Annotated in this window: 59 protein-coding genes (2 of these 59 running past the window's edge); 26 read left to right on the forward strand and 33 right to left on the reverse strand. The window is 64.4% G+C overall.

The genetic code is table 11. The features are described from left to right. The 10 genes from ACGYLQ_RS07800 to ACGYLQ_RS07845 form a co-directional block, all read right to left on the reverse strand. Positions 1-948: the 5' portion of an FAD-binding dehydrogenase gene (locus ACGYLQ_RS07800; RefSeq protein WP_394441777.1), read on the reverse strand. Its footprint begins 702 nt before the window's first position; 948 of the gene's 1,650 nt are visible here — the first part of the coding sequence; the start codon lies at positions 946-948; its stop codon lies off the left edge, out of view. 51 nt (positions 949-999) lie between these two features. Next, positions 1,000-1,215: a hypothetical protein gene (locus tag ACGYLQ_RS07805; protein ID WP_067261889.1), complete on the reverse strand. Its 216-nt coding sequence runs from the start codon at positions 1,213-1,215 to the stop codon at positions 1,000-1,002. A gap of 54 nt (positions 1,216-1,269) precedes the next feature. Next, positions 1,270-2,049 (reverse strand): succinate dehydrogenase iron-sulfur subunit, encoded by a 780-nt coding sequence (locus ACGYLQ_RS07810; RefSeq protein ID WP_067261891.1) that lies wholly within the window; start codon positions 2,047-2,049, stop codon positions 1,270-1,272. Between the two features lie 10 nt (positions 2,050-2,059). Continuing rightward, positions 2,060-2,395, reverse strand: coding sequence for a hypothetical protein (locus ACGYLQ_RS07815; RefSeq protein WP_209217447.1), 336 nt, complete (start codon positions 2,393-2,395; stop codon positions 2,060-2,062). After that, positions 2,395-4,200: a succinate dehydrogenase flavoprotein subunit gene (sdhA, locus tag ACGYLQ_RS07820; protein ID WP_322329225.1), complete on the reverse strand. Its 1,806-nt coding sequence runs from the start codon at positions 4,198-4,200 to the stop codon at positions 2,395-2,397. Before sdhA ends, ACGYLQ_RS07815 begins: the two co-directional genes overlap by 1 nt. Before the next feature lie 28 nt (positions 4,201-4,228). Then, positions 4,229-4,600 (reverse strand): succinate dehydrogenase, hydrophobic membrane anchor protein, encoded by a 372-nt coding sequence (sdhD, locus tag ACGYLQ_RS07825; protein WP_067261896.1) that lies wholly within the window; start codon positions 4,598-4,600, stop codon positions 4,229-4,231. 11 nt (positions 4,601-4,611) lie between these two features. After that, on the reverse strand, positions 4,612-4,995 hold the full coding sequence (gene sdhC / locus ACGYLQ_RS07830) for a succinate dehydrogenase, cytochrome b556 subunit (RefSeq protein WP_067261898.1): 384 nt from the start codon (positions 4,993-4,995) through the stop codon (positions 4,612-4,614). Between the two features lie 251 nt (positions 4,996-5,246). Next, positions 5,247-6,209, reverse strand: a complete 963-nt coding sequence (gene mdh / locus ACGYLQ_RS07835; RefSeq protein WP_067261933.1) for a malate dehydrogenase — start codon at positions 6,207-6,209, stop codon at positions 5,247-5,249. Between the two features lie 154 nt (positions 6,210-6,363). Next, entirely contained in the window at positions 6,364-7,479 is a 1,116-nt protein-coding gene (locus ACGYLQ_RS07840) for a PRC-barrel domain-containing protein (RefSeq protein WP_394441780.1), read from the reverse strand. A 177-nt stretch (positions 7,480-7,656) separates the two neighbouring features. Continuing rightward, complete coding sequence (locus tag ACGYLQ_RS07845) at positions 7,657-7,983, reverse strand: hypothetical protein (RefSeq protein WP_067261901.1); 327 nt, start codon at positions 7,981-7,983, stop codon at positions 7,657-7,659. Between the two features lie 303 nt (positions 7,984-8,286). Between ACGYLQ_RS07845 and ACGYLQ_RS07850 the strand changes: the two genes are divergently transcribed. The 15 genes from ACGYLQ_RS07850 to lpdA all read left to right on the forward strand — a co-directional run bounded on the left by ACGYLQ_RS07850 (position 8,287) and on the right by lpdA (position 22,237). After that, positions 8,287-9,153: an HpcH/HpaI aldolase/citrate lyase family protein gene (locus tag ACGYLQ_RS07850; RefSeq protein ID WP_394441783.1), complete on the forward strand. Its 867-nt coding sequence runs from the start codon at positions 8,287-8,289 to the stop codon at positions 9,151-9,153. Then, entirely contained in the window at positions 9,150-9,707 is a 558-nt protein-coding gene (locus ACGYLQ_RS07855) for an NnrU family protein (protein WP_067261905.1), read from the forward strand. Before ACGYLQ_RS07850 ends, ACGYLQ_RS07855 begins: the two co-directional genes overlap by 4 nt. A 14-nt stretch (positions 9,708-9,721) precedes the next feature. Then, positions 9,722-9,925, forward strand: coding sequence for a DUF1737 domain-containing protein (locus tag ACGYLQ_RS07860; protein ID WP_067261906.1), 204 nt, complete (start codon positions 9,722-9,724; stop codon positions 9,923-9,925). Then, positions 9,925-10,956, forward strand: coding sequence for a MaoC family dehydratase (locus ACGYLQ_RS07865; RefSeq protein ID WP_394441786.1), 1,032 nt, complete (start codon positions 9,925-9,927; stop codon positions 10,954-10,956). The genes ACGYLQ_RS07860 and ACGYLQ_RS07865 overlap by 1 nt, the downstream gene beginning before the upstream one ends. A 223-nt stretch (positions 10,957-11,179) precedes the next feature. Continuing rightward, positions 11,180-12,373, forward strand: a complete 1,194-nt coding sequence (gene sucC, locus ACGYLQ_RS07870) for an ADP-forming succinate--CoA ligase subunit beta (protein ID WP_271691982.1) — start codon at positions 11,180-11,182, stop codon at positions 12,371-12,373. A 133-nt stretch (positions 12,374-12,506) separates the two neighbouring features. Further along, positions 12,507-12,800: a hypothetical protein gene (locus tag ACGYLQ_RS07875; protein ID WP_322329219.1), complete on the forward strand. Its 294-nt coding sequence runs from the start codon at positions 12,507-12,509 to the stop codon at positions 12,798-12,800. A 73-nt stretch (positions 12,801-12,873) separates the two neighbouring features. Next, positions 12,874-13,560 carry a hypothetical protein gene (locus tag ACGYLQ_RS07880; RefSeq protein ID WP_394441789.1) on the forward strand — a complete coding sequence of 229 codons (687 nt, stop codon included), beginning with the start codon at positions 12,874-12,876 and terminating at the stop codon, positions 13,558-13,560. Positions 13,561-13,612: 52 nt separating this feature from the next. Beyond that, on the forward strand, positions 13,613-14,500 hold the full coding sequence (gene sucD / locus ACGYLQ_RS07885; protein ID WP_067261915.1) for a succinate--CoA ligase subunit alpha: 888 nt from the start codon (positions 13,613-13,615) through the stop codon (positions 14,498-14,500). A gap of 305 nt (positions 14,501-14,805) precedes the next feature. After that, positions 14,806-17,766, forward strand: coding sequence for a 2-oxoglutarate dehydrogenase E1 component (locus ACGYLQ_RS07890; RefSeq protein WP_067261918.1), 2,961 nt, complete (start codon positions 14,806-14,808; stop codon positions 17,764-17,766). Between the two features lie 3 nt (positions 17,767-17,769). Continuing rightward, complete coding sequence (gene odhB / locus ACGYLQ_RS07895) at positions 17,770-19,353, forward strand: 2-oxoglutarate dehydrogenase complex dihydrolipoyllysine-residue succinyltransferase (protein WP_394441792.1); 1,584 nt, start codon at positions 17,770-17,772, stop codon at positions 19,351-19,353. Positions 19,354-19,485: 132 nt separating this feature from the next. Beyond that, positions 19,486-19,707, forward strand: coding sequence for a hypothetical protein (locus tag ACGYLQ_RS07900; RefSeq protein WP_271689337.1), 222 nt, complete (start codon positions 19,486-19,488; stop codon positions 19,705-19,707). Further along, positions 19,704-20,087, forward strand: coding sequence for an MAPEG family protein (locus ACGYLQ_RS07905; protein ID WP_322329214.1), 384 nt, complete (start codon positions 19,704-19,706; stop codon positions 20,085-20,087). Before ACGYLQ_RS07900 ends, ACGYLQ_RS07905 begins: the two co-directional genes overlap by 4 nt. 11 nt (positions 20,088-20,098) lie before the next feature. Then, positions 20,099-20,362, forward strand: coding sequence for a hypothetical protein (locus ACGYLQ_RS07910; protein ID WP_394441795.1), 264 nt, complete (start codon positions 20,099-20,101; stop codon positions 20,360-20,362). Further along, complete coding sequence (locus ACGYLQ_RS07915; RefSeq protein ID WP_067261925.1) at positions 20,359-20,754, forward strand: MAPEG family protein; 396 nt, start codon at positions 20,359-20,361, stop codon at positions 20,752-20,754. Before ACGYLQ_RS07910 ends, ACGYLQ_RS07915 begins: the two co-directional genes overlap by 4 nt. Positions 20,755-20,848: 94 nt before the next feature. Then, positions 20,849-22,237 (forward strand): dihydrolipoyl dehydrogenase, encoded by a 1,389-nt coding sequence (gene lpdA, locus ACGYLQ_RS07920; RefSeq protein WP_394441798.1) that lies wholly within the window; start codon positions 20,849-20,851, stop codon positions 22,235-22,237. 389 nt (positions 22,238-22,626) lie between these two features. On the opposite strand, the gene ACGYLQ_RS07925 is transcribed toward lpdA, so the two are convergent. From ACGYLQ_RS07925 to ACGYLQ_RS07935, 3 genes are read right to left on the reverse strand one after another with little or no spacing between them, the layout of a single operon-like run. Further along, positions 22,627-23,364, reverse strand: coding sequence for a lysophospholipid acyltransferase family protein (locus ACGYLQ_RS07925; protein ID WP_394441801.1), 738 nt, complete (start codon positions 23,362-23,364; stop codon positions 22,627-22,629). Next, the gene (locus ACGYLQ_RS07930) at positions 23,361-24,269 is read right to left on the reverse strand and encodes a cell division protein FtsX (protein WP_394441804.1); all 909 of its coding nucleotides are present in this window, start codon (positions 24,267-24,269) and stop codon (positions 23,361-23,363) included. The genes ACGYLQ_RS07925 and ACGYLQ_RS07930 overlap by 4 nt, the downstream gene beginning before the upstream one ends. Then, a complete protein-coding gene (locus ACGYLQ_RS07935) occupies positions 24,266-24,943 on the reverse strand; it encodes a cell division ATP-binding protein FtsE (protein ID WP_394441807.1) in 678 nt (225 codons plus the stop codon). The genes ACGYLQ_RS07930 and ACGYLQ_RS07935 overlap by 4 nt, the downstream gene beginning before the upstream one ends. Before the next feature lie 162 nt (positions 24,944-25,105). On the opposite strand from ACGYLQ_RS07935, the gene ACGYLQ_RS07940 reads away from it, so the two are divergent. Further along, complete coding sequence (locus ACGYLQ_RS07940) at positions 25,106-26,086, forward strand: zinc-ribbon domain-containing protein (protein WP_394441810.1); 981 nt, start codon at positions 25,106-25,108, stop codon at positions 26,084-26,086. Positions 26,087-26,092: 6 nt separating this feature from the next. Here ACGYLQ_RS07940 and ACGYLQ_RS07945 read toward each other — a convergent pair whose 3' ends face one another. Genes ACGYLQ_RS07945 through argH form a run of 6 tightly spaced genes read right to left on the reverse strand, consistent with a single transcriptional unit; the run spans position 26,093 to position 32,016 of the window. Beyond that, a complete protein-coding gene (locus ACGYLQ_RS07945) occupies positions 26,093-28,645 on the reverse strand; it encodes a DUF4175 domain-containing protein (RefSeq protein ID WP_394441813.1) in 2,553 nt (850 codons plus the stop codon). Between the two features lie 35 nt (positions 28,646-28,680). Then, positions 28,681-29,946, reverse strand: a complete 1,266-nt coding sequence (gene lysA, locus ACGYLQ_RS07950) for a diaminopimelate decarboxylase (protein ID WP_394441816.1) — start codon at positions 29,944-29,946, stop codon at positions 28,681-28,683. A 27-nt stretch (positions 29,947-29,973) separates the two neighbouring features. Beyond that, positions 29,974-30,291 (reverse strand): DUF2834 domain-containing protein, encoded by a 318-nt coding sequence (locus ACGYLQ_RS07955; protein ID WP_394441819.1) that lies wholly within the window; start codon positions 30,289-30,291, stop codon positions 29,974-29,976. Further along, positions 30,291-30,452, reverse strand: coding sequence for a hypothetical protein (locus ACGYLQ_RS07960; protein WP_271689321.1), 162 nt, complete (start codon positions 30,450-30,452; stop codon positions 30,291-30,293). The genes ACGYLQ_RS07955 and ACGYLQ_RS07960 overlap by 1 nt, the downstream gene beginning before the upstream one ends. Next, a complete protein-coding gene (locus ACGYLQ_RS07965; RefSeq protein ID WP_271689320.1) occupies positions 30,449-30,628 on the reverse strand; it encodes a hypothetical protein in 180 nt (59 codons plus the stop codon). Before ACGYLQ_RS07965 ends, ACGYLQ_RS07960 begins: the two co-directional genes overlap by 4 nt. Then, positions 30,625-32,016 (reverse strand): argininosuccinate lyase, encoded by a 1,392-nt coding sequence (gene argH, locus ACGYLQ_RS07970; protein ID WP_394441822.1) that lies wholly within the window; start codon positions 32,014-32,016, stop codon positions 30,625-30,627. Before argH ends, ACGYLQ_RS07965 begins: the two co-directional genes overlap by 4 nt. 23 nt (positions 32,017-32,039) lie before the next feature. Here argH and ACGYLQ_RS07975 point away from each other — a divergent pair, with 23 nt between their 5' ends. Continuing rightward, on the forward strand, positions 32,040-32,609 hold the full coding sequence (locus ACGYLQ_RS07975) for a TlpA family protein disulfide reductase (RefSeq protein WP_394441825.1): 570 nt from the start codon (positions 32,040-32,042) through the stop codon (positions 32,607-32,609). A 30-nt stretch (positions 32,610-32,639) separates the two neighbouring features. Here ACGYLQ_RS07975 and ACGYLQ_RS07980 read toward each other — a convergent pair whose 3' ends face one another. Then, complete coding sequence (locus ACGYLQ_RS07980; protein WP_394441828.1) at positions 32,640-33,707, reverse strand: Hint domain-containing protein; 1,068 nt, start codon at positions 33,705-33,707, stop codon at positions 32,640-32,642. Positions 33,708-33,905: 198 nt separating this feature from the next. On the opposite strand from ACGYLQ_RS07980, the gene ACGYLQ_RS07985 reads away from it, so the two are divergent. Further along, entirely contained in the window at positions 33,906-34,433 is a 528-nt protein-coding gene (locus ACGYLQ_RS07985) for a winged helix DNA-binding protein (protein WP_067262160.1), read from the forward strand. A gap of 39 nt (positions 34,434-34,472) precedes the next feature. On the opposite strand, the gene gap is transcribed toward ACGYLQ_RS07985, so the two are convergent. The 6 genes from gap to ACGYLQ_RS08015 form a co-directional block, all read right to left on the reverse strand. Beyond that, positions 34,473-35,474 carry a type I glyceraldehyde-3-phosphate dehydrogenase gene (gap, locus tag ACGYLQ_RS07990; protein ID WP_394441831.1) on the reverse strand — a complete coding sequence of 334 codons (1,002 nt, stop codon included), beginning with the start codon at positions 35,472-35,474 and terminating at the stop codon, positions 34,473-34,475. Between the two features lie 147 nt (positions 35,475-35,621). Then, entirely contained in the window at positions 35,622-36,902 is a 1,281-nt protein-coding gene (locus tag ACGYLQ_RS07995) for an amidohydrolase family protein (protein ID WP_394441834.1), read from the reverse strand. Positions 36,903-36,971: 69 nt separating this feature from the next. Further along, positions 36,972-37,916, reverse strand: coding sequence for an ABC transporter permease (locus ACGYLQ_RS08000; RefSeq protein ID WP_394441837.1), 945 nt, complete (start codon positions 37,914-37,916; stop codon positions 36,972-36,974). Continuing rightward, positions 37,916-38,965: an ABC transporter permease gene (locus tag ACGYLQ_RS08005; RefSeq protein ID WP_394441840.1), complete on the reverse strand. Its 1,050-nt coding sequence runs from the start codon at positions 38,963-38,965 to the stop codon at positions 37,916-37,918. The genes ACGYLQ_RS08000 and ACGYLQ_RS08005 overlap by 1 nt, the downstream gene beginning before the upstream one ends. After that, positions 38,955-40,502 carry an ABC transporter ATP-binding protein gene (locus ACGYLQ_RS08010; protein ID WP_394441842.1) on the reverse strand — a complete coding sequence of 516 codons (1,548 nt, stop codon included), beginning with the start codon at positions 40,500-40,502 and terminating at the stop codon, positions 38,955-38,957. Before ACGYLQ_RS08010 ends, ACGYLQ_RS08005 begins: the two co-directional genes overlap by 11 nt. Then, on the reverse strand, positions 40,503-41,510 hold the full coding sequence (locus ACGYLQ_RS08015; protein ID WP_394441845.1) for a BMP family protein: 1,008 nt from the start codon (positions 41,508-41,510) through the stop codon (positions 40,503-40,505). Between the two features lie 173 nt (positions 41,511-41,683). Between ACGYLQ_RS08015 and ACGYLQ_RS08020 the strand changes: the two genes are divergently transcribed. Next, positions 41,684-43,018 (forward strand): aspartate aminotransferase family protein, encoded by a 1,335-nt coding sequence (locus ACGYLQ_RS08020; protein WP_394441848.1) that lies wholly within the window; start codon positions 41,684-41,686, stop codon positions 43,016-43,018. Positions 43,019-43,034: 16 nt separating this feature from the next. Here ACGYLQ_RS08020 and ACGYLQ_RS08025 read toward each other — a convergent pair whose 3' ends face one another. The 5 genes from ACGYLQ_RS08025 to ACGYLQ_RS08045 are packed head-to-tail and all read right to left on the reverse strand — an operon-like array spanning position 43,035 to position 45,894. Continuing rightward, the gene (locus ACGYLQ_RS08025) at positions 43,035-44,003 is read right to left on the reverse strand and encodes a TonB family protein (RefSeq protein WP_394441851.1); all 969 of its coding nucleotides are present in this window, start codon (positions 44,001-44,003) and stop codon (positions 43,035-43,037) included. Further along, positions 44,000-44,389: a biopolymer transporter ExbD gene (locus ACGYLQ_RS08030; protein ID WP_209217482.1), complete on the reverse strand. Its 390-nt coding sequence runs from the start codon at positions 44,387-44,389 to the stop codon at positions 44,000-44,002. Before ACGYLQ_RS08030 ends, ACGYLQ_RS08025 begins: the two co-directional genes overlap by 4 nt. A gap of 2 nt (positions 44,390-44,391) precedes the next feature. Next, on the reverse strand, positions 44,392-44,769 hold the full coding sequence (locus ACGYLQ_RS08035; protein ID WP_394441853.1) for a biopolymer transporter ExbD: 378 nt from the start codon (positions 44,767-44,769) through the stop codon (positions 44,392-44,394). After that, positions 44,762-45,448 carry a MotA/TolQ/ExbB proton channel family protein gene (locus tag ACGYLQ_RS08040; RefSeq protein WP_067264877.1) on the reverse strand — a complete coding sequence of 229 codons (687 nt, stop codon included), beginning with the start codon at positions 45,446-45,448 and terminating at the stop codon, positions 44,762-44,764. Before ACGYLQ_RS08040 ends, ACGYLQ_RS08035 begins: the two co-directional genes overlap by 8 nt. Further along, positions 45,448-45,894, reverse strand: a complete 447-nt coding sequence (locus ACGYLQ_RS08045; RefSeq protein WP_322329194.1) for a hypothetical protein — start codon at positions 45,892-45,894, stop codon at positions 45,448-45,450. Before ACGYLQ_RS08045 ends, ACGYLQ_RS08040 begins: the two co-directional genes overlap by 1 nt. 279 nt (positions 45,895-46,173) lie before the next feature. Here ACGYLQ_RS08045 and ACGYLQ_RS08050 point away from each other — a divergent pair, with 279 nt between their 5' ends. Next, on the forward strand, positions 46,174-46,632 hold the full coding sequence (locus tag ACGYLQ_RS08050) for a beta-lactamase hydrolase domain-containing protein (RefSeq protein ID WP_394441856.1): 459 nt from the start codon (positions 46,174-46,176) through the stop codon (positions 46,630-46,632). A gap of 27 nt (positions 46,633-46,659) precedes the next feature. On the opposite strand, the gene ACGYLQ_RS08055 is transcribed toward ACGYLQ_RS08050, so the two are convergent. Beyond that, on the reverse strand, positions 46,660-46,965 hold the full coding sequence (locus ACGYLQ_RS08055) for an ArsR/SmtB family transcription factor (protein WP_394441858.1): 306 nt from the start codon (positions 46,963-46,965) through the stop codon (positions 46,660-46,662). A 92-nt stretch (positions 46,966-47,057) separates the two neighbouring features. Between ACGYLQ_RS08055 and ACGYLQ_RS08060 the strand changes: the two genes are divergently transcribed. The 6 genes from ACGYLQ_RS08060 to ACGYLQ_RS08085 all read left to right on the forward strand — a co-directional run bounded on the left by ACGYLQ_RS08060 (position 47,058) and on the right by ACGYLQ_RS08085 (position 52,409). Further along, positions 47,058-47,492 carry a YeeE/YedE family protein gene (locus ACGYLQ_RS08060; protein WP_394441861.1) on the forward strand — a complete coding sequence of 145 codons (435 nt, stop codon included), beginning with the start codon at positions 47,058-47,060 and terminating at the stop codon, positions 47,490-47,492. 1 nt (position 47,493) lies between these two features. Beyond that, a complete protein-coding gene (locus ACGYLQ_RS08065) occupies positions 47,494-47,937 on the forward strand; it encodes a DUF6691 family protein (RefSeq protein WP_394441863.1) in 444 nt (147 codons plus the stop codon). After that, on the forward strand, positions 47,934-48,851 hold the full coding sequence (locus tag ACGYLQ_RS08070) for an MBL fold metallo-hydrolase (protein WP_394441865.1): 918 nt from the start codon (positions 47,934-47,936) through the stop codon (positions 48,849-48,851). The genes ACGYLQ_RS08065 and ACGYLQ_RS08070 overlap by 4 nt, the downstream gene beginning before the upstream one ends. 50 nt (positions 48,852-48,901) lie before the next feature. Continuing rightward, positions 48,902-50,626 carry a SulP family inorganic anion transporter gene (locus ACGYLQ_RS08075; protein WP_394441867.1) on the forward strand — a complete coding sequence of 575 codons (1,725 nt, stop codon included), beginning with the start codon at positions 48,902-48,904 and terminating at the stop codon, positions 50,624-50,626. Between the two features lie 53 nt (positions 50,627-50,679). Continuing rightward, on the forward strand, positions 50,680-51,144 hold the full coding sequence (locus ACGYLQ_RS08080; RefSeq protein WP_394441869.1) for a CreA family protein: 465 nt from the start codon (positions 50,680-50,682) through the stop codon (positions 51,142-51,144). Positions 51,145-51,260: 116 nt separating this feature from the next. Next, positions 51,261-52,409, forward strand: coding sequence for a lytic murein transglycosylase (locus ACGYLQ_RS08085; RefSeq protein WP_394441872.1), 1,149 nt, complete (start codon positions 51,261-51,263; stop codon positions 52,407-52,409). Positions 52,410-52,598: 189 nt separating this feature from the next. On the opposite strand, the gene ACGYLQ_RS08090 is transcribed toward ACGYLQ_RS08085, so the two are convergent. Next, positions 52,599-53,178, reverse strand: partial view of a FliI/YscN family ATPase gene (locus ACGYLQ_RS08090; protein ID WP_394441875.1) — the final stretch only. The gene runs 761 nt beyond the window's last position; the window shows 580 of its 1,341 coding nt (coding positions 762-1,341); its start codon lies off the right edge, out of view — the gene reads right to left on this strand; it ends in the stop codon at positions 52,599-52,601.

Below are 53,178 nucleotides of genomic sequence, written 5' to 3' on the forward strand. Positions count from 1 at the left end.
CCGGTCGCCGCGCGCGTCGAACCACATGGACGAGGGGCCGGGCAGGATGCGGATGCCGTGGTTGGGCCAGATCGGGTTCCAGTTCTGAACGCCTTCGCAGTAGTGCCACATGCGGTCTTCGTTAATGAGCCCCGCCCCGGCGTCGGCGGCGATGGCGTGCATCTTGCCGTCGACGTAGTCGGGCACGCCGCTGACCATCTGGCGCGGCGCGGGGCCGAGGCGGTCTTTGGGCCAGTGTTGCCGCACCAGATCGTGGTTGGCGCCGATACCGCCGGTGGTGAGGATGACGGCCTCGGCGGTATGCTCAAAGTCGCCGGTGACATTTCGCGATGTGCTCTGACCGCGCGGGGCGTCGCTGTTTTCCAGAACCTCGCCCGCCACGCCGGTGACCGCGCCATCCGTCGTGACCAGCCCTGTGACGCGGTGGCGGAAGGCAAGGCGCAGCCTGCCCGCTGACGCGTAGTCCTGCATCAGCCGCGCGAAGGGGGCGACGACGCCGGTGCCGGTGCCCCAAGTGATATGAAAGCGCGGAACAGAGTTGCCGTGGCCATGGGCCCCTGCGCCGCCGCGCTCGGCCCAGCCGACGACCGGAAACCAGCGCAGACCGATCTGGTGCAGCCAGCCCCGCATGTCGCCTGCTGCCCAGTCGATGAACCCTTCGGCGAGTTTGCGGGGGTTGGCGTCTTCTGCCCGGTCGAACTGCGCCGAGCTCATCCAGTCGCGATAGGCGAGCTCCGCGCTGTCGCGGATGCCCATGCGGCGCTGTTCGGGCGTGTCGACCATGAAGAGACCGCCGAGCGACCAGAACGCCTGCCCGCCGAGGCTTTGCGGGCCTTCTTGGTCCATGAGCAGCACCCGGCGGCCGCGTAGCACGGCCTCATGGGCGGCGACCATGCCGGCCAGACCCGCCCCCACGACGATCACATCTGCTTTGAAACGCTCACCCATTGCTGCCTCCCCTTTCCCGCAAGCTTGCGGTGGGCTGGGGGCAAAAGCAAGTCACAGACGCGGGGTGTCGAGCCCTTTGAGGCAGCGGTCGGGTGGGCCTTCGCTGCGGTAGGCTTCGGCCCCACAGGCGACACAGTGGTATTTGCGCAGCGCGCCCTTGTCCCCCGCCCGGTCTTCGCGCCAGCGGCAGTCACGCGTGGGCGCGTTGCGACGGGCAAAGATCAGCACGATCACAAAAACGATAACGATGACAAAGGGCAGGATCATGGGAAAAACCAAAGGCCCGGCGCTTGGCCGGGCCTTCCTGTCGGATTGGATGGATTAGACGGTGCGCTCGACCATCAGTTTCTTGATATTGGCAATCGCCGCCGCCGGGTTCAGCCCCTTGGGGCAGGTCTTGGCGCAGTTCATAATCGTGTGGCAGCGGTAGAGCTTGAAGGGGTCTTCGAGGTCATCCAGACGCTCGCCCGTCGCCTCGTCCCGGCTGTCGATGATCCAGCGGTAGGCGTGCAGCAGGGCCGCTGGCCCGAGGTAGCGGTCGCCGTTCCACCAGTAGCTGGGGCAGGAAGTCGAGCAGCAGGCGCACATGATGCACTCGTACAGACCGTCCAGCTTGGCGCGGTCGTCGATCGACTGTTTCCACTCCTTGCGCGGCTCGGGCGTATCAGTCTCCAGCCACGGTTGGATGCTGGCGTGCTGAGCGTAGAAATGCGTGAGATCGGGGATCAGGTCCTTGACCACCGGCATATGCGGCAGCGGGTAGATTTTGACCACGCCGTTGATCTCTTCCATGCCGTAGGTGCAGGCCAGCGTGTTGATCCCGTCGATGTTCATCGCACAAGAGCCGCAGATGCCCTCGCGGCAGGAGCGACGGAAGGTCAGCGTCGGGTCGATCTCGTTCTTGATCTTGATCAGCGCGTCGAGAATCATCGGCCCACAATCGTCCATATCGACGAAATAGGTGTCGAGCGCCGGGTTCTTCCCGTCGTCGGGGTTCCAGCGATAGATGTGGAACTCGCGCAGGTTGGTCGCCCCTTCGGGCTTGGGCCATGTCTTCCCGCTGGTCATGCGGGAGTTTTTCGGAAGCGTCAGTTGAACCATTATGCGTCTCCTAAAGCGTCAGACCGGCTGCGGGCGCAGCGGCCAGCAGGCAGGTACGGGTCTCGGGGCGCGACAGGATGGTGCGCACGGTGCCCGTTGTTGTGTCATCCACGCCAACCACGGTGGCGCGGGCCAATTCGCGCAGCTCCAGCGCGTCGGCATTGTCGATGATGCAATCGGTGAAGGGGGTGATCAGCTCTTTCGGCACCTGCGGGAAACGGGTGGCCAGAACCTCGGTCACCACGCCTTTGGAGGTCTGCCGGGCGGTGTCATCCACCGCCTGCTGAACCTCCACACAGGCCGAAAGGCCGAGCAACGTGGCCGCGATGAGTGCTGTGCGGACCATCAATACACCCGTGCCTTGGGGGCGATCTTCTTCATGTCGATGCCGCCTTCATCCTCTTTGGTCAGCGGATCAAGGTGCACGGCGCGATAGGTCAGCTTGGCATCGTTACCGTCGAACCACGCGAGCGAATGTTTGCGCCATTCGTCGTCGTTCCGGTCCGGGTAATCCTCATGCGCATGCGCGCCCCGGCTCTCTTTCCGCGCGGCGGCGGCGGTGATCGTGGCGGTGGCGTTGGGCATCAGGTTGGTCAGCTCCAGCGTCTCCATCAGGTCGGAGTTCCACACGAGGCTGCGGTCGGTGACATGCAGATCGTTCAGCTTGTCGGCCACGTCGATCATCTTCTTGCGGCCTTCCTCCAGCGTCTTGTCGGTGCGGAAGACGGCGGCATCGGCCTGCATGGTCTTTTGCATCTCAAGGCGAAGTTCGGCTGTCGGCGTGCCGCCCTTGGCATTGCGCAGACCGTCGAAGCGATCAAAAGCCTTCTCGACCGATTTGAGGTTGGGCGCGGGCACCGGGCTGTCGGCGTCGACGATCTTGGCGGCGCGGATCGCAGCGGCGCGGCCAAAGACCACGAGGTCGATGAGCGAGTTGGAGCCAAGGCGGTTCGCCCCGTGTACAGAAGCACAGCCCGCCTCGCCCACGGCCATCAGGCCGGGTGCGATGGCGTCGGGGTTGTCCGCAGTCGGGTTCAGCACCTCGCCCCAGTAGTTCGTGGGGATGCCGCCCATGTTGTAGTGCACCGTCGGCAGCACCGGGATCGGCTCTTTCGTCAGATCCACACCGGCAAAGATGCGTGCGGATTCCGAGATGCCCGGCAGGCGCAGGTCCAGCGTCTCCGGCGGCAGGTGGTTGAGGTGCAGGTGGATGTGATCCTTATTCTCGCCCACACCGCGGCCTTCGCGGATCTCCATGGTCATGCAGCGCGAGACCACGTCGCGCGACGCCAGATCCTTATAGGTCGGCGCATAGCGTTCCATGAAACGCTCGCCTTCGGAGTTGGTCAGATAACCGCCCTCGCCCCGCGCGCCTTCGGTGATCAGGCAGCCCGCGCCGTAGATGCCGGTGGGGTGGAACTGGACGAATTCCATGTCTTGCAGCGGCAGACCCGCACGGGCCGCCATACCGCCGCCGTCGCCGGTGCAGGTATGTGCGGAGGTGGCCGAGAAGTACGCGCGGCCATAGCCGCCTGTCGCCAGCACCACCATCTTGGCGCTGAACAGATGCATGGTGCCGTCGTCGAGTTTCCAGCAGAGCACACCTTGGCAGACACCGTCGTCCGACATGATCAGGTCGATGGCGAAATATTCGATGAAGAATTCCGCGCTTTGCTTCAGCGACTGGCCGTAAAGCGTGTGCAGGATCGCGTGGCCGGTCCGGTCAGCGGCGGCGCAGGTGCGCTGCACGGGCGGGCCTTCGCCGAATTCCGTGGTGTGGCCGCCGAAGGGACGCTGATAGATCTTGCCCTCTTCGGTGCGCGAGAAGGGCACGCCGTAATGCTCAAGCTCGTAGACCGCCTTGGGCGCTTCGCGGGCGAGGTATTCCATCGCATCGGTATCGCCCAGCCAGTCCGAGCCCTTGACCGTGTCATACATATGCCACTGCCAGTTGTCGGGGCCCATGTTGCTCAAGGACGCGGCGATGCCACCCTGCGCCGCCACGGTGTGGCTGCGGGTCGGAAATACCTTAGAGATACAGGCCGTGCGCAGCCCCTGCTCCGCCATGCCCAAAGTCGCGCGCAGACCAGCACCGCCTGCCCCCACCACGACAACGTCATATTCGTGGGTTTCGTATTCATATGCTGCCATTTAATCGGTCTCCCGTTTGGGCGTATTGTTACAGGGCGAGCTTGGCGATGGCGAAAACGCCGACCGCTGCTGCGCCGTAGCTGATGATGGTCATCACGATGAGGGCGACTTTGTTGGCCAGCCCATGGACATAGTCCTCGATCAGCACCTGCACGCCGTCATTGAAATGTTTAAAGCCCACGATCAGCGTCAGCGCCGCCACGATGGCCGGGAAGGGACGCGCGTAATAGGCAAGGATCTCTTCATAGCTGCCGCCGAGCGCACTGCCGAAGGTAAAGACGAACAGCGGGATCAGGACCAGCAGCGCCAGCGAGGAGACTTTCATCGCCCAGAAATGCGCGGTGCCGGTTTTCGCCGAGCCAAGGCCGCGGGCGCGTTTGCGATCTGTCATGTATGCCATGGTGTCGCTCCTCAAACGATGATGATGGTCAGGATGGTCAGCACGACCGATCCGATCAGCACGGTCCAGCCCAGCTTTTCCGCGGTGGGGATATCAAGCATGCGGCCCGTGTCCCAGATCAGGTGCCGCACACCGGCCAGCGTGTGATACCACAGGCCCAAGAGCGACAGGGTAAAGACCAGATCACCGAACCAGCTGGTCATGATCCCGTTCACCGTGTCGAAATACTCAAGCGACGTGGCCGCGGCGAGGAACCACCACACGATCAGCAGCGCGGTGATCAGCATCGCGTTGCCGGTGATCCGGGTGAGAATCGACGTCATAGAGGTCAATTGAGGGCGGTAGATCGTCAAATGCGGGGATAGCGGGCGGTTACCCCGGTTCACATCGGCCATGGCGCGGTCCTTTGTCCTGTGCTTTGTCCTGTGCTTTGCATCTTGATAGCGGTTTTTACAGGACTGTCACGGGGAACTGCGGGGAATCTGCGGGGTTTGGCCGGTGTTTCGGTGGAAAAATGACAGAGTGATGTGGTCCTGCCCGTTTTTGTGATCACAGCAGATTATCGTGTGATCACAAAACCGCCCCACCCCGAACGAAAAAGCGCGCCCCGATTGGGACGCGCTTTCGAACTCATATGCCTTGAGGCTTAGGCGAGGCTTTCGTCGATGCCTTTGCAGGCTTCGACCAGACCTTTGACCGCGTTGACGGAGTTGTCGAACATCGCCTGCTCGTCTTTGTTCATCGAAATCTCGACAACACGCTCGACACCGCCCGCGCCGATCACCGTGGGCACGCCCACGTAGAAGCCGTTCAAGCCGTAGGCCCCATCGACATGCGCCGCCGCAGGCAGCACGCGCTTTTGGTCCTTGAGGTAGGCTTCGGCCATCTCGATCGCGGAGGTAGCAGGCGCGTAGAAGGCCGAACCGGTCTTCAGCAGGCCCACGATCTCGGCGCCGCCGTCACGGGTGCGCTGCACGATCGCGTCGAGCTTGTCCTGCGTGGTCCAGCCCATCTTGACCAGATCGGGCAGCGGGATGCCTGCGACGGTGGAGTAACGCACCAGCGGCACCATCGTATCTCCGTGTCCGCCCAGAACGAAGGCGGTGACGTCTTTCATCGAGACGTTGAACTCGGTCGCGAGGAAGTGGCGGAAACGCGCGGAGTCCAGCACGCCAGCCATGCCGCAAACCTTGTTGTGCGGCAGGCCCGAGAATTCGCGCAGCGCCCAGACCATCGCGTCGAGCGGGTTGGTGATGCAGATCACGAAGGCGTCGGGGGCGTGTTTGGCGATGCCCTCGCCCACGGATTTCATAACCTTGAGGTTGATGCCCAAGAGGTCATCGCGGCTCATGCCCGGCTTGCGCGCCACACCGGCGGTGACGATGCAGACATCCGCGCCCGCGATGTCGGCGTAGTCTTGGGTGCCCGACATGGTGGCGTCGAACTTGCCCGAGGGGCCCGACGACGCGATATCGAGAGCTTTGCCCTCAGGGGTGCCCTCGGCAATGTCGAACAGGACGACATCGCCCAATTCTTTCAACGCTGCGAGATGGGCGAGAGTGCCGCCGATTTGCCCCGCGCCGATAAGCGCGATTTTGGGTCTGGCCATGGTCATGTCTCCGACAGAGGTTTCATTTGCGCCGGAGATACCGAAATGCACGGTCCCGTGCAAGTTGCAGCATTGGCGGGCGGCTAACCCCTGCCCTCACCACGAAAAAGGCCGCCCCGAGGGGCGGCCAATTGCTGAACTTTAAGGCGAAGAATTATTCACCTTGGTACTCAGGCTGCGATTCCAAACGCTCTTCGGTGCTGTCGATGTAGATGCGCACGTCGTCGCCTTCCACGTTTTGCAGAACCTGAAGTTCGTCAAATGTCACGGCCACCGGCTTTTCGCCCAGACCAAGGAAACCGCCCACGTTGATGACTACACGGTCAATCTGGCCGTTGTCGCCGATCAGCAGGGTGTCGATCTCACCCACGGTTTCGTCGTTGGCACCATAGACATAGGAGCCTTCAAGGTCTTCGGCGCTCATCTGCTCGATCATCTCGGCTTCGGCATTGGCATAGCCTTCACGCTCAACTTCGGGGCGCGGCAGCAGTTCACGCTCAACGGTTTCGTCACCTGTGATCACGGTGGTGTTGGCTTCGGCTTCGTTGACAGCTTCTTCTGTCTCGGCTTCGGCATTCTCCATCATGGTTTCGGCTTCTTGCGCCATTTCCTCGGATTCGGCCTCTACGTCATTGGCCATCTCTTCGGTCTCGGCTTCAAGGTTTTCGGCCGCGTTCTCGGTGTCTTGCGCCAGTTCCTCGGTCTCGGCCTCTACGTCATTGGCCATTTCCTCGGTCTCGGCTTCGACATCGTTCGCCATCTCTTCGGCTTCGGTCTCGCCATTGATGACGGTGACGTTCGCGTCAGTCTCGTTCATGGCATCGCCTTCCATCTGCTCGCCATCCATCATGGGACGTTCGAACTCAGGCGCCTGCTCCAGCATCTCTTTGGAGGTGTTCACCACGAGGAAGCGCTCGCCGCCTTCGTCGTTCAGGATGCGAATCTTGTCCATGGAGATGGAAACGTCACGTTCGCCCATGCCAAGGAAGCCGCCGATGCCGAGGATAACGGCAGTTACTTCGCCGTCCTGCGACACGATGATGTCGTTAATCTCGCCAATATCATCCCACTCCTGCTCGGCGCCATCGGCGACGGGGGTGGCCGCGTCAACTTCGGCTTCGGAGTTGTAGATGCGCATGCCGATCAGGTCGGATGCAAGGAAATCTGTCTGCTCTACGGCAACGTTGCCAAAGCCTTCGGAATGCGCGTCAGCAAAGGCTGTGCCGGTCATGGTCAATACGATGGCCGTGGTGCTCAGAAAACGTTTCATTGTAGGTCTCCTTCCAAAAATGAGCGTTGCTTGCTCTTCTGGAACCACAACCCGGATGGCCCTCTCCAGTTCCACGGCGGCACAAATAAATGGCGGGACTTCGCCCAAGCAGCGGCAAGCCCCAAACATGGAAAAGGCGGCCCCAGGCCGCCCGCGCTTTCCCGATATATTCCACTCTCAGGCGTCTTCGCCCTTGGCGGGCAACTCCTCCGCCAGCGCCTCGAAACCTTGGCCCGAGGCGACAAGACAGGTGATGCCGTTGACCCCGGTGACCGTGATCGTCCAGCTGCCCGTCTGGTCAGAGGCGAAAACCTCAACCACCGCATTATCGCCGCCCAGCCCCATGGACTGGCGCGTCTCGCCATAGCCATCGGCCAGCCGCAGCACCACATGATCGCGCGGCGCGCAATTGCGCGGCGTCTGCGCCTCGGTCGTGGTGGCCAGCACAATCGCCGAAGCCGCGGTGAGCGCCGCGAGGTGAAGAAATTTAACGAAACCTGTCATAGCATCTGCCTTCGCATCGAAAGGCGTGATCCTTGGGGAATGGCAATGCGCCGTCTTTCGCACCGGCCCCAAAGCAGCCTTGGTTGAAATGACTGCATCCGCTGCGCCGAGTGTTGCCTCAGATGCGATGCAACAGACAGTGCGCACCAAGGCTGAAAGACTGGTTAATCCGCCGCGCGGAAATCACCGCAACAGCTTCGCTGCGTCGCGGCATGTTTTGCCTTGAAGTTTTCGCACAAAAATGCCCCTCTGTGCGCAACAATGTTAGGCGGCCGGCGCGCCGCCCTGCCTGAGGAGCCTCTCATGACCGCCACAACCCGCCCCCTGCGTTCCGTTCTCTACATTCCCGGCTCCAAGCCCCGCGCCTTGGACAAGGCCCGCGGATTGGCCTGCGACGCGGTGATCTTCGACCTCGAAGATGCCGTCTCCCCCGATGAGAAGATCGCTGCACGTGAAACATTGGCTGAGGCACTGGCCGAAGGCGGCTACGGCGCGCGGATGCGGGTGGTGCGGATCAACGGGCTCGATACCGAATGGGGCGCCGATGACGCCCGCGCCGCCGCGGCGATGAACCCCGATGCGATTCTCCTGCCCAAAGTCGGCTCCCCCGCCGATCTCGAAGCGCTGGCCGAGATCGTGGGCGACATCCCCCTCTGGGCGATGATGGAGACCCCGGGCGCCATGCTCAACGCCGCCGCCATCGCCGGGCACCGCCAGTTGCAGGCGATGGTCATGGGCACCAACGATCTGGCGAAAGACCTGCAAACCCGCTTCCGCCCCGACCGCCTGCCGCTGATCACCGGCCTTGGCCTCTGCCTGCTGGCCGCCAAAGCGCATGGCGTGGCGATCATCGACGGGGTGTATAACGCGTTCAAAGACGAAGACGGCCTGCGCGCCGAATGCGCACAGGGCCGCGACATGGGGTTCGACGGCAAGACGCTGATCCACCCCGCACAGCTCGATATCGCCAATGCCGCCTTCACCCCGTCAGAGGAAGAAGCCGCCCTCGCCCGCCGCCAGATCGACGCCTATGAAGAGGCACAGGCCGCAGGTCAGGGCGTGGCGGTCGTCGACGGCAAGATCGTGGAGAATCTCCATGTTGCCACCGCCCGCGAAACACTGGCAAAACTGGCGGCAATTGCAGCCATGAGCCCGGAGCCTTCGCCATGACAATCCTCATCCTCGGCCTGATCCTTTGGATCGGGGCCCATCTTTTTAAACGCCTGATGCCTGCCCAACGGGCGCAGATGGGCACCGCAGGCCGGGGCGCGGTGGCCGCCGCATTGGTCGTGGCGCTGGCCCTCATCATCTGGGGCTATCGCGCGGCGGAATTCATTCCGGTCTGGACCCCGCCCAGCTTCTTTATCCACATCAACAACCTGTTGATGGTGCTGGCCTTCTGGGTCTTCGGCTCCAGCGCCGCCAAGGGCGCCAAAGCCTGGCCCGCCTATAAGACCCGCCACCCGCAACTGCTGGCGGTGAAGATCTGGGCCACGGCACACCTTCTGGTCAACGGCGATCTCGCCTCCATCCTGCTCTTTGGCACCATGCTCGGCTGGGCGGTGAGCGAGGTGATCTTGATCAACCGCGCCGAGCCGGGCTGGACACCCCCGCCCCACGCAGGCCGCGCCACCTATATCCGCCTCATCGTGATTTCCACGATCCTCTTCGTTCTCGTCGCCGGCATTCACACATGGCTCGGCGTCATCCCCTTCCCTCATTGATCCCGGAGCCTTCCATGAAAGTTTACCGCTTCCTCTCCGAAGAAGACACATCCGCCTTTTGCCACAAGGTCACCGATGCGCTGAACAAAGGCTGGGAGCTTTACGGCTCCCCCACCCAAACATGGGACCACAAGGCCGGGGTCATGCGCTGCGGCCAAGCCGTGGTGAAAGACGCCCCCGGCACCTATTCGCCCGACACCAAATTGGGCGAGCAGTGATGAGCAAGACCAACCGGGGCCGCTTTTTCGAAGACTACAAGCTGGGCGAGGTGCTGCATCACGCGGTGCCCCGCACAGTCGGCGCGGGCGAACGCGCGCTCTATCACGCGCTCTACCCCGCCCGGCACGCGCTCTATTCCGCCGACAGTTTCGCGCAGTCCTGCGGGCTGAAGGCCAGCCCGCTCGACGATATGATCGCCTTTCACATCGTCTTTGGCAAAACCGTGCCGGATGTCTCGCTCAATGCCGTGGCCAATCTGGGCTATGCCCAAGGCCGCTGGCTCCGCCCCGTCTGGCCCGGCGACACGCTGCGCGCGGAAAGCGAGGTCATCGGCCTCAAGCAAAACTCCAACGGCAAGACCGGCGTCGTCTGGGTCCGCACCACCGGGTTGAACCAGAATGACGAAAAGGTGCTCGACTATGTCCGCTGGGTCATGGTGCGCAAAGGCGATCTCGACGCCCCCGCGCCCGAGACCACCCTGCCGGATCTGCCCGATGCGCTGACCGTGGATCAATTGCATATCCCGCAGGGCCTCGACTTTACCCATTACGACTTCGCCCGCGCCGGGGAGCCGCACCGCTGGGACGATTATGAGGTCGGCGAAAAGATCGACCATGTCGACGGCGTCACGATCGAGGAAGCCGAACATATGATGGCCACGCGCCTGTGGCAGAACACGGCCAAGGTGCATTTCGACACCTCCGCCCGCCCCGATGGTTCGCGGCTGATCTATGGCGGCCATGTAATCTCCATGGCCCGCGCGCTGTCCTTTAACGGGCTGGCCAATGCGCAGATGGTCGTGGGGCTGAACGGCGGCGCCCATGCCAACCCCTGCCTTGCGGGCGATACCGTGCGTGCCTGGACCGAAGTGCTCGACAAGGCCGAGACGTCGGCCCCCGGTGTCGGTGCGCTGCGTTTGCGTCTTGTGGCGACCAAGGGCGGCGCCCCCTTCGAGCTGCGCGATGAGGCCGGAAAATACCGCCCCGAGGTTTTGCTTGACCTCGATTACTGGGCGCTCATGCCGCGCTAAACAGCCGGTCCGCCCCTTCGGTGGGGCGGCCTATCCCCCCTTATTCAAGCAAAAATCAGCCGATTCGGAGCCGCTGAGCGGAAATGTGATCACACGTATTTATCGTGTGATCACAAAACTCATTTTTAGCTGGCCAAACCCGGCTTTCTCCGAAAAAACCCTTACAGGAACGAAAGTCATCCCCATACTACGGGGCAACTGGAACAGAAACGGGACCGTTTTCATGAACATCCACGAATATCAGGCAAAAGCCCTCCTGCGCAGCTATGGCGCCCCTGTCTCCGACGGCCGCGTTGTGCTGAAGGCAGAAGACGCCAAGAACGCAGCCGGCGAAATGGACGGGCCCCTCTGGGTTGTCAAAGCGCAGATTCACGCAGGCGGTCGCGGCAAGGGCAGCTTTAAAGAAGCCGCCGCTGGCGAAAAGGGCGGCGTGCGCCTTGCCAAATCCGTGGAAGAAGCGGCCGAGGAAGCCAAGAAGATGCTGGGCAAGACACTGGTCACGCACCAGACCGGCCCCGCAGGCAAGCAGGTCAACCGTATCTACATCGAAGACGGTTCCGACATTGAGCGTGAGCTGTACCTCGCCCTGCTGGTCGACCGCCAGACCAGCCGCATCTCCTTTGTCTGCTCCACCGAAGGCGGCATGGACATTGAAGAAGTCGCCGAAGCGACACCTGAGAAAATCCTCAGCTTCTCCGTCGACCCGGCCACCGGCTACCAGCCCTACCACGGCCGCCGCGTTGCCTTCTCGTTGGGCCTTGAGGGCGCCGCCGTCAAGCAATGCGTCAAGCTGATGGGTCAGCTCTACAAAGCCTTCATCGAGAAGGACATGGAGATGCTGGAGATCAACCCGCTGATCGTCATGCCCGGCAACGAGCTCAAGGTGCTCGACGCCAAGGTCGGTTTCGACGGCAACGCCATGTACCGCCAGCCCGACATCGCCAACCTGCGCGACGAGACCGAGGAAGACGCCAAGGAACTCGAAGCCTCCAAGTATGACCTGAACTACATCGCGCTCGACGGTGAGATCGGCTGCATGGTGAACGGCGCGGGCCTTGCGATGGCGACCATGGACATCATCAAGCTCTACGGTGCGGAGCCGGCCAACTTCCTCGACGTAGGCGGCGGTGCGACCAAGGAGAAAGTGACCGAGGCGTTCAAGATCATCACCTCCGATGAGAACGTCAAAGGCATCCTCGTGAACATCTTCGGCGGCATCATGCGCTGTGACGTCATCGCCGAGGGCGTGGTCGCCGCGGTCAAGGAAGTGGGCCTGAAGGTACCGCTGGTTGTCCGTCTCGAAGGCACCAACGTCGAAGAAGGCAAGGCGATCATCAACAACTCCGGTCTCGACGTCATCGCCGCCGACGACCTGAAGGATGGCGCGCAGAAGATCGTGAAAGCGGTCAAAGGCTAAGCCTTTTTGGCCAATCCCGCAGGGCTTCGCGCCCGCGGGCATGGCCGATATCACCGTTCCCGCCGCCCCGTGGCGGCGGGGGCAGATGCGACGACACCGCGCCGCGCCCACCCGATCACGCAATGAGGTCAGTATGGATCAATCTCCCAAATCCTCCCCCGTTTTGACGGGTATTGCGCTATTGGGGGCGGGCATTCTGATCCGGCAATGGCAACCCGGCGCCCTGCGCCTGCCCGAACCGGTCAACCACCGGCGCCACGACCGTGGATTGCGCCGCGCCGCGCGGAAATCCCGTGACGGGCTGGCGATGATCCTGCCGTCAAACCTCACCGGCTCCATTGGCCGCAGCCTGATGATCATGGGCGCGGGCCTGCTGACCCTACGGGTGCTGGACCTGCTGGTCGATCAAGATGAGCAGCTTTACTGATGCCCGCGCTGTCGCTCGCCCCCCTTACCCAACACGCGGCCAAGCGCGACAGCGCCCCGCGAAAGGCGGGCCTATGACACAGGCGCTTGCCTCTTCCCGCGCGGGCTGGTGGGTGATCCTTGCCCTGATCCTGGCCTTTGCCGCGCAGATGGTCGTTGTGAACGGCCTGCCCTCCGCCACCCAAACCACGCTACTGGCCGAAGGCGGCTTTTACGAAAGCCTCTCCGTCGTGGGTTACATCCTTTGCATTCTCGCATTGATCTGGACCCTGCGCGGCGCGGTGCTGCGGGTCTGGTATCTGCCGCTGGTGCTGGCGGTCGTGGCAGCGCGTGAATTGGACCTCGACAAAATCCTGTTCACCCGCGGCCTGTTCAAAGCCCGGCAATATACTGGTGAGGGCGTCCCGCTGGGCGAAAGGCTGATCGCCGGGCTGATCCTTGCGCTGATCGTCACCGCGATCCTGCTGATGCTCTGGCGTCACGCCCGGCCCTATCTCACGGCCCTGTTTCGGGGCCGCGCTTGGGCGGGGGCCGTCCTGCTGGGGATCGGTTTCACCGTCGCTTACAAACTGCTCGACGGCATCGCGCGCAAACTCGCCCCCTTGGGGATCGAGGTCAGCGCCGATGCCGAACGCACCGCCTTCGTCGTCGAGGAGATCGGGGAGCTTGGCATCCCGGTCATGTTCCTCGTCGCCATCCTGCTGTGGCCCGGCCCTGCGCCTGCCACGGCCCATCCCACCAACCGGGCGCACCGCGTCTGACGCCCCCGGGGCCTGCCCCCGGGATTAAACATCACCGACCAAGGAAGAAATCATGGCCGTACTAGTCAACGAAAACACCAAAGTCATCTGTCAGGGTCTGACCGGCTCGCAGGGGACGTTCCACACCGAACAGGCCATCGCCTATGGCACCAAGATGGTCGGCGGCGTGACCCCGGGCAAAGGCGGTCAAACGCATCTCGACCTGCCGGTCTTCAACTCCGTGCACGAAGCCAAACACGCGACCGAGGCGAATGCCTCCGTCATCTATGTCCCGCCCCCCTTCGCCGCCGACTCGATCCTTGAGGCGATCGACGCCGAGATGGAGCTGATCGTCTGCATCACCGAAGGCATCCCGGTGCTCGACATGGCCCGCGTCGCCCGCGCACTCGAAGGCTCCAAATCGCGCCTCATCGGCCCGAACTGCCCCGGTGTCATCACACCCGATGCCTGCAAGATCGGCATCATGCCGGGCCACATCCACCGCCGTGGCTCCGTCGGCGTCGTGTCGCGCTCGGGCACCCTGACCTATGAGGCCGTTAAGCAGACCACCGACATGGGCCTCGGCCAATCCTCCGCCGTGGGCATCGGCGGCGACCCGATCAAAGGGACCGAGCATATCGACGTGCTGGAGATGTTCCTTGCCGATGACGAGACGCAATCGATCATCATGATCGGCGAAATCGGCGGCTCCGCCGAAGAGGAAGCGGCACAGTTCCTCGCCGATGAGAAGAAGAAGGGCCGTTGGAAGCCCACCGCTGGTTTCATCGCAGGCCGCACCGCCCCTCCCGGACGCCGCATGGGCCACGCAGGCGCGATCGTCGCCGGTGGCAAGGGCGACGCGGAGAGCAAGATCGAGGCGATGAAAGAAGCCGGGATCGTGGTCGCCGACAGCCCCGCCACATTGGGCGAAGCGGTCAAAGAAGCGATCGACAAGGGCTGATGCCTGCCGGGCGGGCCACGGCCCGCCCATTGACCCACTCCGCAAAGCACTATGTTTTGCGGGGTCTTGATAAAAACCACCCGGCGCCGCCGACAGCGAAGGAGGGCAAGATGCACATTCAGACCGCGGTCAATCTCTGTCCGCTTTCGCCCGGCGCCGGCCCGCGGGCAAGCGCCCGATCCGGCGGCCCCGCAGGGCCCTGCACCTCCGCCTTCGATACCTATGGCCCCCCGCCCCGGGCCTGACTATAGACCGACCCTGATTCTGACCCTGTCCCGTCTGCCCCGCCGAACAAAGGTGACCCAATGACCGACCAACCCGCCAACGAACAATTCCATGCCTCTTCCTTCATGGAAGGCGACAACGCGGAATATCTTGAGGCGATGTACGCCCGCTATGCCAATGATCCCAACGCGGTTGACGAGGCATGGCAAACGTTCTTTGCGGCGATGGGCGATGACGCCGAAACCGCGCAGGCCGAGGCCGCTGGCCCCTCTTGGGCGCGCCCCGATTGGCCCCCCGCCCCGCAGAGCGAGGTGATGGGCGCGCTGACAGGCGTCTGGCCCGAACCGACCGAGGCGAAAGCCGCAGGCGAGAAGATCAAGAAGAAGGCCGAGGAAAAGGGCGTTCCCGTTTCCGACGATCAAATCCGGGCCGCCGTGCTCGACAGCATCCGCGCGCTCATGCTGATCCGCGCCTACCGCATCCGTGGCCACCTCGCCGCCACGCTCGACCCTCTGGGCATGCGCGACATGGGCGAACAGCCCGAGCTTGACCCCAAGTCCTACGGTTTCACCGATGCCGACATGGACCGCCCGATCTTCATCGACAATGTGCTCGGCCTCGAAGTGGCCACCATGAAGCAGATCGTCGGCATCGTCCGCTCGACCTACTGCGGCACCTTCGCGCTGCAATATATGCATATCTCCGACCCCGAACAGGCCGGCTGGCTGAAAGAGCGGATCGAAGGCTACGGCAAGGAAATCGCCTTTACCAAGGAAGGCCGTAAGGCGATCCTGAGCAAGCTGGTCGAAGCCGAGGGTTTCGAGAAGTTCCTGCACGTCAAATACATGGGCACCAAGCGTTTCGGCCTTGATGGCGGCGAAAGCCTTGTTCCGGCGATGGAGCAGATCATCAAGCGCGGCGGCCAGTTGGGCGTCAAGGACATCGTCATCGGCATGCCGCACCGGGGCCGCCTTTCGGTCCTCGCCAATGTCATGCAAAAGCCCTACCGCGCGATCTTTAACGAATTCCAAGGCGGCAGCTTCAAGCCTGACGATGTGGATGGCTCGGGCGATGTGAAATACCACCTCGGCGCCTCCTCGGACCGTGAGTTTGACGGCAACTCCGTGCACCTGTCGCTCACCGCGAACCCCTCCCACCTCGAGGCGGTGAACCCCGTGGTGCTGGGCAAGGTCCGCGCCAAGCAGGATCAGCTCAACGACGAGGACCGCACCGCCGTCATGCCCGTGCTCCTGCACGGCGACGCGGCTTTTGCGGGCCAAGGCGTCGTGGCGGAATGTTTCGCGCTTTCGGGCCTCAAGGGCCACAAGACCGGCGGCACCATGCATATCGTGGTGAACAACCAGATCGGCTTCACCACCGCGCCGCATTTCTCGCGCTCCTCGCCCTATCCGACCGACAACGCGCTGGTCGTCGAGGCGCCGATCTTCCACGTCAACGGCGATGATCCGGAGGCCGTGGTCCACGCCGCCCGCGTCGCGACCGAGTTCCGCCAGAAGTTCCACAAGGACGTGGTCATCGACATCTTCTGCTACCGCCGCTTTGGTCACAACGAAGGCGACGAGCCGATGTTCACCAACCCGGTGATGTACAAAAGCGTCAAGAAACAGAAAACCACGCTGAGCCTCTATACCTCGCGTCTGGTGGCCGACGGTCTGATCCCCGAGGGTGAGATCGAAGACATGAAGACCGCCTTCCAGAACCATCTCAATGATGAGTTCGAGGCCGGAAAAGACTACCGCCCGAACAAGGCCGACTGGCTCGACGGCAAATGGTCTGGCATGGACAAAAAGAACAAGTCCTACCAGCGCGGCAAAACCGCCATTGCCCCCGAAACGCTTCAAGACGTCGGCAAGGCGATCACCACCGCGCCCGAGGGCTTCCCGCTGCACAAGACCATCGGCCGCCTGCTCGATGCGAAGAAGAAGATGTTCGAAAGCGGTGAGGGCTTCGACTGGGCCACGGCAGAGGCGCTCGCCTTCGGCTCCCTGCTGACCGAGGGCTACAAGGTCCGCCTGTCGGGTCAGGACAGCACGCGCGGCACCTTTAGCCAACGGCACTCGGCCTTCATCAACCAAGAGAACGAAGACCGCTACTATCCGCTAAACCACATCCGCGAGGGCCAAGCCGACTATGAGGTCATCGACTCCATGCTCAGCGAATATGCGGTGCTGGGGTTCGAGTACGGCTATTCGCTGGCCGAACCCAACGCGCTGACGCTCTGGGAAGCGCAGTTCGGCGACTTCGCCAATGGCGCGCAGATCATGTTCGACCAGTTCATCTCGAGCGGTGAGAGCAAATGGCTGCGGATGTCGGGCCTCGTCTGCCTGATGCCGCATGGCTACGAAGGTCAGGGGCCCGAGCACTCCTCGGCCCGTCTGGAGCGTTTCCTCACCATGTGTGGCGGCGACAACTGGATCGTGGCAAACTGCACCACGCCCGCCAACTACTTCCACATCCTGCGCCGCCAGTTGCACCGCAGCTACCGCAAGCCGCTGATGTTGATGACGCCCAAGTCGCTGCTGCGCCACAAGCTGGCCATCAGCAAGGCCGATGAATTCACCACCGGGTCGAGCTTCCACCGGGTGCTCTGGGATGACGCCGAAAAGGGCAACTCCGACACTAAACTGGTCGCGGATGACAAGATCAAGCGCGTGGTGATGTGTTCGGGCAAGGTCTATTACGACCTGCTGGAAGAGCGTGACGCCCGCGGCATCGACGACATCTACCTCCTGCGCTTCGAGCAGTTCTACCCCTTCCCTGCGCAATCCGCCGTGAAGGAGCTGGAACGCTTCAAAGGGGCCGAGATGATCTGGTGTCAGGAAGAGCCCAAGAACCAGGGTGCATGGTCCTTCATCGAGCCCAATATCGAATGGGTTCTGGGCCGCATCGACGCGAAACATGGCCGCGCCTCCTATGTGGGCCGCGCCACTTCGGCCTCGCCCGCCACGGGTCTGGCCAGCCAGCACAAAGCACAACAAGCCGCCCTCGTTGACGAGGCGCTGACCATCAAAGGAAAGTAAACCATGACAAGCGAAGTACGCGTCCCAACGCTGGGCGAATCCGTCACAGAAGCCACCGTTGCCACATGGTTCAAGAAACCCGGTGATACCGTCGCGGTGGATGAAATGCTCTGCGAGCTGGAAACTGACAAGGTGACGGTCGAGGTGCCCTCCCCTGTCGCAGGCACCCTGAGCGAGATCGTGGCCCAAGAAGGCGACACCGTGGGCGTCGACGCCCTTCTGGCCAATGTCAGCGAAGGCGACAGCGGTTCTGCCGCCGCGCCCAAGGCCAAGGAGGCCGCCGAAGACTCTGGTGCCGCCTCCCAGTCCGACCGTGGCGGCGATGCGCCCAAAGCCATCGACGCAGGCGCTACCGAAGTCGCCGCCCGCGAAGGTCAAAGCATCGACGTGCAGGTGCCCACCTTGGGCGAGTCGGTGACCGAAGCGACCGTAAGCACTTGGTTCAAAAAGGTCGGCGACAAGGTCGAAGCCGATGAAATGCTCTGCGAGTTGGAGACCGACAAAGTTAGCGTCGAAGTCCCCGCCCCCGCCGCAGGCGTGCTGGCCGAGATCTTTGCCGAAGAAGGCAGCACCGTCGAAGCGTCCGCCACGCTGGCCGCGCTGACCACCGGCGCAGGCGCTGCCGCCCCCAAGGGTGAAGACGCCAAATCCGGCGCCGGTGCCGCGCCTGAGACCAAGCCCGCCGATGGCAAGGATGTGGAAGATGCGCCTTCCGCCAAGAAAGCGATGGCCGAAGCGGGCATCAGCCGCGATCAGGTCACAGCTTCGGGCCGTGACGGTCGCGTGATGAAGGAAGACGTGGCCAAAGCCGTGGCCGCAGGCGCCGCCGCGCCGAAAGCCGAGGCGAAGCCGGCCGCGCCGCGCGCTGCCTCCGCCCCCGATGACGCCGCCCGCGAGGAGCGCGTCAAGATGACCCGCCTCAAGCAGACCATGGCGCGCCGCCTGAAGGAAGCGCAGAACACCGCCGCGATCCTGACGACCTTCAACGAGGTCGACATGACCGAGGTCATGGCCCTGCGCAACGCCTACAAGGCCGACTTCGAGAAGAAGCACGGCGTGCGGATGGGCTTCATGTCCTTCTTCACCAAGGCCTGCTGCCACGCGCTGAAAGAGATCCCCGAGGTCAACGCCGAGATCGACGGCACCGACGTGATCTACAAGAACTACGTCCACATGGGCGTCGCCGCGGGCACGCCCACGGGCCTCGTGGTGCCGGTGATCAAGGACGCCGACGCGATGTCCTTTGCCGAGATCGAGAAGGCCGTGAACGCCATGGGCAAGAAGGCCCGTGACGGCAAGCTCACCATGGCCGACATGACCGGCGGCACCTTCACCATCTCCAACGGTGGTGTCTACGGCTCGCTGATGACCGCGCCGATCCTGAACCCGCCGCAGTCCGGCATCCTCGGCATGGCCAAGATTCAGGAACGCCCGATGGCGATCAACGGTGAGGTCGTGATCCGTCCGATGATGTATATCTCGCTCAGCTACGACCACCGCCTGATCGACGGCAAAGGTGCTGTGACCTTCCTCGTCCGCGTCAAAGAGATGCTGGAAGATCCGCGCCGTCTGTTGATGGATCTGTGATACTATGGGCGGGGGGGGCGACCCCCGCCCTATCGCTATACGACCCGTCGCTCTTAGAAGAATGATAGGCGAAGTTTCAGATCGAATTATGTAGTCTGAAGTTGTTGCATCATTCTATTTAGGGAGAAGGCCATGAGAACCGCAGATTTAGCCAATACATTTGCCGATCGATATCACAATGCCGCAGAACGACAGGTGGTCGTGTCGATTCACCTCTTCGGGATTGAGTTTGCCGAGCAACTCAAAGGCCAGAACATTCAAGAGATCTGTGAGCTCGCAAGAGTACCGAAATCATATGGCACCGAGATTCGAAAAGGTATGCGATTGGCCCCTCATGTGGAGCTAAAGAAATGACCGAAACCACCCTCCTCGCCGCCTATGGCCTTCTGGTCATGCTGACGATCCTCTTGCAGGTGCTGGGCGCGACCCGGCAACTCTCGATGGGCTACCTGATGTCCTCGCGCGATGAGACGCGCACCACCACCGGGATGACCGCCCGTCTGGGCCGCGCGCTCGATAACTCTGTCGTGGCCATGGCGATCTTCGCCCCCGCCGTGCTGCTGGTCGAGATCATGGGCCGCAACAACAGCGCCACCTTGCTCGCCGCACAGGTCTTTTTGCTGGCGCGGATCATCTATTTGATCGTCTACGCCCTCGGCGTGCCGACGATCCGCACGCTGGCGTGGCTCGCAGGCTATGCCGCGACCGCTGTTCTTTATTTCCACGCGCTCTGAAAGGCATTCCCATGCAGATGATCTGCCACTTCGACGTCACCGATTTCGCCGCTTGGAAAGACGCATTCGACGCCGATGCCGAGGCGCGGCGCAATGCCGGGCTCTCGGTGCTGCAAATCTGGCAACACGCCGACAGCAGCAGCAAAGCCTCCGTTCTCTTGGATGTGAACGACCGCAAAAAGGCCGGTGACTGGCTCGCCCGCTCCGATGCGCTGAGCAGCGATGACAAGGGCACCGTGACCAGCTCCACCGCCTATTTCGTGAAATCCGCATGAGCGCCGAGCTGACCGTCCTGACCCTCGCGGCCCTGCTACAGGGGCTGCAATTCGTGCTCTACGCCGTGCCCGCCAACCGGGAGCTTGGCCCCGGCTACACCATGTCGGCGCGTGACCGTGAGCCGTCGCGCGCCATGAGCGACCGCACCGCCCGTCTGGGCCGGGCGCTCGACAACCATTTCGAAGGGCTGATCCTTTTCGGCATCGCCGTGGGCGTGGTGCAGATGTCGGCCCAGAACACTGCCTTCACCGCCGCCTGCGCTTGGGTCTATCTCATCGCCCGGCTGCTTTATGTTCCGGCCTATGCGCTTGGCCTGCGCCCGCATCGGTCGTTCATCTGGATCGTCGGTTTCGCCGCGACCATGCTGATGCTGCTGGCGGCCCTCATTTAACCCTATCCCCAAACACCCGCAGGCAGCGGCGCTTGCACCTGTAACCCGCGCCTCATACCTTGCCTGCACCACCCGACTGCTAAGGAGACCCCCCATGTCGAGCTATGATGTCATCGTGATCGGCTCCGGCCCCGGCGGCTATGTCGCCGCCATCCGTTGCGCGCAACTGGGCCTGAAAACCGCCTGTGTCGAAGGCCGTGAGACCCTCGGCGGCACCTGCCTCAACGTGGGCTGCATCCCCTCCAAGGCGCTGCTGCACGCCACGCATATGCTGCATGAGGCCGAGCATAATTTCGAAGAGATGGGTCTGAAGGCGAAAGCGCCGACCGTCGATTGGAAGCAGATGCTGACCTACAAAGACAAGACGATCGAGACCAACACCAAGGGCATCGAATTCCTGTTCAAGAAGAACAAGATCGACTGGCTCAAGGGCTGGGGGTCGATCCCCGAAGCGGGCAAGGTCAAGGTCGGCGATGAGGTCCATGAGGCCAAGAACATCATCATCGCCTCCGGTTCTGAGCCCGCAGGGCTGCCGGGCGTCGAGGTCGATGAGAAAACCGTCGTGACCTCCACCGGCGCGCTGGAACTGGGCAAAATCCCCAAGAAGATGGTGGTGATTGGCGCAGGCGTGATCGGTCTGGAACTGGGCAGCGTCTACGCCCGTCTGGGGGCCGAAATCACCGTGGTTGAATTCCTTGACGTGATCACCCCCGGCATGGACCCCGAGGTGCAAAAGACCTTCCAGCGCATGCTGAAAAAGCAGGGGCTGAACTTCGTCATGGGCGCTGCCGTGCAGAAGACCGAAGTCGCCAAGGGCAAGGCCACGGTCAGCTACAAGCTGCGCAAGGACGACAGCGAACATGAGATCGAAGCCGATGCCGTGCTGGTCGCCACAGGCCGCAAGCCGGTGGTGAAAGGCATGGGGCTCGACGATCTGGGCATCAAGATGACCGAGCGCGGCCAGATCGCCGTCAACGAGCATTGGGAGACCTCCGTCAAAGGCGTCTATGCCATCGGTGACGTGATCGAAGGCCCGATGCTGGCCCACAAAGCCGAGGACGAAGGCATGGCCGCCGCCGAAGTCATCGCGGGCAAGCATGGCCATGTGAACTACGGCGTGATCCCCGGTGTGATCTACACCCACCCGGAAGTCGCCAGCGTGGGCGAGACCGAGGCAACGCTGAAGGAAGCGGGCCGGGCCTATAAGGTCGGCAAGTTCTCCTTCATGGGCAACGCGCGGGCCAAGGCGGTCTTTGCCGGCGACGGTTTCGTCAAGCTGATCGCGGATAAGGAGACCGACCGCATCCTCGGCTGCCACATCATCGGCCCCGGCGCGGGCGACCTGATCCACGAGGTCTGCGTAGCGATGGAATTCGGTGCCTCGGCGCAGGACTTGGCGATGACCTGCCACGCGCACCCGACCTATTCCGAAGCCGTGCGCGAAGCCGCACTGGCCTGCGGCGACGGGCCGATCCACATGTAAGACGACGGGGCGGGCCAAGGGTCCGCCCCTTTTCGTTGCGCAGGCGGCGCACGCTGCGGCTATCGCGCATTAACACCCCTGCCCTACAACCTCCCCCGTCGCGACATTCACGGAAGACGAGGCCCTTCGCGGGTCATGTCGATACGTAGAGACATGCAGGGTGACGCCTGTCTTTTCCACCTCCCCCGGCGGCGCCGCCACTTTCAACGGCTTCCTAAATATCTGAGTTTGCGTCCCGCGAAGCCATCGTTTCAGCGGGCACTACGGCATGCCGATAAATCGCAAAGGGCAGCGCCGACCGGCGGGGGCGGGTCGGCGCTGCCCGGCCTGCGGCCGGGCGTGTCATTCCGAGAGCCCCTTGAAGACCAACAAAGGCGAGCGCCCTGCGCCTACCCCGCCTCCGCAGGCCGCCACCCCGCCTCGCGCAGCAGCGCGTCGGAATGGCTCTCCACCTCCTGTTCCAACCGCGCCATGAAGGTGCGCTTGTCCAGCCCCGGCTCGATCGGCTCCAGAAACTCCACCACGGCCAAGCCCGGGCGGCGGTAGAGGCCCCGGCGTGGCCAGAAGTAGCCCGCATTGGTCGCCGCAGGCACGCAGACCTGCCCCAGTTGATCGTAAAGCACTGCCGTGCCGACTTTGTAAGGCGCGCTCAGCCCTGGGGCGACGCGGGTGCCTTGGGAATAGATCACGATCTGCCCCGGCTCTACCCGGCCCGCGTTTACGTCTTCCATCATCTTGGTAATCGCCTGCCCACGCTTGCCCCGGTTCACGGCGATCATTTGCATCCGCTTGGTGTACTGCCCGATCACCGGCGTCCAAAGCACCTCGCGCTTCATGATGAACTTGGCCCGCGGCAGGGCGTGGAAGATCATGATGATATCGAGGAAAGACTGATGTTTGGCCGCGATCAGAACCTCACCCTCGGGGACTTGGCCGCGCACTTCGCAGCGCAGCCCGATCAGCCAACGCGCCGTCCACATGGCCCAAGCGGCATAGGCTTTGCAGCCCGCATATGCCCCACGTTTGGAGAACATCGCCCAAGGCGCGAAGGCCAGCCCGATCACCGGCATCGCCACGGTCACCTGCACGATATAAAGAATCGAGCGGACCCATTGCAGCAGCTTCATGTCAACTCCCTCAATGTACGCCGGGCGGCGGCCCCGGTGGCGGCAAAGGCGACCGCGCCGACGAGGAACGGCACCATCAGCGGCACGGCCCAATGCCAGCCTTGGAAGCCCAAGCCGGTCAAAAATCCGCCCGCCTCGCCCGCGTCAGGCAGCAACACCACCGCGATCATGCCCAAAGCCGTGCCCGCCGCCGCACCCAGCAGCGCGCGCAGGGTGAAACGGCGAATGAAGGCCCGCGCGATATAATCATCGGTCGCCCCCACCAGCCGCAGCACCGCGATTACCTGCGCATTGGCCGCAAGCGCCGCTTGCGCGGCAAGCGTCACCATCGCGGCCACCGCAGCCCCGATCAACAGCGTCGAAATCCAGCCCAAAAGGCGCAGACGGCTCGCCGCCGCGACCAGCGGCGCGCGCCAGCGGCTGTGATCGTCCAGCACCGCGCCCGGCACCTCGGCGGAGAGGCGCAGGCGCAGGCCCACCGGGTCCAACCCCTCGCCTTCCTCGACCACTTCGATCAGGCGCGGCACCGGCAGGTTCTCCATCGCCAGTTCCGGGCCGAACCACGGGGCGAGCAGCTCTTCCTGCTCCGCATCCGTCAGCGCACGGGCCGAGGCCACGCCCTTGGTCGTCTGCAACACCTTCAAAGCCGCCTCCGTCTGGACCGCGCGTTGATCCAGCGGCGCCACAATCCGCACCGTTGCCGACTGCGCCAATTCCTGCCCCCAGACCTGCGCCAAACGGCCCGAGGCCAGCGACAGCGCCAAGGCAAAGACCGCCAGAAAGGCCATGGCCCCCGCTGCAAAAAGCGTCAACTGTGCGGTGAACCCCGAAGGCGGCACCACGCGGTCGGCCTGCCGGTCGCCTTTGAAAATCGCGCGCAGGGCGCCCAGATCGAAGCGCTTCACAGATCCGCCCCCGCCAGTTGGATGCGCCGGTTCGCGATGCGCAGCACACGGGCCTGCACATGCGCCTTGGTGGCGCGGATGAGGCCCAGATCATGGGTGGCGATCAACACGGTCTTGCCCATGCGGTTCAACTCGATCAGCAGGCGCAGCAACCGCTGGGACATCTCCCAGTCGATGTTCCCCGTCGGCTCATCCGCGAGGATCACATCGGGCGACATGATCACCGCGCGCGCCAATGCGGCCCGCTGCCGCTCCCCGCCCGAAAGCTCAGGCGGCAGGGCGTCGACGCGGTTGGTGAGGCCAACCCAAGACATCAATTCTTCCAGATCCGTGCCCCCCGCCTCGGCCCCGCGGCCCGACACATTAAGCGGCAGGGCCACATTCTCGGTCAGCGGGAGATGGTCGAGGAATTTCACGTCCTGATGCACCACCCCGACACGGCGGCGCATCAGCGCGATGTCATCGCGACCCAGCCCGCGCACGTCCTGCCCGAACATCCGCAGATGCCCCGCCGTGGGCAAAAGCGCCCCGTAGCAGAGCTTCATCAAGGTGGTCTTGCCCGCGCCCGAAGGGCCGGTCAGGAAATGGAACGATCCGGGGGCGAGTTTCAGCGTGATGTCGGACAGCAATTCGCCCCCGCCATAGCTGTAGGCCACATTTTCGAGCTCTATCACGCATCCACCTTAAAAAACTTCGACCTGTTGTGCCTCAGCACCGGAAAGGATTCAATCACTCAGAACCCCAGCACCCTGCCCAGATATCACTTTTCCTACGTTATTCTAGGACATATGCTGCCCGTTACGATCTCAGAGCACCGAACGAACCCAGGAATGACCATGCGGCTGATCTGCCCCAATTGCGACGCGCAATACGAAGTCCCCGACGATGTGATGCCGGCGGCGGGGCGTGATGTGCAATGTTCCAACTGCGGGCAGACGTGGTTCCAGCATCACCCCGACAATGCGCCGGAGGCCGAAGAGGATGATTTCGCCGACGACGTGATGCGGATGAAGCAGCGCGGCCCGGATGAGGACACGGAAGCCGCCGCAGCGGCCAGCCTGCCGGATTTGCAGCCCTTCGGCGATGAAGAGGAAGACGCGCCCTTTGAAGACGATCAAGACGACGACTTCGAAGACGCATTCGACCCCGAGGAGGAGGCGCCCCAACCCGCCCCCGCCGCGCCGGTGCGCCGCCCCCTCGACCCCGCCATCGCAGAGATCCTCCGTCAAGAGGCCGCGGCAGAGCAAGAAGCCCGCCGCCGTCGCCAGTCCGAACCGCTGGAAAGCCAGCCGGACCTTGGCCTAGACGACGCGCCCCGGCCCCAGCCGCAGCAGGCCCCCGAGATCGCCGCAGAAGACCATGTGACCGAGGATGAAGACGCCCGCCGCGCCCATGAGGCGCGCCTGCGCATGGCCAAGATGCGCGGAGAGCCGGTGCCGGAAAGCGAGGTCGACGCCTATGGCAGCGCCTCGCGCCGCGATCTTCTGCCCGATATCGAAGAGATTAACTCGACCCTGCGCCATGACGGGCAAGAGGGCGCGCAGGCCGGGCCCACCCCCACCGCCGCGCTCGACCGCCCCGAAAAGCCGCAGAAATCCGGCGGGTTCATGCGCGGTTTCACTATAATGATCGTCTTGGCGGCCCTGCTCGCGGCGGTCTATGTCTACGCGCCCGAGATCGCGCAGTCTCTGCCGCAGGCCGATCCCTATCTGTCATCCTATGTGGCATGGATGGACGATGCGCGGCTCTGGCTCGACGGGCAGTTGCAAGACCTGCTGGTCTGGCTCGACACCGTGGCGACCCAGTCGCAGGGTTAATCCCGATCAGAACCGATCCAACAGCCTGTTGAGGTAATCCCGCTCCACCTCGGGCCGCTCCGCCTCGCCTGAGCGGCGGCGAATTTCGTCCAGCAACCGCCGCGCGCGGCCTTGATCGTCCGGCCCCTGCGCCAGCGGCGCGTCCGAGCTGTTGGCCCCGCTGCCGCCCTGCTCTCGCCCAAGCGGATCGCGCCCCTCGCCACGCTGATCGCCGCCCTCTGTCGTGCCTTGGCCCGGCTGGCCTGCGCGTTGCTCCTGTTCCATCGCTTCTCCGAGGGCGCGCATGCCCTCGCGCAGCGCCTCCATCGCCTGCGCCTGATTGTCGATCGCCTCGGCCAGTTCATCGCGGCGCAGCGCCTCTCCGGCGCGGTCCATCGCCTCGCCCGCGCGGTCCAGCGCGTCGCGGGCCGCGTCCCCCTCAGCCGTGCCCTGCCCGGGCAAACGCCCTTGCTGGCGGCGCAGCTCGTCGCGCAGTGCTTGCTGGCGTCCGGCCAGCCCTTCCTCGCCCCCTTCTTCACCAGAGGGGCCGCCCTGCCCGCGCTGGCCTTCATGGCTCTCGCCGCGCCCCTGCCCGCCGTTGCGGCCTTCGTTGCCGTCACTCTCGCCTGCGCCGGTGCCGGGGTTGAACTGCTCTTGCAGGTCGCGGAAGGCCTGATCGCTCAGCCCCTGTTGCTCGCGCAGCGTATCCGACAGCCCCTCCATCGTCTGCTCACCGGGCGAATTGCCGCCCTGACCCGGCTGGCCTTCGGTGACGCGCATGTTCTCCATCATTTCCTGCAACTGGCGCAGCGCCTCGGCGGCCTCGGCCATGCGGCCCTGCTCCATCAACTCCTGAATGCGGTCCATCATGCGTTGCAGATCGTCTTGGGTCATCTGCATCGCCTCGCCCTGCGGCTGCTGGTCTTCGCCCGCGCCTTCCTGCGCCTGCTGGCGCTGGAGTTGCTCAAGGTAGTCTTCGGTGGCGCGGCGCAACTCGTCCATCAGCTCGGCGATTTCGGCCTGAGAGGCGCCGTTCTTCATCGCCTCGTTCAGCCGGTCCTGCGCGCGGCGCATCCGCTCAAGCGCATCGGCCAACACGCCATCTTCCAACTCAATCGCCAGCACCCAGAGGTCTTCGGCCAAATCGGTCTGCACCTCTTCATCCAGCCCGTAGCGCGCCCGCAGTTCCAGCCGCCGGATCACCTGCTTGACCCGCAGCGCCGTCACCTCCGAGCGCAGGTCATCGCCGGGGGCATAACTCACCGCGCGCAGCACCTGCGCAATGCGCGGCGCATTGGCGCGCGACCACAAAAGATCGCGCCGCATCTCGATCACCGCTGCCGCCGCCGGATCGAAAAAACGCCGCCCCGGCAGGGTCAGCTGGCTCACCTCAGTCACGGCTTGCTGTTCGGAGGCGTCCAAGACCGAAAGTTGCAGCGACACCGGGAGATTGGCCCATGGGTGTTTCGAGAAATTCTCGATCAACGTTTCTTCGAAATCGCGCCGGTCGCCGCTGATCGGCATGGGCAGCGGCACGACGATCTCAGGCCGCGGCTCGGGGTCGACGGTCAGACCATAGCGCCGGTCGACAGAAGCCAGATCAAGGCTGATCCGCGCCTCCCCGGCTTCGACGCCATAGTCGTCGCGCGCAAGGAACGGCAGGCTCATCTCTCCCAAGGCGGTCACCTCAGGCGGGCCAAGCCGTTCGACCTGCGGCACGGCATCGGGCAAAAGCGTGATCTGCCACGCCCGCGCGCCCGGCCCGTCGATGCTGATCTCCCCGCTTTGGCGCAGGGTGAAATCTTGCGCGGGCTCTGCGGATGCAGCCACCTCGCGGCCTGAGACGCTCTCAGCCACCGTCAGCGCGCCCAATTCGCCATAGAGCCGCAGGGTGATTAGCGTGCCCTCAGGCAGCGACAGCGCCCCGGCTTCAAGATCGTTGAGGTAGAGCGTCGGCTTGCCGGTATGGCGCGGCGGCTCGGCCCAGCCTTCCCAAACGGGGCCGGAGGCGAGCGTGCCGCCCGCCCCGCCGGGGGCCAGATGCGTCACCTCGCCCAACCGCCAGACGGAGCCGAAGACAAGCGCCACCATGAACCCAAGCAAAGCCACATAGCGCAGCGCATAGGGATCGGCCTGCGCGACCCGAAGGTCGCCCTTCACCGGTTTCGCCGCAGCCGCCCGCGCGGTCATGCGCCGCTGATGCGCTTGCCAGACCGCCGCCGAGGCGGCATCGCCCGCGCCGATCGCCTGATCGTCCAAGAGCGCCCGAATGGGCCGCCCCGGCAGGCTGGCATCCAAGCGCGCCAGCGCCGCTGCACGGGACGGCAGGCGGAAACTGCGCAGGGCAAAGAACAGAGTAAAGAGGGCCGCAAGACCGATGACGGCCAGCACGGCCCAAAGCGCGCCGCCCGCCAAAGCATCCTGCGCCCCCATCATCAGCGCGGCCAACACCGCCAGCACCAGCGCCAGCATGGGCCAGAACGCCTGCACCAGCGCCTCGGCCAGCATCCCCGCCCAGGTCAGCCGCAGGGGCCAACGCAAAGCGCGCAGCCCGTCTGTCCTGTCAGTGGATGTCTCCATGCGTCACGCTCCGGTGGCCCGGCGGCGGGATGCCGTCAAAGCCATTCAGGGATGGTATCGCGGTTTATCATTTCGTCAAAGCTTGGCCGTGGGCGGATAACCGCGAATTGATCGCCGTTCACCAGCACCTCGGGGATCAGGGGCCGCGAATTATACTCGCTGCTCATCACCGCGCCATAAGCCCCGGCAGAGCGGAAGGCCACCAGATCGCCTGAGCCCAGCACCGGCATCATCCGCTGTTTGGCGAAAGTATCACCGGATTCGCAGACCGGGCCCACGATATCGACGGGGCGCGGCTCGGCCCCCGGGGCGGGTTCGTTCAGCGGCACGATGTCATGCCATGCGTCATACATCGCGGGGCGGATCAGATCGTTCATCGCGGCATCAAGGATCAAGAAATCGCGGCCCTCGCCGGATTTGAGGTAGATCACCTCGCTCACCAGCACACCTGCGTTGCCCGCGATCAGGCGGCCCGGCTCGATCTCGACCTCGCAGCCCAGATGCCCCAGCGTGCGCTGCACCATCGCACCGTAATCCGTGGGCAGCGGCGGGGCGGAATTCGACCGCTCGTAAGGGATGCCCAAGCCGCCGCCAAGGTCGAGCCGCCGGATGTCATGGCCATCGGCGCGCAACACCTCGGTCAGTTCCGCGACCTTGCTATAGGCTTGCTCAAAGGGGGCGAGATCGGTCAACTGGCTGCCGATATGCACGTCGATGCCCACGATCTTGAGCCCCGGCAGCTTGGCCGCCATGGCATAGACCTCGCGGGCGCGGGCGATGGGGATGCCGAACTTATTCTCGCTCTTGCCGGTGGCGATCTTGGCGTGGGTTTTCGCGTCCACATCCGGGTTTACGCGGATGGTGATCGGGGCCACTTTGCCCAATTCACGCGCCACGACATCCAGCAGGATCATCTCTGGCTCGCTCTCGACGTTGAACTGGCGGATGCCCCCCGTCAGCGCCAGTTCGATCTCTTCCCGGGTCTTGCCAACGCCGGAAAAGACGATCTTATCGCCCGGCACGCCTGCTGCTTTCGCACGGCGGTATTCCCCGCCCGAGACCACATCCATCCCCGCGCCCGCCTGCGCCAGCGTGCGCAAGACGGCTTGGTTGGAATTGGCCTTCATCGCGTAGCAGACCAGATGGTCCATCCCCGACAGCGCGTCGTCAAAAAGGTGGAAATGGCGCAGCAGCGTGGCGGTGGAATAGACATAGACGGGCGTGCCCACGGCGGCGGCAATCTCGGCCAGGCTTACGTCTTCGGCGTGCAACACACCGTCTTTATAGAGAAAATGATCCATCTGCGCTTGGCCCCATGTCGTCGCCGCTTATCTGATGGGCGCTGTCCGCAGGAAAAGATAGAGCGGCAGGCCACAGCTCACCCCAATACAGAACGTGGCGGGAATGGCAATCAGGCTAAGGAAATTGCGCCGCACGGCGACCTCGGCAATGATCCAGATGGTCAAAGTGACGGCAGCGATGGTCAGATCCCAGACCAGCCCGCTGGCGGCGGCATTGGCGTGCCATGCGTCCACCATGGCGCTCAGGCTCCAGCCTTCGGCGTTGAACCATGTGATGAAGTAATACATCGGATGCACCGCCCCCCAGACCGCCAGGGCGAGGTAGAGCATCCGCAAAAGCGACATCAGAAACTCTTGACCACGCCGACGGTGGCATAGCCCGACAGACTGATCCCCGGCTCGGTCGGCGGTGTCGGCGCGGCCTGCCGTGGGGCGGACTGCGGCGGGGTGCAAGCGGCCAAGGCAAGCGCCCCGGCCACCAGCGTGATCTGCAACAGCGGCCTCACGACCCGGCCCCGAGCGAGACGGAGAACGGCCCCCGGCGCAGCCCCACCGCTGTGCCTACCGAGACGCCCGAAGAGGACATGGTGATGCTGCTGCTCGCCGTGGGCCGCACCGGCTCGCCATCCGCGCCACAGGCGGCAAGGCTCAACAGGGAAAGGGCCGCAAGGAGGCGTTTCACTTCAGGATTTCCTTCCAACGCGCGATCTGGGCACGCACCTGCGCAGGCGCGGTGCCGCCGTAGGACATGCGCGAGTTTACCGAATTTTCGACGCCAAGCACATCAAAAACATCCGCAGTGATCTCGGCATGGACCGATTGCATCTGCTCCAGCGTCAGGTCCGGCAGATCGCAGCCCTGCCCCTCGGCCATGGCCACCAGCGTGCCGGTGACGTGATGCGCGTCGCGGAACGGCAGGTTCGGCACGCGCACCAGCCAGTCGGCGAGATCGGTGGCGGTGGAGAAGCCCGAGCCCGCGGCGGCGGCGAGGTTCTCGCGCTCGGCGGTCATGTCGCCCACCATCCCGGTCATCGCGGCCAGCGCCAGCATCAGGTTGTCGGCAGCGTCAAAGACCTGCTCTTTGTCCTCTTGCATGTCCTTGGAATAGGCCAGCGGCAGCCCCTTCATCACCATCATCAGGGCGGTGTTGGCCCCAAAGATGCGGCCCACCTTGGCACGAATGAGCTCGGCGGCATCGGGGTTCTTCTTTTGCGGCATGATCGACGAGCCGGTCGAGAAGCGATCCGACAGCGCCACAAAGCGGAACTGCGCGGAGGACCAGATCACCAGTTCCTCGGCGAAGCGCGACAGGTGCATGGCGCAGATGCTGGCGGCTGACATGAATTCCAGCGCGAAGTCGCGGTCGCTCACCGCGTCGAGGGAGTTCGCGGCGGGGCGGTCAAAGCCAAGCGCCTCTGCCGTCATCTCGCGGTCGATCGGGAAGGAGGTGCCAGCCAGTGCGGCGGCCCCCAACGGGCATTCGTTCATCCGCGCCCGCGCATCGCGGATGCGCGACAGGTCACGGCCAAACATCTCGACATAGGCCATCATGTGATGCCCCCATGTCACGGGCTGCGCGGTTTGCAGATGCGTAAAGCCCGGCATGACCCAATCGGCCCCCGCTTCGGCCTGAGACAAAAGCGCGCGGATCAGGGCTTGCAGCCCCTCGTCGGCGGCGTCCAACTGGTCGCGCACCCAGAGTTTGAAATCGGTGGCGACTTGGTCATTGCGGCTGCGGCCCGTGTGCAGGCGGCCTGCGGGCTCACCAATCAGGTCTTTCAGCCGCGCCTCCACGTTCATATGGATGTCTTCGAGCGCGGCGGAGAATTCGAACCGGCCCTCTTCGATCTCTGACAAGATTGTGAGAAGCCCTTCCCGTATCGCGTCAGCGTCGTTATCAGTCAGGATGCCTGTGGCTGCCAGCATGGCGGCATGGGCACGCGACCCTTTGATGTCTTGCGCGGCCATCCGTTTGTCGAACCCGATCGAGGCGTTGATCGCCTCCATGATCGCATCCGGTCCGGCGGCGAAACGCCCGCCCCACATTTTGTTCGAGGTCGTGTCGGTCATGTTGAATACCCTTGGAGGGACGTATGAAAAATCTTGTGCTCGGCCTCGTTTATACGCTGCTTGTCGCAGGTGCAAACCCCGCCCTTGCCGGAACGGCTGACATCGCGGGGCTGCGCGAGGGGGACATGAAGAAGCTCGTGATCCATGACGCGCCGCAGGCGGCCTCTGACGTGACCTTTGAGCGTGAGGACGATGGCGAGGCGATGTCGCTGGCGGATTACGAAGGCAAGGTCGTGCTGGTGAACTTCTGGGCCACATGGTGCGCGCCCTGCCGCAAGGAGATGCCGCAGTTGAACGCCCTGCAAAAGGAATTCGGCGGCGATGACTTTCAGGTGCTGACCATCGCCACGGGGCGCAACTCTGAGGAAGGGATCAAACGGTTCTTCGAGGAAGCGGGCGTCGACAGCCTGCCCCGTCACCAAGACCCGAAGCAAAAGCTTGCCAGCCAGATGGGCGTGTTCGGCCTGCCGATCAGCGTGATCCTAGACCGTGAGGGGCGCGAGATTGCCCGCTTGCAGGGCGATGCGAAATGGGATTCCGACAGCGCACGGGCGATCATCGCGGCACTGATCCAAGAAGGCGCCGAGAGCTAAGCGGCCAAGTCGGGCGCCCGGGCCCGGCCTTCACGCCACATGCCGCAGGATCGCCGCCTCGGATGTGCTGAGATTGCGCCGCGCGAAACCGCCATAGCTGTGCGGGTCCGTCTCAAGCTGCGGATAGGCCGCCAGCAGCCGCGCCCGATCCTGCGTGCCAAGGCTGGTGAGCGGGGCGGAGGCAGGATGAAAGCTTTCCGTCTCGACCCCATTGGCCCACATCACCTGATGTTCGGCCAGCAACACATGGACATAGGTCACCTCGCGCAGGGACATATCGCTTGCCACGCTGCGGCCGTTGATCAAGTCCTTGGCGGCGACCAGCACTTCGTCACAGTTGAACAGATCACGGGCCTGAGCGCCTTGCAGCACGATCCGGTGATCGGGCGAGACCAGCAGCGCGGCATCGGGCCGGGCAATCCCCAAGGCGCCGGGGCGGAAGCGCACGGGGCGCAGATGCGGCATGGCATGCAGCCGTGCGCCGGTCATCCGGCGGCTGCCGATCCACTCCAGCGGCTGTGCGCCATTGTCCTTGGTCTGGATCAGATCGCCCTCGCGCAACTCTTCGATCAGGGCGCTGCCCTTCGGCGTGCGAATGCGGGTGCCGGGAGTGAAACAGATCACCCCGCCGCGCACGGGCCGGTCATCGCGGCACGGGGTCAGGGTGCTGTGCATCACCCAAAGCTCACTGTCGCGCGGGGGCAGCTCATCGACGAACATCAGCAGCGGCATCCGCCCCGGGCCTGCGTCAATCAGGGTGACGGTGTAGGTCCGCGCCCCATTGGTAACCATGAAGCTGTCGTCGGGCAGCGGCGCCGTGCCTAGATCGCGCCGCGGCGCAGGCGGCATCATGCCCCCCTCCTCAAGCGCGGCCCCGATCAGGCGCTGCACTTTGCGGGCCGCGCGTTTGCGCAGCCGCTCTGCCCCGTCCGCCATATCCAGCCGCAGCACATCATTCGCCCCATCCACCCGGATGGTATCCCCGCGCCACGCCCAGGCCGAGCCCAGTTCGAGCGACTGCACCGGCGCGGCCTCCAGACCGTCGATCTCTGTTTGCGACCAGCTGATGACAAACGTGCCCCGAAAGCCCGTTTTCATAACTGCTCTGCCTGCCTCGTTTATTATTGCCAGCAGCCTAGCAAAGCCGGGGGGCGCGCGAAAGATGGCGTGAATGTGGCGGCGCAACCTGTTGCAAATTGATCTTTGCCCCTGCCGCACCGGAGATGCGCCGCGAAACGCTTGTAAATTGTTAGCGTCTTGGTAACGTCAGAGGGGTCAAACAGCCGGAGGCACCGCATGTCGGAAGAAGTACCCCCCACCCCGTCACGCCGCATCGTCTCTTCACGTCATTTGGCCGAGGGCGATGGCTGGGAAGCCTCCGAACTCGAATACGGCATGATCATCGCCTATAACGCCTTCACCCGCTGGATGTCGCGTTGCATGGCGGCGGCGGGCAATGGCGATCTGACGCCGCTGGAAATCCTGGTGCTGCACAACGCCAATCACCGGGGCCGGGAGAAGCGGCTGACGGATATTTGCTTCCTGCTCAACATCGAAGACACGCATACGGTGAACTACGCGCTGCGCAAGCTGGTGAAGGCCGAATTGCTGAGCGCAGAGAAGCGCGGCAAGGAGGTGTTCTATCGCACCTCGCCTGCGGGCGCCGAGCTATGCGAAGCCTATCGCGCGATCCGTCAGGCGTGTTTTCTGGATGGCTTGCCGCGCACCGATATTTCGGGCGAGGAACTGCGCAAGATTGCGGCGCAGCTACGGGCGATGTCGGGGCAATATGACCAAGCGAGCCGCGCGGCGGCCTCGCTGTAGAGCGCGGGCGCGAGGGCTGCCCCCCGCGCCTGCCAAAGCTTAGATCAGCGCGGCAATGGCGCGCGCGGTGTCGTTCATGCGGTTCGAGAAACCCCATTCATTGTCATACCAGCTAACCACGCGGATCATCCCGCCATCGGTCACCCGCGTTTGATCGGGCGCGAGGGTCGAGGAATGCGGGTCGTGGTTGAAATCGGTCGAGACCAGCGGCGCGGGCTCATAGGCCAACACGCCTTTTAACGCGCCATTGGCCGCCTCTTGCATCGCGGCGTTCACCGCCTCTGCCGTGGCGGGGTTCTTGGGCATGATGCACAGGTCCACGAGCGAGACATTGGCCGTCGGCACGCGCACGGCGGACCCTTCGAGCACACCTTTCAGATGGGGGATCACCTCGGAAATCGCGGCGGCGGCGCCGGTCGAGGTGGGCACCATCGACAGGGCGGCGGCGCGGCCACGATAGGGGTCGCGGTGCGGGCTGTCATGGGTCGGCTGGTCGCCGGTATAGGCGTGGATCGTAGTCATATAGCCGGTTTCGATCCCGAAAGTATCGTCCAGCACCTTGGCCACGGGGGCGAGGCAGTTGGTGGTGCAGGAGGCGTTGGAGACGATCACGTCTTCGCCGGTCAACTCGTCATGGTTGACGCCGTAGACCACGGTGCGGTCCACCCCCTTGCCGGGGGCCGAGATCAACACGCGTTTGCTGCCATTCTCCAAATGTTTCGCCGCCGCCTCGCGGGCGGTGAAGAAACCGGTGCATTCATAGGCCACATCCACATCGCCCCAAGGCAGTTTCGCCGGGTCGCGCTCTGCCGTCATGCGGATGCTCTGGCCCGCCACATGCAGGGTGCCGTCCTTCAATTCCGCATCCACCGGCAGGCGGCCATGGACGGAGTCGTATTTCAGCAGGTGCAGCAGGTTCTCGGCATCGGTCAGGTCGTTGATGGCAACGACTTCGATCCCGTCAAAGCCGTTCTCGATCAGCGCGCGCAGCACGCAGCGTCCGATGCGGCCAAAGCCGTTGATGGCGATTTTAGTGGTCATGGTGAGTCCTCCGGTGGCCCGGTTTCGGGCGGATTGGCGCGGTTAGCGCTAACATAGCATCGGGTGTGACGGAGTTCAATTGGCCAGAGGTAGGAAATCGGCACCCGGTTTCAAGGCGCCGATTTTGGGCCTGTTTTCAGCCCGGTTTCACGAATGCGCGCTATGGCGGCGGCGCACGCTGTCGGGCCGCCCCGGCAGGCTGAGCCGCGCGTCGTTGCGCGCTTGGCGTGAGATCACGCGGCCCTTGGCCACGACCCAGAGCCGGTCGGGCCGCAGGCGCAGCGCCTCAATTGGGTTGCCCGCGTCCAGCACCACCAGCGAGGCGGTCGCGCCAACGCGCAGCCCGTAGTCCTGCAACCCGAGGATCCGCGCGTTCACATTCGTCACCATGTCGAAACAGCGGCGCATCTCTTCGGGCGAGGTCATCTGCGCCACATGCAGCCCCATGAAGGCCACGTCGAGCATGTCGCCCGTGCCCATGGAATACCACGGGTCCATCACGCAGTCCTGCCCCCAGCCGACGTCGATGCCCATGGCCTGCATCTCTTTCACCCGCGTGAGGCCGCGGCGTTTCGGGTAGGTATCGTGACGGCCCTGCAGGGTGATGTTGATCAGCGGATTGGGGATCGCGGCGACCTGCGCTTCGGCCATCAGCGGCAGCAGTTTCGAGACATAGTAGTTGTCCATCGAATGCATCGAGGTAAGGTGCGAGCCAGCCACCCTGCCCTCCAGGCCGAGGCGTTGAGTCTCGTAGGCCAGCATCTCGATGTGGCGCGAATGGGGGTCGTCGGTCTCGTCACAATGCAGGTCGACCATGAGGCCGCGCTCGGCGGCCAGTTCACATAGGGCAGTGACGGAGCGGGCGCCGTCGGCCATGGTGCGTTCGAAATGCGGGATGCCGCCCACCACATCGACACCCATGTCGAGGGCGCGGATCGTGTTTTCATGGGCCGTGGGGGCGCGGTAGAGCCCGTCTTGCGGGAAGGCGACGAGTTGCAGGTCGATGTAGTCCTTCACCGTCTCGCGCACGTCGAGCAGGGCTTCGACGCCCAGGAGCCGGTCGTCGCAGGTGTCGACATGGCTGCGGATCGCCAGAAGCCCCAGCGAGGCGGCCCAATCGCAGTATTCCAGTGCGCGGGCTTTGACCTCGTCTTGCGTCATCACTTCCTTGAGTTCGCCCCAGAGGCCGATGCCTTCCAGGAGCGTGCCGGAGGCGTTGATCCGCGGGGTGCCGTAGCTGAGCGTGGCGTCCATGTGGAAATGCGGGTCGACGAAGGGCGGGCTGACGAGGTCGCCGCTGGCGTCGATGGTCTCGCGGGATTCGGCGGTGGAGAGGTCTTCGATGGCGGCAATGCGATCGCCCTTAATGCCAATGTCGGTGACGCGGCCATCGGGGAGCGTGCCGCCTTGGATGATGAGGTCGAACATGGTTTGGTCCTTGTGACGGGGGCTGTCCGGCCTGCGGTCGGACGGAAGGGTTGAGAGGGAGCGCTGCGTTCAGCGCTCACCCTTATTAAACGGCACCATCAGCGCCGCCGGCACCTGCGCCCGGCGGGACATGACGACCAGCGCAAGGATCGACAGGATATAAGGCGCCATCAAGAAGATCTGATAGGGGATATCCGCCCCAAGCGGCGTCTGTTGCACGCGGATCTGCAACGCGTCGAAAGCCGCGAAGAGCACCGCGCCCAGAAGCGTCTTGCCCGGTTTCCACGAGCCGAAGACCACCAGCGCAATGCAGATCCAGCCCCGCCCGTTGACCATCTCGAAGAAGAACGAGTTGAAGGCCGACATGGTGAGAAACGCCCCGCCCACGGCCATCAGCCCGCTGCCGACCATCACCGCCCCGATCCGGATCGCCGAGACGCTGAGCCCCTGTGCCTCGACCGCCGCCGGATTCTCGCCCGCCGCGCGCAGGGCAAGGCCCATGGGCGTGCGGTAGAGGACCAGCGTGACCACCAGCACCAGCGCGAAGGCGAGATAGGTCAGAGGGGTCTGGTTGAAGAGCGCGGGGCCGATCACCGGGATGTCCGACAGGAGCGGGATTTCCAGTGGCTGGAAGGCTTCGATCTTGGGGGGCGAAGTCACTTCAGGCAGCGCGAGGCGGTAGCAGTAATAGGTGAGCGAGGTCGCCAGCAGCGTAATGCCGAGGCCGACGACATGCTGGCTGAGGCCGAAAGGCACGGTCAGCACGCCATGCACCAGCCCGAAAGCCATGCCCGAAAGCATCGCCACCGCGACGCCGAACCACAGCCCGCCGCCGAGGTAGACGGTGAGCCAGCCGGCAAAGGCGCCGACGACCATGATGCCTTCGATACCGAGGTTCAGCACCCCTGCCCGCTCGCAAATGAGCTCGCCCAAGGCGGCGAAGATCAGCGGCGAGGCGATGCGGATCGCGGCGGTCCAGAAGCTCGCCTGAAGGAGAATGTCGAAAATATCCATCAGTCGCGCCTCACCCGGAATTTCGTGAGCATGATCGCCAGCACCATCGCCAGCAGGGCCAGCGCCAGCATGATGTCGGCGAGGTATGTCGGCACGCCCGCGGCGCGGCTCATGCTGTCGGCCCCGACGAAGATGCCCGCGACGAAAAGCGCCGCGACCACCACGCCCAAGGGGTTCAGCAGCGCCAGCATGGCGACGATGATCCCGGTGTAGCCAAAGCCCGGCGAGATATCCAAGGTGAGGCTGCCCTTGAGCCCCGCCACCTCGGAAAAGCCCGCCAGTGCTGCAAGCCCGCCCGACAGAAGCGCCGTCTTGATCAACACCGCGTTCACCGGGATGCCCGCGAAACGCGCCGCCGCGGGGTTCAGCCCCACCGCGCGCATCTCGTAGCCCAATGTGCTGCGGCGCTGGATCACCCAGACGACGAGGGCCGAGATCAGCGCGAGGCCAAAGCCCCAGTGCAGCCGCAGCCCCTCGGCGATGCGCGGCAGTCGCGCCTCTTCGATCAGCCGCGCGGACTTGGGCCAGCCGAGGCCCATCGGGTCTTTCAGCGGCCCTTCGAGCAGCATGGAGACCCAGAGCAGCACGACGAAATTCAAAAGCAGCGTGGTGACGACCTCATCGACGCCGAAGCGGGTTTTGAGGAAGGTCGGCACCAGCAGCACTACGGCCCCGGCAAGCATCGCGGCGACGGCAATCGTCGGCAGCAGCGCGAAGCTGGGCCATGCCAGCGCGCCGGTGCCCAGCACCACGGTGACCACCGCGCCCATGTAAAGCTGCGCCTCGGCGCCGATGTTCCACAGTTTCGCGCGGAAGGCGACGGCGACAGCGAGGCCGGTGAAGATGAGCGGCGTGGCGCGGTTGAGCGTCTCCAGCAGGGCGAATTTCGAGCCGAAGGCGCCCTTGACGATCAGGCCCAGCACCGAAAACGGCTGCGCGCCTGCGACCATCGCGAGCAGCGAAGCCACGACCACGGTCGCGAAAAGCGCCAGCGCAGGCAGGCCCAGCGAGCGGGTCCATGTGGGGTTGGCGACGGGTTCAAGCCGCATGGGAGGTCTCCTCGAATCCATCGCCCGCCATCCAGACGCCGAGCTCGGCTGGGGTGAGCGCGCCGCGGGCGAAGGGGGGCGAGAGGCGGCCTTCGGAGATCACGTGGATCACGTCCGACAGCGCCGTGACCTCGTCGAGGTCTTCCGAGATCAGCAGCACCGCCGCCCCGCGGTCGCGGGCGGCCAGGAGTTGTTCGTGCACGTAAGTCAGCGCGCCGATGTCCAGCCCGCGCACCGGCTGATTGGCCAGCACCACCGAAGGCGCGGTTTCCAGCACCCGGCCCAAGATCAGCTTTTGCATGTTACCGCCCGACAAAAGGCGGATGCGCGTCTCTGGCCCGGGGCAGCGCACGTCGTAGCCCTTGATGATTTTGGCGGCGAAATCACGCGCCGCGCGCCAGTTCATCCAGCCGTGGCGGGAAAAACCGGGGCGGGAGTAGAGTTCCAGCACCGCGTTCTCGGTGAGGTCGAAATCGGCGATGGTGCCGGTCTTGTGCCGGTCCTCGGGGATGCGGGCGATGCCCGCGCCGATGGCGGCATGGGACGACCAGCCGCGCGGCGCGTCGCCTTTGACGTGGAACGTGCCGGAGGCGGGGCGAATGAGCCCGCCAATGAGGTCCGCAAGCGCCGTCTGCCCGTTGCCGGACACCCCGGCGAGGCCAGTGATCTGACCCGCGCGCAGTTCGAGGTCGACGTTTTTCAGCCCCGGTGCAGAGCCGATGTCGGGCGTGGAGACGCCTGCAAGCGTGACCAACGCGGCACCGGGATCGGCGCGGCGCACGACGGGTGCCGCAACTTCGGAGCCCACCATCATCTGCGCCATCCGCGCGCGGTCGGTCTCGGCGGTCTTGGCCTCGGCCACCAGCTTGCCGTGACGCAGCACCACGACGCGGGAGGAGATCGCCATGACTTCATGCAGCTTGTGGGAAATGAAAATGACCGAGAGGCCAAGGGCGACCGCTTTTCGCATGGTGGCAAAGAGGTCGTCGGTCTCTTGCGGGGTCAGGACGGCGGTCGGCTCGTCGAGAATGAGGATACGCGCCTCGCGGTAGAGGGCCTTGAGGATCTCGACCCGCTGACGTTCACCGACGCTGAGGCTGCCGACCTGCGCGTCGGGGTCCACGCGCAGACCGTAGTCCTCCATCAATGCCACGATCTTCTGCCGCGCCTGTGCGCGGCCAAAGCCGGGCCGCCAGATCGAGCGGGTGCCGAGGACGATGTTCTCCAGAACGGACATGTTGTCGGCCAGCGTGAAATGCTGGTGCACCATGCCGACGCCAGCGGCCAGCGCGGCGCGGGGGTTACCGGCGGGCAAGCGCTGCCCGAACACTTCGACGAAGCCTTCGTCGGGCGTGTAATGGCCGAACAGGATATTCATCAGCGTGGTCTTGCCCGCGCCGTTCTCGCCCAGCAGGGCAATCACTTCGCCCTGCCGCAGATCGAAGGAGATCGCGTCATTGGCGGTGAGCTTGCCAAATCGCTTGGTAATGCCATCGAGGCGCAGGACCACCTGCGCCTCGGGGTTTTGATCGGTCATTTAGTTGGACTTCGGCTCTTCGTCGTTGATCTCGACGGTGAAGGACCCGTCGCGGATCGCCTTCTCGCGCTCCTCGATGAGGTCCATCGCCTCCTGCGGGACCTTGCCCTCGAAGGTGCCCAGAGGGGCGAGCGAAGAGCCACCCTCGGCCATGAAGGAATAGCGGCCGTAGTCGTCGGCCTTGAACTCGCCGGCCTTGACGGCGGCGATGGCGGCGTCGAGCGTCGGCTCGAAATGCCACAGGGCGGAAGCGACCACCGTCTCGGGGTATTCGGCTTGGGTGTCGATCACGTTGCCGATGGCCAGCACGCCCTTCTCCTGCGCCGCGTCCGAGACGCCGAAACGCTCGGCATAGAGCACGTCGGCCCCCTGCTCGACCATAGCGAAGGCGGTTTCCTTGGCCTTGGGCGGGTCGAACCACGAGCCGATGAAGCTGACCTGAAACTTGATGTCGGGGTTCATTTCCTGCGCACCGGCCATGAAGGCATGCATCAGGCGGTTCACCTCCGGGATCGGGAAGCCGCCGACCATGCCGACGTTGCCGCTCTCGGTCATCGACCCTGCTACGATGCCCGACAGATAAGCCGCGTCTTGAATGTAGTTGTCGAAGACCGCGAAATTGGGCAGCGCATCGTCCTGCTTGAAGCTGGAACCCATGAGGAAGGCGACCTCGGGGTAATCGGCGGCTACTTCGCGGGCCTCGGCCTCGGCGCCGAAAACCTCGCCTACGATCAACTGGTTACCGGCTTCGGCATATTCACGCAGCACGCGGGCGTAGTCGGTGTTGGAGACATTCTCGGTGAAGGTATATTCGATGTCGCCGCGCGCCTGTGCTGCTTCGGCGGCCTTGTGAATGCGGCTGACCCATTGCTGTTCCACCGGCACGGTGTAGACGCCCGCGACCTTGATCGGCTCGGCGGCCAGCGCGCCCTGCGGCAAAAGGCTGGCACCCGCCAGCATGGCCGCCGTGCCCAATAGGAAGCGGCGTGTGAGATTGCGTTGTGTCATTTTTATCCCCCGTTGGTTAGGTATTTTACCGTTTGATAAAATATTTTACCTGTCAAGCTTCTCCTGACCCTAGGTCAGCCCAAGCTTTTCCGAATACGCGCCTTGTGCTGATTAATGTGGCAGTCAGCAGGCGAAGCGGTAAATAGGGTCGACCCCAAGGATCGGATTCTACGATGAGCCATGTATTGCACCGTAACCTGCGCGCCACGCAACCTGTGATCGTACGCGGAGAAGGAAATTTCCTTATTGATGACAAAGGGAAGCGCTATCTGGACGCCTGTGGCGGTGCGGCTGTATCAAGCCTTGGGCATGACAATGCCACCGTGCGCGCCGCCGTCGCCGCGCAGATGGACAAGCTTGCCTTTGCCCATACCGGCCTTTTCACCAACGCCCCGGCAGAGGCGCTGGCCGACCATCTCATCGCCCGCGCGCCTGAGGGTACGGGCGAAGGCCGGGTCATGTATCTGGGCAGCGGGTCAGAGGCGATGGAGGCGGCGCTGAAGCTCGCGCGGCAGTACCATCTGGAGCGCGGCGACACGGGCCGCGCCAAGATCATCGCACGCAAGCCCAGCTATCACGGCAACACGCTCGGCGCCTTGGCGGTGGGCGGTCATGCCGGGCGCCGCAAACCTTTTGCCCCGATGCTGATGGATGTGGAACATATCGACGCCGCCTATGCCTACCGGCTGCAACGCGAGGGCGAGAGCGCGGCGGATTTCGCGCGGCGGCTGGCGGATCAGTTGGAGGCGCGGATCGTCGAGCTGGGGCCGGAGACGGTGGCCGCCTTCGTAGCCGAGCCGGTGGTCGGCGCCTCGCTCGGCTCCCAGCCCGCGCCCGAGGGGTATTTCAAACATGTGCGCGAGATCTGCGACCGCCACGGCGTGCTGCTCATCGCCGATGAGGTGATGTGCGGCATGGGGCGGACGGGCAGCCTTTTCGCGTTGGAGCAGGAAGGCATTTGCGCCGATATCACCACCATGGCCAAGGGCCTCGGCGCGGGCTACCAGCCGATCGCGGCGGTGATGGCGCGGCAAAGCGTGATTGACGCGATCATGGCGGGCAGCGGCAACCTGTGGAACGGGCACACCTATATGTCCCATGCGGTGGCGACGGCTGGCGCGCTGGCGGTGCTGCAAGAGGTCGAGAGCCGCGATTTGCTGAGCGCGGTGCGCAGCCGGGGGCAGCAGTTGGAAACCGCGCTGCGCGACCGCTTCGGCCAGCACGCCCATGTCGGTGACATTCGCGGGCGCGGGCTGTTTTGGTCCATCGAACTGGTGGCCGAGCGCGACAGCAAGACGCCCTTCGACGTCAGCCGCAACCTCGCGGGCAAGATCCAGCGCGCGGCGATGGAGGCGGGGATGATCTGCTACCCTTCGCAGGGCTGCGCCGATGGCACGGCGGGGGATCACGTTCTGCTGGCCCCGGCCTTCACCTCCCCGCCCGAGGAAATCGAGATGACAGTCGAGATGCTGGGCGCGGCGGTCGACGGGGTGATCGCGGAGGGCTGAGCCCTCCGCCTGCCCGTTACCGGCCTTTGATCTGGATCGAGAAGTTGCGCCGCGCCCCAGCGGGCGGACGCGGGAATGGGGCGGCCTTGCGGATGATGCCAAGCGCCGCCTGATCCAGCGCCGCCGAGCCGGAACTGCGGGCCACGCGGACCCCTGCCAACTGCCCGCCCCCACCGATGGAAAAGGCGATCACAGCCGTCCCGCGGGAGCGAACGCGCGGCTTGCCGACGCGGGCGATGCGGCTCATCACCTTGCCCGGATAGTTGCTGGCCGCCGCATTGCCCGCAGGTGCGGCGGCCCGCTGACGGGTGCCGGATTGCGCGGCGTTGCCCGCGCGGCTGGCGGTCTGCGCGCCCTTGGTGTTGTTGCGCTTTGCATTGCCGCGCGTGGTCTGTTTGGGCTTCGGTTTCGGCTGCGGCTTGGGCTTGGCCTTCTTGGCCGCTTCGGCGGCGCGCTCGGGATCGCGGCGTTGCGGGCGCTGCGACAGGCGCGGCGCGTCATCCTCGGCCTCGGCGGTGAGGGTTTCGACCGGCGGCACCGGGGCGGCAGCCGTGATCGTTGGCGTGGCCTCAGTCGTCTCGGGCGGGGTTTCGACCGGGGTCAAGGCGGGCAAGACTGGCGTCTCTGTCGGCGCGGCGGCGGGCGGGGCCACGGGCATGGGCTCGGCCTCCACCGTCTGCACCGGCTCTGCGACGGGCGCAGGCGTGGGGGTGAGCGTGGGCTCGGGCGCGGGGGTCGGCGGTAGGGCCTCTGCGGTCTCCAGCGGTTCGGGTTCGGGGGTTGGGGTGATCTCTTCCACCGGTTCGGCATCCAATGTGCCGACCGCCATATCCTCGAACCGCGTGCCAAGCTGGGCCGCGGCGGGCGCGCCGCCGCCTGCGATCTTGGCGCTGTCGTCGATCTGGGCGAGTTGCGACACCCCCACGACCAGGCTGGCCGCGACGCCGATGGAAAGTGTTTTGACGAGACCGGAACGGGGGATCATTGCAGCGCCCTTTCGGTGACAAGCATGACGCGCGCGGCCCCTGCCCCGCGCAATTCGCGGGTCAGTTCGACAAGGCGGCGGGCGGGCAGCGCGCGGTCGGGGAGAAGCCGCACGGTGTCGCGCTCCTCTTCGGGCAGCGCGTCGATGAAATCGACCACGCTGGCGCGGTCTTGGCCTGCGTAGGTCATGCGGCCATCGGCATGGACCACCAACGCGTTGGGCGGGGCGCGCCCCTCAAGCTCGCGGGTTTCGACGAGGTTGAGATCGGAATCCAGCGGCTGCGACAGGGTGCCTGCGACCATGAAGAAAACCAGCATCAGAAAGACGATGTTGATCAACGCGATGGTCGGTTCGCGTTGCGGTTTGGCCTTGGCGATGGGTCGCATGGTCAGCCCTCCAAAACCGAGACGCTGAGCCCCGGCAGGGCGCGCAGCGCGATGAGCAGATCGGCCAGCGCCTGCGCCTCGACCTCGGCCCCGAGCGAGACCAAAAGCGGGGTGCCCTCCTCAGCCTCGGCCAAGGGGCTGGCGGTCAGCCCCTCAAGCGCCAGCGCATCGCCGTTGAGGCGCAGCCCCTCGGTGGTCAGTTGCAGGAAATAGGGTTTCGCCCCCGTCTCGGCCCCTGCCCCGGATGTCGCTGCGGCCAATTCGATCTCGGCAAATTTTGAGAAGGTCGAGGTCAGCATGAAGAACAACAACAGCAGAAAGATCACGTCGATCAGGGAGGTCATGGAGAGGCGGTTGCGCCGCCGGCGTGGCCTAGCCATGGGCTGGCCGGGGCGCGGCGGCGGCAAAGGGGGTGGCGGCGGGCGCAGCGGCGGGGGCCGCGTTCTGGCCGGGATGAAGCACGGTGAGGATCGCCTTGTCGGCGATGACGCGCTCGTTCTCCATGCGTTGCTCAAGCCAGCTGAGCACCAGCGCGGTCGGCATGGCCACGACCAGCCCCACGGCAGTGGTCAGAAGCGCCACCCAGATGCCACCGGCGAGGATCGACGGGTCCACTTGAGAGCCTGCATCCTGCAAGGCGCGGAAGGCTTCGATCATGCCCAGAACCGTGCCGAAGAGCCCCAAGAGCGGGGCAAGCTGCGCCACGGAATCGAGCAGGCGGAAGCCGCGCTCCAGCTTGGCAAAACGCATCTCGGCCTCGGCCTGCAAGCGAGAAGCACCCGCCTCAGGCGCGGACATGGCCAATTCGATCACCGGGGCGAGGTAGCTTTTCGACCGGCCCAGCGCCGCGCGGGCGGCGGCGGCATCGCCGCGCTCCCATGCGTTGACCGCTTCGGACAGCGCCCGGTGGCGGCCCACGGCGGCGGCGCGGAACTGCCATGTTTTATAAAGCGCGACCGCAAGGGTCAGCACGGCCACGGCCATCAGGATCACCACCACCGGGCCACCGGTTTCGGCAATGCCCCGCAGCGGAGTCAGCAGCGCGTCAAGTTGATCCATCAGCCCAGCACCTCGATCTCGGTCCGGGTTGCCGGGGCCAGCGCGCTTTCGCAGGTGCCCGCCTCGATCCCCGCGCCGTCACAGCTTTGCGCGCCGTTAAAGAGGATGCGGCCAAGGTTTTCGCAGGTGGTCTGCGGCACCACGAACTGACGCACGCGCGGGCGGCCAACGGGCAGTTCGCCGAAATCGAAGAGCGTAAGCCGGTTTACGGTGCCTTCACGGTCGAACAGCACGGTTTCATAGACCGCCTTGTCGAGCGGGGCGGAAAGCTCGTTGGTGATGAGGAAGGTCAGCTTGCAATTCGCCTCCGTGGTGTCGGCGGCGTTCAGTTCGACCTTGAGCGCGGGCGAGGCGCTGGCCGGGGTTGCGGCGGGCGTCTCGGCGGCGGCGCCTTGGGCGATGGTCAGGGACAGGGCCGCGAGGAACGCGGAACGAAAATGCGGCATGGGGGTGGCTCCCGATGGGTTTGTCTTTGATCACGGCGCAGGTCTGGGGCGCCTGCCACAGCGGGGCAGAATCGTCGCAGCACCTCTTGCGCCAAGCGGAATTTCTGCCTGCTGCCTAGCAAAACCGGGCGGCGGTGACAATCCTGACTTTAATACTCGGATTATATCTGCGCAGCGCGGCCCGTTCTGCCGAGCAGGGAACAGTTGCGCCGGGCTGGGGTTGGGCCGCTGAAACCACCACGCGCGGGCGACTGCATCCGCGCAGATAAGGAGGCCAGAATGACCGACGATAGCCAAAAGATCGCGACCATCGACCCTGCTCATAACGTGGCTCTGTTCATGCCGGACGCCAAAGCGCTGGAGCAGGCGGCTTCTGCCGGGATGAAAACGGTGGTGAACTTCCGTGCCTCAGATGAGAAAGGCGGCCTCTCCCCCGATGCAGAGCGGCTGGTGGCCGAGAAGCTGGGGTTGAACTACCTGCACCATCCGGTGACGCCGGACAGCCTTGGCCCCGAGACGGTGGATGAATTCCGCAAGTCACTGGACGACCTGCCCCAGCCGGTCTTTTTGCACTGCGCTTCCGGCAAACGTGCGGGGGCGATGACCTTGATGGCCCTTGCAGCAGATAAGGGTTGGGACGGTGACACGGCCCTGCAAGAGGGCAAGGCCCGCGGCATCGACCAGACCGAAGAGAAGATCGGTCAGTTGGTCAAATCCTACGCGGATAGCAAAGCGTGAGAGAAGCGCCCGGTTTTGCCGGGCGTTTTATTTTTGCGCGCAGTAGAGGCCGTGCAGCGTTTCCAGAACGGCCACGGCCTCCTGCCCCTTTACCCGGTAAAAGATCGTTTGCCCCGCCCGGCGGCTGTCAACCAGACCGGCGTCTTTCAACTTTTTCAACTGCTGCGACATGGTGGATTGCGACAGACCGCAGGCCAGCGCCAAATCCCCAACCGAGCGCTCCCCACCGATCAGACGGCACAGGATCTGCAACCGCGCCTCTGACGCAAGCATCGTCATGAGCGCCGCAGCCCCGGCGATATCGCCCTCCAGAAAGTCGTCCGTGTTTTTCATATTAGCATCATTGAATATTATGAGAGCGTAATATATACTGGTTTCCAGTCTGACACAAGCCAGCCGCTTGGTGGGCCGTAAGGAGTTGAGAGATGGAAACCGAATTCACACCATGGCTGTCGCTGGGCGGCGGGGCGCTGATCGGGGCCTCGGCGGTGCTGCTGATGGCCACGAACGGGCGCATCGCGGGGATCAGCGGGCTGACCTCTCGGCTCTTCGCCCGCGACAGCGACGGCGAAGCGCGGGGCGTGTCGTTTTTCTTCGTATTGGGGCTTTTGTTGGCCGCCCCGCTCTGGCTGATCACCTCGGGTGGATGGCCGCAGCAATGGGTGCCCTCGAACCCCGTTCTGATGGCGGTGGCCGGGCTGCTCGTCGGCTTTGGCGCGACCTATGGCAACGGCTGCACCTCGGGCCACGGGGTCTGCGGGATCAGCCGTGGCTCGGCGCGGTCGATCGTGGCGACGCTGACCTTCATGGCGACGGCATTCGTGACCGTCTTTGTCATGCGCCATGTGATCGGAGGGTGACATGAAACAGTTCTTCGCCCTGCTCTCCGGCCTTTTGTTCGGCATCGGCCTGATCGTATCCGGCATGGCCGACCCGGCCAAAGTCCTGAACTTCCTCGATGTTTTTGGCACATGGGATCCCAGCCTTGCCTTTGTCATGGGCGGCGCCATCGCGGTGACGGCACCGGGGTTCGCATGGCTGTTCCGCAGCCGTCAGACCCCCTACTTCGACCATAAATTCCGCCTTCCCACCCGCAACGATCTTGAGCCGAAACTGCTGACCGGCGCCGCGATTTTCGGCATCGGCTGGGGCTTGGGGGGCTTTTGCCCCGGCCCGGCATTGACCGCCCTGCCCATCGCGGCCAGCGGCACCTTGATCTTTGTCCCCTTCATGCTGGGCGGCATGTGGATCGCCCGGCGCAGCTATGATTTGACCTCACTAACCAAAGAAGGACCAGCCAGATGAGCGACCCTCTCAATTCACCCGTCGTGCGCCACTCCCCTTCGAACGGAGCAGGCAGCCCCGATGTCTGGGGCATCTATGAGCCTGACACCGGCTCGATCCAATACATCTGTGCCGATCCGGCAACGAAGAAGGCCGCGCTGATCGATGTGGTGTGGAACTTTGACCCGAAAAACTACAAGTTCACCACCGAAAGCATGGATCAGGTGCTGGACCTCGTGAAGGAAAACGGCCTTACCGTGGAATGGGTACTGGATACCCACCCCCATGCGGATCACGTCATGGCCTCGGCCCAGTTGAAAGAGCGCACGGGCGCGCCCAATGCCATCGGCGCACTGGTGCCCGAGATCGCCAAGATCTGGGCCGATCTTTACAACATGCCCGATGCCTTTGACCCGGATCGCGATTTTGACCACCTGTTTCAGGAGGGTGAGACCTTCAAGATCGGCGACCTTGACGCCAAGGTGATGCTGTCGCCCGGGCATACGCTGGGGTCGATCACCTATGTCTGTGGCGATGCGGCTTTTGTGCATGACACGCTGATGCAGCCCGATGCGGGCACCTCGCGCTCTGATTTCCCCGGCGGCACGACTGAGGAGCTGTGGGACTCGATCCAAGACATCCTCGCCCTGCCCGGCGACACGCGGCTTTACATCGGCCATGACTACGGCACCGATAACCGTGACGAGCCGCGGTGGGAGGCCACGGTGGACGAGCACCGCGCCCATAACATCCACGTCAAGGATGGCACCAAGCGCGAAGATTATATCGAGCGCCGCCAGAAGCGGGACGCGACCCTGTCGCTGCCCAACCGCATCCTTGCTGCCTTGCAGATCAACCTGCGCGGCGGGCGGCTGCCCCCGGCGGAGGATGACGGCCATCACTACCTGAAACTGCCCGTGAACCGTTTTGACTGAGCCAACCCGGTGGCCCCTTGGGGCCGCCCCTTTCTAACGGATCGCCGCCCATGCCTCTCCCTTCGCTTTCGCGCTACCTGCCGATCCTCGACTGGGGGCGGCGCTACGACCGCGGCCAATTCACCGGGGATATGATCGCGGCGGTGATCGTCACGATCATGCTGATCCCGCAATCGCTGGCCTATGCGCTCTTGGCGGGCATGCCGCCCGAGGCTGGCATCTATGCCTCTATCGCGCCCATCGTGCTCTACGCCATCTTCGGCACCAGCCGGGCGTTGGCGGTGGGGCCGGTGGCCGTGGTCTCGCTGATGACGGCGGCGGCGGTGGGCGAGATCGCGCAGAGCGGCACGGCGGGCTATGTCACGGCGGCGCTGACGCTGGCCTTTCTGTCGGGCGCGATGCTGCTGGCGCTTGGGCTGTTTCGGCTGGGGTTTCTGGCAAATTTCCTGTCGCACCCGGTGATCGCGGGCTTCATCACCGCCTCCGGCATCCTGATCGCCGCCAGCCAGTTGCGGCATATCCTCGGGATCGAGGCCGAGGGGCACACGCTGCCGCAGATCCTGTCGAGCCTCTGGGCGCATCTGGGGGAGGTCAATGTCATCACCCTCGGCTTGGGCTTGGCCGCCACGGCCTTCCTGTTCTGGGTGCGCGGCGGGCTAAAACCGCTTCTGCGGCGCATGGGGCTGGGGCCGCGGATGACGGATATCGGGGCCAAAACCGGGCCGGTGCTGGCGATTGTGGCGACGACGCTGGCGGTCTGGGGCTTCGATCTGGGTGCGCGCGGCGTCTCAATCGTGGGCGAAGTACCGCAGAGCCTGCCGCCGCTCACCCTGCCCTCCTTTTCCCCTGAGCTCTTGTCACAGCTTTTCGTCCCGGCGCTGCTGATCTCCGTCATCGGCTTTGTCGAGAGCATCAGCGTGGCGCAGACCTTGGCGGCGAAAAAGCGCCAGCGGATCGACCCGGATCAGGAGCTGATCGGCCTCGGCAGCGCCAACCTTGGCGCGGCCTTTACCGGGGGCTTTCCGGTCACCGGGGGATTCTCGCGCTCGGTGGTGAACTTCGACGCGGGCGCCGAGACCCCTGCCGCCGGAGCCTTCACCGCCGCCGGACTGGCGCTGGCGGCGCTTTTTCTGACGCCGCTCATCCACTACCTGCCCAAGGCCACGCTGGCCGCCACGATCATCGTCGCGGTGCTGAGCCTCGTCGACTTCTCCATCCTGAAACGCGCATGGGCCTTCAGCCACGCCGATTTCGCCGCCGTCAGCGTGACGATCCTGCTGACGCTGATTTTCGGCGTCGAAGCGGGGGTGAGCGCGGGCGTGGTGACTTCGATCCTCGTGCATCTTTACAAGACCTCGCGCCCGCATATGGCCGTGGTGGGCCGGGTGCCGGGGACCGAGCATTTCCGCAACGTGCTGCGTCACGAGGTTGAGACCCAGCCACATGTGCTGAGCCTGCGGGTGGACGAGAGCCTCTATTTCCCCAACGCGCGGTTCTTGGAGGATCAACTGGCCCAATATGCCGCCGATAAGCCTGACCTCACGGATGTGGTGCTGATGTTCCCCGCGGTGAATGAAATCGACCTCTCGGCGCTGGAATCGCTTGAGGCGATCAACACGCGGCTGAAGGACGCCGACATCCGCTTGCACTTGAGCGAGGTGAAAGGCCCGGTGATGGACCGGCTGAAGCGCAGTCATTTTCTGGAAGAGCTGACCGGGGAGGTCTTTCTAAGCCAGCATGAGGCGGCCTGTGCGCTGGCCAAACACCCCCGGTGACGCCGCAGGGTAAATTATCGGGAACCGCGCCGCCCGCTGCGCGTTTGCCTGCCATGAATAAGACATTTGCCCGCGCCGCCGCCCTCTCTGCCAGTATTTTCGCCACCACAGCCAGCGCCGAAGAGGTCGGCAAGGTGGATGTGGATTGGCTGGGCAATGACATCATCGTCGAAGCCGTGGCCGACCCAAAGGCGAAGGGCGTGACCTGCCATCTGGCCTTTTTCGAACGCGGGCTGATCGACCGGCTGCAAAAGGGCAATTGGTTCGAAGACCCGTCGAACTCTTCGATCTCCTGCCGCCAGACCGGCCCGATTGAGATCGGTGACATTGACCGTGGCGACGAAGGCGAAAACGTCTTTAGCGAGCGCCGCTCGATCATCTTCAAGACCCTGAAGGTGAAGCGTATTTTCGACGAAGCGAACAACACGCTGATCTACATCAGCCACAGCCAGCGGGTGCAAGACGGCTCGGCCAAGACATCGATGTCGACGGTGCCCCTGTACCAGCCCGGTCAGTAGCCGAAAGCCAAGGTTCGCTTAGGCAAAGCCTTGCCATTGGGGCGATCCCGCCTTGTCGGGCGACCTGCCTGCGATATGCTGCGCAAAAGGCAACAACGCAGCGACAGGCAGGTTTTATGAGACATTCACGCAGAACATTCGCATTCGGCCTTGCCGCATTAGGGCTGACCTCGGCCTGTTCGACCGGGGGCGGCACGCTGGGCCCCGCGGCGGCGGCGGGGGTGCCGGACGATCTGCGCCCCGTACCCAACGCGGGCTATGACGCATGGGTCGCGGCTTTCAAAAACCGTGCCGCTGCACAGGGGATTTCGGCCAGCACTCTGACCCGCGGGTTCCGCGGCACGGGCTATCTGCCCGGCGTGGTCAAACGCGACCGCAATCAGACGGAATTCAGCCGCAGCTTGGAAGATTACCTGTCAATCGCCGCCTCGGACGAGCGGGTGTCAAAGGGGCGCGCAGCCTTTGCCCGCCACCGCAGCACATTGAACGCGATTGAAAGCCGCTACGGCGTGGCGGCAGAGATCGTCGCGGCGGTCTGGGGGCTGGAGAGCTATTTCGGAGAGCGGCGCGGCAATGTGCCTGTCGTCTCGGCCACCTCGACATTGGCCTATGATGGGCGGCGCGGGGCGTTTTTTGAAAAGCAGCTGATCGCGGCGCTGAAGATCCTGCAGAACGGCGATATTACTGCCGACCGGCTGACCGGGTCATGGGCCGGGGCCATGGGGCATACGCAGTTTATCCCCACCTCTTACCAAGCCTTCGCGGTGGATTTCACCGGCGACGGGCGGCGCGACATCTGGTCGGAAGATCCCAGCGATGCGCTGGCCTCCACCGCCGCATATCTGTCGCGCAACGGCTGGACACGGGGGCTGAAATGGGGCGGTGAGTTAGGCAGTCTCCCCGCCAGCGCGGGGTCGGTGATCCAGCCGCAGGCGAGCGGGCCGCAGTTCGTGGTGACCAGCAACTTCCGCGCGTTGAAACGCTACAACAACTCCGACAGCTATGCGATTGGCGTGGGCCATCTGGCGGATCGCATCGCGGGCGGCGGGCCGCTGCGCGGCAGCTTCCCGCCCGACGCCAATGGGCTGACCAAGGACGACCGCATCGCGCTACAGCAACGGCTGACCGCGCGGGGGTTCGATACCGATGGCGCGGATGGGGTGATCGGGCCGAACAGCCGCAAGGCGATCAGCGCCTATCAGGCCAGCGTCGGCCTGCCCGCGACGGGTGAGCCTTCGGTCGAGTTGCTGCGCCGGTTGCAGTAGGCGACGTAGGTCGGCCTTTCCCACCCTCCACGCTGGGGGTGGCGGCGGGGCAATCGGGGCGAGATTTTTTATACCACGAAGGGCAGCGCCGACCCGCGGGGTGGTGCTGAAAGCGCCGCCCCAGGGGGGCGGGTCGGCGCTGCCCGGCCTGCTGCCGGGCGACCCTAGAAGGTCAATCTGCGGTAAGGCTCAGCCCGGGCTGATGCCTGCCCGGTCGAGCATCCCCGCCACCTCGGCGAAAGAGGATTGTGGCGGGGTGTGTTCAGCCTTGCGCTGGCTCAGGAAGGCTTCGCAAGGTCCGGCAAAGGCGATGGCGCGGTCAAGCTCGGGGTTGCTGCCCGCGCGGTAGGCCCCGATGCGGATCAATTCCTCCATATCCGCGTGGGCCGCCAGCGCCTTATGGGCGGCGGTGAGCAGCGTATATTCCACATCACTGTGGCAATCCGGCAACGTCCGAGAGACGCTCGCCAGCAGGTCAATCGCCGGGTAGCGCCCCTTTTCGGCGATCTTGCGGTCGAGCACGATATGCCCATCGGTGATCCCGCGCACGGCGTCGGCGATGGGGTCGTTCATATCATCGCCATCCACCAAAACGGTGAAAATCGCGGTGATATCCCCCTTGCCCACCGGCCCCGGCCCGGCACGTTCCAGCATCTGCGGAAGCTCCGAGAAAACCGTCGGCGGATAGCCCTTGGCGGTGGGCGGTTCGCGCGAGGCAAGGCCGATTTCGCGCTGCGCCATGGCGAAACGGGTGACGCTGTCCATCAAG

This window comes from Sulfitobacter sp. 1A12779 (assembly GCF_043557315.1).
Taxonomy (GTDB): domain Bacteria; phylum Pseudomonadota; class Alphaproteobacteria; order Rhodobacterales; family Rhodobacteraceae; genus Sulfitobacter; species Sulfitobacter faviae.

Excerpts from the sequence above, each read along its gene's own strand:
- ACGYLQ_RS07805 (WP_067261889.1), bottom strand. The coding sequence starts at position 1,215 with ATGATCCTGCCCTTTGTCATCGTTATCGTTTTTGTGATCGTGCTGATC.
- ACGYLQ_RS07810 (WP_067261891.1), bottom strand. The coding sequence starts at position 2,049 with ATGGTTCAACTGACGCTTCCGAAAAACTCCCGCATGACCAGCGGGAAG.
- ACGYLQ_RS07815 (WP_209217447.1), bottom strand. The coding sequence starts at position 2,395 with ATGGTCCGCACAGCACTCATCGCGGCCACGTTGCTCGGCCTTTCGGCC.
- sdhA (WP_322329225.1), bottom strand. The coding sequence starts at position 4,200 with ATGGCAGCATATGAATACGAAACCCACGAATATGACGTTGTCGTGGTG.
- sdhD (WP_067261896.1), bottom strand. The coding sequence starts at position 4,600 with ATGGCATACATGACAGATCGCAAACGCGCCCGCGGCCTTGGCTCGGCG.
- sdhC (WP_067261898.1), bottom strand. The coding sequence starts at position 4,995 with ATGGCCGATGTGAACCGGGGTAACCGCCCGCTATCCCCGCATTTGACG.
- mdh (WP_067261933.1), bottom strand. The coding sequence starts at position 6,209 with ATGGCCAGACCCAAAATCGCGCTTATCGGCGCGGGGCAAATCGGCGGC.
- ACGYLQ_RS07840 (WP_394441780.1), bottom strand. The coding sequence starts at position 7,479 with ATGAAACGTTTTCTGAGCACCACGGCCATCGTATTGACCATGACCGGC.
- ACGYLQ_RS07845 (WP_067261901.1), bottom strand. The coding sequence starts at position 7,983 with ATGACAGGTTTCGTTAAATTTCTTCACCTCGCGGCGCTCACCGCGGCT.
- ACGYLQ_RS07850 (WP_394441783.1), top strand. The coding sequence starts at position 8,287 with ATGACCGCCACAACCCGCCCCCTGCGTTCCGTTCTCTACATTCCCGGC.
- ACGYLQ_RS07855 (WP_067261905.1), top strand. The coding sequence starts at position 9,150 with ATGACAATCCTCATCCTCGGCCTGATCCTTTGGATCGGGGCCCATCTT.
- ACGYLQ_RS07860 (WP_067261906.1), top strand. The coding sequence starts at position 9,722 with ATGAAAGTTTACCGCTTCCTCTCCGAAGAAGACACATCCGCCTTTTGC.
- ACGYLQ_RS07865 (WP_394441786.1), top strand. The coding sequence starts at position 9,925 with ATGAGCAAGACCAACCGGGGCCGCTTTTTCGAAGACTACAAGCTGGGC.
- sucC (WP_271691982.1), top strand. The coding sequence starts at position 11,180 with ATGAACATCCACGAATATCAGGCAAAAGCCCTCCTGCGCAGCTATGGC.
- ACGYLQ_RS07875 (WP_322329219.1), top strand. The coding sequence starts at position 12,507 with ATGGATCAATCTCCCAAATCCTCCCCCGTTTTGACGGGTATTGCGCTA.
- ACGYLQ_RS07880 (WP_394441789.1), top strand. The coding sequence starts at position 12,874 with ATGACACAGGCGCTTGCCTCTTCCCGCGCGGGCTGGTGGGTGATCCTT.
- sucD (WP_067261915.1), top strand. The coding sequence starts at position 13,613 with ATGGCCGTACTAGTCAACGAAAACACCAAAGTCATCTGTCAGGGTCTG.
- ACGYLQ_RS07890 (WP_067261918.1), top strand. The coding sequence starts at position 14,806 with ATGACCGACCAACCCGCCAACGAACAATTCCATGCCTCTTCCTTCATG.
- odhB (WP_394441792.1), top strand. The coding sequence starts at position 17,770 with ATGACAAGCGAAGTACGCGTCCCAACGCTGGGCGAATCCGTCACAGAA.
- ACGYLQ_RS07900 (WP_271689337.1), top strand. The coding sequence starts at position 19,486 with ATGAGAACCGCAGATTTAGCCAATACATTTGCCGATCGATATCACAAT.
- ACGYLQ_RS07905 (WP_322329214.1), top strand. The coding sequence starts at position 19,704 with ATGACCGAAACCACCCTCCTCGCCGCCTATGGCCTTCTGGTCATGCTG.
- ACGYLQ_RS07910 (WP_394441795.1), top strand. The coding sequence starts at position 20,099 with ATGCAGATGATCTGCCACTTCGACGTCACCGATTTCGCCGCTTGGAAA.
- ACGYLQ_RS07915 (WP_067261925.1), top strand. The coding sequence starts at position 20,359 with ATGAGCGCCGAGCTGACCGTCCTGACCCTCGCGGCCCTGCTACAGGGG.
- lpdA (WP_394441798.1), top strand. The coding sequence starts at position 20,849 with ATGTCGAGCTATGATGTCATCGTGATCGGCTCCGGCCCCGGCGGCTAT.
- ACGYLQ_RS07925 (WP_394441801.1), bottom strand. The coding sequence starts at position 23,364 with ATGAAGCTGCTGCAATGGGTCCGCTCGATTCTTTATATCGTGCAGGTG.
- ACGYLQ_RS07940 (WP_394441810.1), top strand. The coding sequence starts at position 25,106 with ATGCGGCTGATCTGCCCCAATTGCGACGCGCAATACGAAGTCCCCGAC.
- ACGYLQ_RS07945 (WP_394441813.1), bottom strand. The coding sequence starts at position 28,645 with ATGGAGACATCCACTGACAGGACAGACGGGCTGCGCGCTTTGCGTTGG.
- lysA (WP_394441816.1), bottom strand. The coding sequence starts at position 29,946 with ATGGATCATTTTCTCTATAAAGACGGTGTGTTGCACGCCGAAGACGTA.
- ACGYLQ_RS07955 (WP_394441819.1), bottom strand. The coding sequence starts at position 30,291 with ATGTCGCTTTTGCGGATGCTCTACCTCGCCCTGGCGGTCTGGGGGGCG.
- argH (WP_394441822.1), bottom strand. The coding sequence starts at position 32,016 with ATGACCGACACGACCTCGAACAAAATGTGGGGCGGGCGTTTCGCCGCC.
- ACGYLQ_RS07975 (WP_394441825.1), top strand. The coding sequence starts at position 32,040 with ATGAAAAATCTTGTGCTCGGCCTCGTTTATACGCTGCTTGTCGCAGGT.
- ACGYLQ_RS07980 (WP_394441828.1), bottom strand. The coding sequence starts at position 33,707 with ATGAAAACGGGCTTTCGGGGCACGTTTGTCATCAGCTGGTCGCAAACA.
- ACGYLQ_RS07985 (WP_067262160.1), top strand. The coding sequence starts at position 33,906 with ATGTCGGAAGAAGTACCCCCCACCCCGTCACGCCGCATCGTCTCTTCA.
- gap (WP_394441831.1), bottom strand. The coding sequence starts at position 35,474 with ATGACCACTAAAATCGCCATCAACGGCTTTGGCCGCATCGGACGCTGC.
- ACGYLQ_RS07995 (WP_394441834.1), bottom strand. The coding sequence starts at position 36,902 with ATGTTCGACCTCATCATCCAAGGCGGCACGCTCCCCGATGGCCGCGTC.
- ACGYLQ_RS08000 (WP_394441837.1), bottom strand. The coding sequence starts at position 37,916 with ATGGATATTTTCGACATTCTCCTTCAGGCGAGCTTCTGGACCGCCGCG.
- ACGYLQ_RS08005 (WP_394441840.1), bottom strand. The coding sequence starts at position 38,965 with ATGCGGCTTGAACCCGTCGCCAACCCCACATGGACCCGCTCGCTGGGC.
- ACGYLQ_RS08010 (WP_394441842.1), bottom strand. The coding sequence starts at position 40,502 with ATGACCGATCAAAACCCCGAGGCGCAGGTGGTCCTGCGCCTCGATGGC.
- ACGYLQ_RS08015 (WP_394441845.1), bottom strand. The coding sequence starts at position 41,510 with ATGACACAACGCAATCTCACACGCCGCTTCCTATTGGGCACGGCGGCC.
- ACGYLQ_RS08020 (WP_394441848.1), top strand. The coding sequence starts at position 41,684 with ATGAGCCATGTATTGCACCGTAACCTGCGCGCCACGCAACCTGTGATC.
- ACGYLQ_RS08025 (WP_394441851.1), bottom strand. The coding sequence starts at position 44,003 with ATGATCCCCCGTTCCGGTCTCGTCAAAACACTTTCCATCGGCGTCGCG.
- ACGYLQ_RS08030 (WP_209217482.1), bottom strand. The coding sequence starts at position 44,389 with ATGCGACCCATCGCCAAGGCCAAACCGCAACGCGAACCGACCATCGCG.
- ACGYLQ_RS08035 (WP_394441853.1), bottom strand. The coding sequence starts at position 44,769 with ATGGCTAGGCCACGCCGGCGGCGCAACCGCCTCTCCATGACCTCCCTG.
- ACGYLQ_RS08040 (WP_067264877.1), bottom strand. The coding sequence starts at position 45,448 with ATGGATCAACTTGACGCGCTGCTGACTCCGCTGCGGGGCATTGCCGAA.
- ACGYLQ_RS08045 (WP_322329194.1), bottom strand. The coding sequence starts at position 45,894 with ATGCCGCATTTTCGTTCCGCGTTCCTCGCGGCCCTGTCCCTGACCATC.
- ACGYLQ_RS08050 (WP_394441856.1), top strand. The coding sequence starts at position 46,174 with ATGACCGACGATAGCCAAAAGATCGCGACCATCGACCCTGCTCATAAC.
- ACGYLQ_RS08055 (WP_394441858.1), bottom strand. The coding sequence starts at position 46,965 with ATGAAAAACACGGACGACTTTCTGGAGGGCGATATCGCCGGGGCTGCG.
- ACGYLQ_RS08060 (WP_394441861.1), top strand. The coding sequence starts at position 47,058 with ATGGAAACCGAATTCACACCATGGCTGTCGCTGGGCGGCGGGGCGCTG.
- ACGYLQ_RS08065 (WP_394441863.1), top strand. The coding sequence starts at position 47,494 with ATGAAACAGTTCTTCGCCCTGCTCTCCGGCCTTTTGTTCGGCATCGGC.
- ACGYLQ_RS08070 (WP_394441865.1), top strand. The coding sequence starts at position 47,934 with ATGAGCGACCCTCTCAATTCACCCGTCGTGCGCCACTCCCCTTCGAAC.
- ACGYLQ_RS08075 (WP_394441867.1), top strand. The coding sequence starts at position 48,902 with ATGCCTCTCCCTTCGCTTTCGCGCTACCTGCCGATCCTCGACTGGGGG.
- ACGYLQ_RS08080 (WP_394441869.1), top strand. The coding sequence starts at position 50,680 with ATGAATAAGACATTTGCCCGCGCCGCCGCCCTCTCTGCCAGTATTTTC.
- ACGYLQ_RS08085 (WP_394441872.1), top strand. The coding sequence starts at position 51,261 with ATGAGACATTCACGCAGAACATTCGCATTCGGCCTTGCCGCATTAGGG.